Below are 56,097 nucleotides of genomic sequence, written 5' to 3' on the forward strand. Positions count from 1 at the left end.
CGGTGGCGGCTGCCGGCGCCGACTGGATCCATCTCGACGTCATGGACGGGCATTTCGTGCCCAACATCACCTTCGGTCCGCCGGTGATCAAGGCGATCCGCAACCGCACCAAGGCCTTCTTCGACTGCCATCTGATGATCGCGCCCGCCGATCCTTATCTGGAAGCCTTCGCCGAAGCCGGCTGCGACGGCATGACGGTGCACGCCGAGGCCGGGCCGCATCTCGACCGTTCGCTGCAGATGATCAGGAATCTCGGCAAGAAGGCGGGCGTGTCGCTCAATCCGGGGACGCCGGAATCGGCTGTCGAATATGTGCTCGACCGGCTCGATCTGATCCTGATCATGAGCGTCAATCCGGGTTTTGGCGGCCAGGCTTTCATTCCGGCGATTGTCGAGAAGGTGAAGCGGGTGAAGGCGCTGATCGGCAACCGGCCGATCCGGATTGAGATCGACGGCGGCATCTCGCCCGAAACCGCCCCTTTGGTCACCGCCGCCGGCGCCAGCGTGCTGGTCGCCGGTGCGGCGATCTTCAAGGGCGGCAGCGTCGAAGCCTATCGGGCGAACATCGAGGCGATCCGGACAGCGGCCGACCGGGCGGCCGGCTAACGCTGATGCTGACGGCGCCACGTGCCGTCTCTCCAGCCGGTCCGACGCCGGTGCGCTTGTGCTCATCACATGCGGTCCCATATTCTCTGTCTCATCCTTATGCCCGGACCCTCCCGCAGGCGCCTCTTCGACGGTTGGATCGATGAACCGCAGCCCTTTCTTTGCTGATCTGCTGAACACCATCGCCGACCGCGGCCGGATGATGCTGAACCTCGTTCGCGGTGACGAGCCGGTCTCGGCCGACAGCCTGGCGCGTCTGTGCACGCGTCTTCTTTCCAGCCAGGGTGAGGCATCGGGCGTCGCCTATGCCCGCGAAATCCTCGATCGCTGGCGCACCCTTGATGCTGACGGCCGGCTGGCCTTCCTGCATGTGCTGCGCGATCGATTCGGCACCGATCATGTCAGGCTTGCCGCTGCCGTGGATGCCTATCGCGACGCGCCCGACGATCGCTCCGCACTTGCCCTGCACGACGCCGCCGAACCGGCCAGGCAGGAGCTTCTGCGCCGCCTGAACCTGGCGCCCGGCGGCATCGAGACGCTGGTGCGCATGCGCGAGGATCTGCTTGCCCGGCTGACCACGTCGCCCGATCTCGCCATCGTCGATGCCGACTTCACGCACCTCTTGTCGTCATGGTTCAACCGCGGCTTCCTGGTGCTGCGGCGGATCGACTGGTCGACGCCGGCCAACATCCTGGAAAAAATCATCCGCTACGAGGCGGTGCACGCCATCCACACCTGGGACGATCTGCGCCGCCGGATCGAGCCCGCCGACCGGCTCTGCTATGCGTTCTTCCATCCGCAGCTTGGCGACGAGCCGCTGATCTTCGTCGAGGTCGCGCTGACACGGGCGATGCCGACGACGATCGCCGAGCTGCTTGCCGATGAGCGGCCGCTGGTGCAACCACGGCAGGCCACGACGGCGGTATTCTATTCCATCTCCAACTGCCAGGAGGGCTTGCGCGGCATCTCCTTCGGCAATTTTTTGATCAAGCAGGTAGTCGAGGATCTGCGCCGCGACCTTCCCGGCCTGACCGATTTCGTCACGCTGTCCCCGGTGCCGGGCTTTGCCCGTTGGCTAGCCGAGCAGACCGGTCCCTCCGCCACTGAGGCGCTGGACCTCGTCGCCGACGAAGGCTGGCATGCGGACGCTGCCGCGCGCGAGCGCGTGGGCCAGGTCCTTCTTCCTCTAGCGGCACAGTATTTCCTCGAAGCCCGCACCGCTTCCGGCAAGGTGATCGACTCGGTCGCCCGGTTCCATCTCGGCAATGGCGCGCGGCTGGAGCGCATCGACCTTTTCGGCGACCTGTCGCCCCGAGCCTTGCGTCAGGCGCATGGGCTGATGGTCAATTATCGCTACAAGCTCGACGACATCGAGAAGAACCACGAGCTGTTCGCCGCCAGGAACGATGTGGCGGCCGCACCCGCCGTGCGCCGCCTGCTGCCGAAACCAGCGAGGTCAGCCGCGCCGCGGCTTCCGGCGCAACCTCAGGAGAATGAGGACAAGAGGGACATATGAGCAACCATTTGTTCGACGCTTTCCGCGCCTGCATGCCGGCGCCCGAGTGTCTGTTGATGGAGACGGGTGACGGGCGCTCGATCACCTATGGCGATATGCTGGCGCGATCCGCGCAACTGGCCCACGCGCTGCTGCAACTGGGCGTCGAAGCCGGCGACCGCGTCGCCGTTCAGGTCGAGAAAAGCCCGCAGGCGGTCCTGCTCTATCTCGCCTGCCTGCGCGCCGGTGCGGTCTTCCTGCCGCTCAACACCGCTTACACGCTGACCGAACTCGACTACTTCTTCGGCGATGCCGAGCCGCGGCTGGTCGTCTGCGATCCGGCACGGGCAGCCGATATCGGGGCCTTGGCGGAGACATCGGGCGCTATCACAGTCACGCTCGGCGGCAATGGCGAAGGGTCGTTGATGGATCAGGCCTCGCGGCAGTCTTCGGATTTCCACGATGTGGTGCGCGGGCCGGACGATCTTGCGGCGATTCTCTACACCTCGGGAACCACCGGCCGCTCGAAAGGCGCCATGCTCAGCCATGAGAACCTCGCCTCGAATGCGCGCGTGCTGGTCGACCACTGGCGCTTCACTGCCGCAGACATTTTGATCCACGCGCTGCCGATCTTCCACACGCATGGCCTCTTCGTCGCCACCAACGTCGTCCTGATGGCCGGCGCCTCGATGCTGTTCGAAACCAAATTCGACCCGGCCCGCATCGTCTCGCTGCTGCCGCGCGCCACCGCGCTGATGGGCGTGCCGACCTTCTATGTGCGCCTGCTGCAGCAGGACGGCTTGAACCGCCAAGCGGCCAAAAACATCCGCCTCTTCGTTTCCGGCTCGGCGCCGCTGCTGGCCGAGACGCACAAGGCCTGGCGCGAGCGCACCGGCCACGCGATCCTTGAGCGCTACGGCATGACCGAGACCAACATGAACACGTCGAACCCCTATGATGGCGAGCGGCGTGCCGGCACGGTCGGCTTCCCCTTGCCCGGCGTGGCACTGCGCATCGCGGACCCCGACGGTGGCGCCACGCTTGCCCAAGGCGAGGTCGGCATGATCGAGGTGAAAGGCCCCAATGTCTTCGGCGGTTATTGGCGCATGCCGGAAAAGACCAAGGCGGAATTCCGTGACGACGGTTTCTTCATCACCGGGGATCTCGGCCTGATCGACGCCGACGGCTATGTCCACATCGTCGGGCGCGGCAAGGATCTGATCATTTCCGGCGGCTATAACATCTATCCGAAGGAGGTCGAGAGCGAGATCGACGCGCTGCCCGGCGTCATCGAAAGCGCAGTGATCGGCGTTGCTCATCCGGATTTCGGCGAGGGCGTCACGGCGATCGTGGTGCGGACGCCGGCCTCGACCATCACCGCCGCCGAGATCGTTGGTGCCATCGCCGGAAGGCTGGCGAAATACAAGCACCCGAAGCGGGTGATCTTCGTCGACGAGCTGCCGCGCAACACAATGGGCAAGGTGCAGAAGAACCTGCTGCGCGAAACCTACAAGGGCCTCTACGCGCCGGCCAAAGCCGGCTGAAGCAAGAGGTTTGCGTTCAATTGATGCCTGCTCCGAAAACCTTGTCGCCTTCTATCCAGACGCCCTTGACGTCCAATTCGTCCGACAGCGCAACAATATCGGCGGCGGTGCCGTTGGCGAAGCGCCCAAGCCGATGCGCCTGGCCGATCGCTTGTGCCGGATAGAGCGAAGCCATGCGCAGCGCCTCCGACAGGTCCAGTCCGACGACGTGGTGAACGAAGCGCACGGCGGCGATCATGTCGAGATCGGCGCCTGACAACGTCCCGTCGGCAAGCGTCAGCCGGCCGTCCTTGCGGTAGATGGTGCGGCCGTTCAGCGTGAACGAGGTCATGTCGGTGCCGATCGTCGCCATGGCGTCGGTGACCAGGAAAATTTTTGCCGGCCCCTGCTTGGCGCGCAAGGCAATCGCCATGGTGGCGGGATCGACGTGGATGCCGTCGGCGATGATGCCGGCAAACAATGTGCCGGTATCGATGGCCGCGCCCGCCAGCCCCGGCTCGCGATTGCCGATCTGGCTCATGGCGTTGAACAGATGGGTGACCACCGTTGCGCCGGCATCGGCGAACCCGCGCGCCTTGGCATAGCCGGTGTCGGAATGGCCGAGGCTGACGACGATGCCGGCCTCAACGAGCGCCGAAATGCGCGCGGGGTCGACGGATTCAGGCGCGATCGTTGTCAGCAGCACCGGCAGAGTTTTTCGCGTTGCTATCAGCATCGCCTGGTCGACGTCGGTCATCGGCCGGATCAATGCCGGATCATGCGCGCCCTTGCGGGCGACCGATAGATGCGGGCCTTCGAGATGCAGGCCCAAAAAACCCGGCACCTTCTGTTGCGCGGCCAGCGCTCCGGCGGCAACCGCCGCTGCGGTGATTTCAGGCGTGTCGGTGATCAGCGTCGGCAGCAGTGCCGTCGTGCCGAACGGCGCGTGCGCCCGGCAGATGGTCTCGATCGAGGCGACATCGGGATGATCGTTGAGCATGACGCCGCCGCCGCCATTGACCTGCAGGTCGACGAAGCCCGGCGCAAGCATGCCGCCGTCGGTTTCGACACGCTCGACACCGGACGGAATGGCGCCTGCCGGAACGATGGCCTCGACAAGGCCGTCACGCACGACAAGGGCGGCGTTGTCATGCCAGTCCTCACCGTCGAATATGCGGGCGCCAGTCAGGGCAAAACGGTCGCTCATATGGTTTCCGTCACCTTGCGAAGATTGGGCGGCGTGTCCGGATCGAGGCCGCGATGGCGAGCAAAGGCCTCGACGAAGCCATAGAAGGACACGATCAGCGCCAGCGGGTCGGTCAGCGGATGGCCGGTGGCGACATGCGGCAGTTGCTGAGCGCTTTTCGCCTTGTCCGAGGTCACAAAAACGGCCGCGCCTTTGGCCGCCAGGCTGTCGGCAGCCTCGGCAACCGACGGCTCGGAAGCATCGCGGGCGGCGAGCGCCAGCACCGGGAAGTCGGGCCCGACCAGCGCCAGCGGGCCATGCATCACTTCGGCAGCACTATAGGCCTCGGCATGCATGGCGCAGGTTTCCTTGAACTTCAGCGCCGCCTCATTGGCGATCGCCGCGGACGGACCGCGACCGAGGATGAACAGCGATTTCGGCGTCTCCAAGGCACCGGCCAGCGCCATCCAGTCGCAGGCGATCGCCTTGCGGAAATGCTCCGGCAGGCAGGCAAGTGCTGCCAGAAGCTTGTCGTCGCCGGTGCTGTGCGCCATCAAGGCGAGGCCGGCGACGGCGGAATTGACGAAGGTCTTGGTCGCCGCGACGCTGCGCTCCGGCCCGGCCAGTATGTCGATCGCGTAGTCGCAGGCGCGCGCCAGCGGCGAATCGGCGGTGTTGGTGATGGCGACGGTCAGCGAACCACCCTCCCTCGCGGCTTGCGCCATGGCGACGATGTCCGGGCTCTTGCCCGATTGCGAGATCGCCAGGCAAGCCGAGCCGCCGAGCTTGAGCTTGGCGCCATAGATCGAGGCGATCGAAGGACCGACCGAAGCGACCGCGAGGCCGGCGGTCAGCTCCACGGCATATTTCATGAAGGTGGCGGCATGGTCGGAGGAGCCGCGCGCCACGGTGACGATAAAATGCGGGTCGCGCTCGCGAATGCCGCGCCCGGCCTCGGTCAGCACGGCTGCCGAACCATCGAGCAGGCGCGCGGTCGCCTCCGGGATCTCCTCGATCTCGCGCCGCATATGAGTTTTGGTCGCGCTCATGGCCGGCCCTCTTCGCCCGGCCCGCTCAGCCGGAGCTCGGCGACGAAATCATAGGCGTCGCCCCTGTAGATGGAGCGGGTGAATTCGATCACCTTGCCGCTCGCCAGATAGGAAATACGCTCGATGTGCAGCCCGGCAATCCCGGGCGGCACTTCGAGCAGGCGCGCGTCACTGTCGCCGAGATTGGCGGCCGAAATGCGCTGCACCGCCCGCACCGGCCGGAGGCCGGTCGTTTCCAGCGCAGCATAGAGCGAGGACCCTATTCCTGCCGGGTCGGGCAGCACGCTGGCCGACAGTGCCGCGCGCTCGATCGCCAGCGGCGTGTCGTTGGCGATGCGCAGGCGCGCCACGCGGGCCACCAGCTCGTTCGACGACAGTCCGAGCACCATCATCTCGTCCGGCGAGGGCGCATAAAGGCCGCGGTCGAGCCAGGCCGAACGGACAGCCATGCCGCGCCGCGCCATGTCTTCGGTGAAGGATGTGAGCCGCGACAGCGACTGCTCGACGCGCTCCATGCGCGGCGCGACGAAAGTGCCGGAGCCGTGGCGCTGGACGAGGATGCCGCCCTTGACCAGATCCTGCACCGCCTTGCGCACGGTGACGCGCGAAATGTCGGCCTTGCTGGCGATGTCGCGCTCGGAAGGCAGCGCGTCGCCCGGCCCGATCAGGCCGCGATTGACCGCGTCCTCGATGCTCTTCCTGAGCTGCAGATAGAGTGGCGCGCCGCTTTGCGAGGACTGCTTCAGCGTGGCGAAAATCTGGTCGGCGGCCTCGCTCATCGCGCTGCCTCCGCTTTGGCGAAGACACGGACCGCCATCTGCACCGCGCCGCCCAGCGCATCGTCGAGCGGCGGCTTCAGCAGCGCCCGGTAGCGCGACGACAGGCGCGGCGCGTAAAACGGCGCCAGCCCGCCGAGCAGGCACAGCGGATCGTCGCCGCCGAGATCGAGGACGCCAAGTGCTGCCTCGACATCGGCGACCGCCTTGTCCAGGATCCAGTTGGCGACGGCGTCGCCTTTTTCGGCATGGTCGAAGACCTTGGGCGCGAAGCCGCCGAAATCGCCGGGCTTGGCATTGGTGGTGAACTCGACCAAATCCTCGGGATTGTCACGGAAGATGGCGAGCATGGCCTGCGTCAGCGGCGACGCTTCGCGGATGCCGTCATAGGCGAGCAGCGTCTGTTCGAGCAGGTCGCGGCCGATGCGGGCGCCGCTGCCCTGGTCGCCGACCTGGAAACCCCAGCCGCCAATGGCGCGCGATTTGCCTTGTCTGCGCGCCATATAGGCGGTGCCGGTGCCGAGGATGGCCATGGCGCCGTCACCGGAGCCGACCGCGCCTTCCAGCGCGATCTCGGCATCGGTCTCGACACGGCTTTGGCTGAACGGCAGGATGGCTTCGAGCTGCTGCCTGTAGGTGCCAACATTGGCGCCGGCGAGGCCTAGGATGGCCGGGGTTTGCGGGATCAGTTCGGGGTCTTGTCCGGCGGCTACAAAGGCCTGCCTCGCCGCGTCGACGATGTTGGCCCTGGCGCCGGTGAGATCGGTGCGGATGTTGGCGGCGCCGCTCTTGGCGCGGCTGACGACCATGCCGCCCGCTGTCGCAAGAGCCGCCCTGCAGCTGGTGCCTCCGCCATCGATGCCAAGCACGAAATTCACGCGATTTCTCCTCCGGGCGGATAATACCAATAAAGTACCAATAGCCAAGGATTAATTTCTGTTTCAAAAAGATTAAGCGGTATTTTATTGAAAAATCGATGCATTCTGCCGGCATGCCGATTTGGTTGCAACGATTCCGTTAATGCGTGTGGACAAGTGGTATTTTTTTGGTATTGTTTTGTGGATTGGAGGGAACGGTATGGCCGAAACGCGCACCGAAGCGCTTCACCAGAATGCCGAGGGGCTGGACATCCAGGCTCCGGACGCCATCCTTTCCTCTTTGGCCAATGCGCAGATCGAGGCCGCCAAGGCGGTGCGCGGCGCCATCCCCGCCATCGCCGATGCAGCCGAGATCATCGCCGCCCGGCTGAAGAGCGGCGGTAAGCTCGCCTATGCGGCGGCCGGCAGCTCGGGACTGATGGCGCTGGCCGATGCGCTGGAACTGCCGGGCACCTTCGGCATTCAGCGCGACCGCATCGCCATACTGATCGCCGGCGGCGACGATGCCTTCAAGACACTGGCCGGCGGGCCGGAGGACAACACCGGCGAAGCCTCGGCCGCGGTTGCCGCTGCCGGCATTGGCGAGGGCGACTGCTTGATCGCGGTCTCGGCCAGCGGCTCGACCCCTTATGCCGTCAGGGCTATCGAGGACGCCAGGCGCCGGGGCGCGGCGACCATCGCCATCGCCAACAACAAGGATGCGCCGCTGCTTCGGCTGGCCGATATCGCCATAGTGCTCGAAACGCCGCCCGAGCTGATCGCCGGCTCGACGCGCATGGGCGCCGGCACCGCCCAGAACATTGCGCTCAACATGCTTTCGACGCTGGCCGCCATCCATCTCGGCCATGTGCATGACGGCTACATGGTCAACCTCATGGCCGACAACATCAAGCTGCGCGACCGCGCGGCAAGCATCGTCGCCGCCATCAGCGGGCGCGACAAGGAGGATGCGGCGCGCCTGCTCGAGAAGAGCGGCGGCGGCGTCAAGACTGCTATTCTGCTCGCCGCCGGCGCCGCCAGCGCCGATGCGGCCGAGAAGATACTGGAAGGGACCGGCCAGAAGCTGCGCCCGGCCCTTTCCGTGATTGAGGGGAGCATGGGGCAAAAAGCCCCTGTTCTCAAAACCGAACCTGAAAAAGGTCAACAGGGAGACTGAGCATGACAACGAAACTACTGACGGCACTTCTTCTCGGCACCAGCATTCTCGGCTCAGCCGGAATGGCCTATGCCCAGGACGTAACGCTCAACATCGAAAGCTGGCGCGGCGACGACCTTGCCATTTGGAAGGACAAGCTGATCCCGGCTTTCGAGGCCAAGAACCCGGGCATCAAAGTGGTGTTCGCGCCGTCGGCGCCGACCGAATATGACGCCGCACTCGGCGCCAAGCTCGCCGCCGGCTCGGCGGGCGACCTGATTACCTGCCGCCCGTTCGACAAGTCGCTGGAGCTGTTCAAGAAAGGCAACCTCGCCGACATCTCGACGCTGCCCGGCATGGAGAATTTCTCCGACGTCGCCAAGGCCGCATGGCAGACCGACGACGGCAAGGCGAGCTTCTGCGTGCCGATGGCTTCCGTCATCCACGGCTTCATCTACAACAAGGACGCTTTCGACAAGCTTGGCATCAAGGTGCCGGAGACGCGCGACGAGTTCTTTGCGGCGCTCGACAAGATCAAGGCCGACGGCACCTACATTCCAATGGCGATGGGCACCAAGGACCTCTGGGAAGCCGCGACCATGGGCTACCAGAACATTGGCCCGAACTACTGGAAGGGCGAGGAAGGCCGCGCCGCGCTGATCAAGGGCGAGCAGAAGCTGACCGATCCGCAGTGGGTCGCACCCTATGCCGAACTGGCCAAGTGGAAGCCCTATCTCGGCGACGGCTTCGAGGCACAGACCTACCCGGACAGCCAGAACCTGTTCACGCTCGGCCGCGCCGCCATCTATCCGGCCGGCTCATGGGAAATCGGCCTGTTCAACACGCAGGCGCAGTTCAAGATGGGCGCATTCCCGCCGCCGGTGCAGAAGGCCGGCGACACCTGCTACATCTCCGACCACACCGACATCGGCATGGGCCTCAATGCAGCGTCGAAGAACGCGGATGCGGCCAAGACCTTCCTGACATGGGTGGCCTCGCCTGACTTCGCCACCATCTACGCCAACGCGCTGCCGGGCTTCTTCAGCCTGAACAACACCCCGGTGAAGATGGAAGACCCGCTGGCCCAGGAATTCGTCTCCTGGCGCGACAAGTGCAAGTCGACGATCCGCTCGACCTATCAGATCCTGTCGCGCGGCACGCCGAACCTCGAGAACGAGACGTGGGTTGAATCGGCCAACGTCATCAACGGCACCGTCACGCCGGAAGCTGCGGCCAAGAAGCTGCAGGACGGCCTCGACAGCTGGTACAAGGCTGGCAAGTAAGAGCGAGCGCTATCTCCCCCGTCGAGGGGGAGATGTCGCCGAAGGCGACAGAGGGGGTCGGTAAAGGCAGGCCGCGGCTTCATCGTTGCTGAAAGGCACGGTCGAAGTCACGATGGCGCACTGCCTTGGCCGACCCCACCCGCCTCGCTTCGCGAGGCACCCTCCCCTCGAGGGGGAGGGAGGCGCCGCGCCTTTTTGCGGCAATTGCAAGAACCTGATCGGCGGGGACCGAACGCATGGCCGCAGCACCGAAACGACCGTTCCGCTGGCATATCGTCGTCTTCCTGGCGCCGGCGGTGCTGGTCTATACGGCGATCATGATCTTGCCGCTGGCCGGCACGCTGCAGCTCTCGCTGTTTCGCAACATCGAGCAGGCCCAGGTCTTCGTCGGGTTCGAAAATTTCCGCAGGCTGTTCGGCGATCCCAACTGGTCGGTCAATTTCTGGAACGCACTGCGCAACAACGTCTGGTTCTTCATCATCCACATGGTCGTGCAGAACCCGATCGGCGTCCTGCTGGCCGCATTGCTGTCCAGCCCGCGGCTCAGGTTCTCCGCCTTCTACCGCACGGCGATCTTCGTGCCGACGATCCTGTCCTTCGTCATCGTCGGCTTCGCCTGGAAGCTGATCCTGTCGCCGCTGTGGGGCGTGGCGCCGAACCTGATGGATCTTGTCGGCCTCAAAAGCCTGTTCACGCCGTGGCTCGGCAAAGAGCAATATGCGCTGACCACGCTCAGCCTGATCTCGGTGTGGCAGTTCGTCGGCATCCCGATGATGCTGATCTATGCGGCACTGCTGTCCATCCCCGAGGAGGTGATCGAGGCGGCCGAATGCGACGGCATCACCGGCATGTCGCAGTTCTGGAAGATCAAGCTGCCGCTGATCCTGCCGTCGATAGGCATCATCTCGATCCTGACCTTCGTCGGTAATTTCAACGCCTTCGACCTGATCTACACCGCGCAGGGCGCGCTAGCCGGGCCGAATTATTCGACCGATATTCTCGGCACCTTCCTCTACCGCGCCTTCTTCGGTTTCCAGTTACAGGTCGGCGATCCCAACATGGGCGCGGCGATCGCCACGATGATGTTCCTGATCATCCTTGGCGGCGTTTGCGTCTATCTCTTCCTCGTCCAGACGCGCCTGCGTCGGTATCAGTTTTAGGGGGCGAGATGTTGAGCTTGAGCACCCCCCTCTGGCCTGCCGGCCATCTCCCCCTCAAGGGGGGAGATTGGACTGCCGCATTGCTTTCGCCACTTTTCAACGTTGCAAGAGAAGCCGCCAGGCTGGAGCTGCCAATCTCCCCCCTTGAGTGGGAGATGTCCGGCAGGACAGAGGGGGGTGCCTTGGCACAAAATCGGGAGACTCTGGGATGAGCACGGCAACCCATTCCCTGCCCCGCACCATCGGCGCCCATGCGGTGCTTTTGACCTATACGGTGATTGCCCTGTTTCCGGTGATCATCGTCATCGTGAATTCGTTTAAATCCCGCGCGGCGATCTTCGGCGCGCCGCTGGCGCCGCCGACGCCAAAGACCTTCGACCTGATCGGCTACACCACGGTGATCGGCCAAGGCGATTTCATTCACTACTTCCAGAACAGCCTTGTCGTCACCGTCGCCTCGCTGTTCTTCGTGCTGTTGTTCGGCGCCATGGCCGCCTTCGCGCTGTCGGAATACCGCTTCCGCGGCAACACGATGATGGGGCTTTATCTCGCGCTCGGCATCATGATCCCGATCCGTCTCGGCACCGTCGCCATCCTGCAATTGATGGTGGCGAGCGGGCTGGTCAACACGCTGACGGCGCTGATCCTGGTCTACACCGCGCAAGGCCTGCCACTGGCGGTGTTTATCCTGTCGGAGTTCATGAAACAGGTGTCCGACGATTTGAAGAATGCCGGCCGCATCGATGGCCTGTCCGAATACACGATCTTCTTCCGGCTGGTGCTGCCGCTGGTCAGGCCATCGATGGCAACCGTCGCCGTCTTCACCATGATCCCGATCTGGAACGATCTGTGGTTCCCGCTGATCCTGGCGCCGTCGGAGGAGACCAAGACGGTGACGCTCGGCGCCCAGCTGTTCCTCGGCCAGTTCGTCACCAACTGGAACGCCATCCTGGCTGCGCTGTCGCTGGCGATCATGCCGGTGCTGATCCTCTACGTCATCTTCTCGCGGCAACTGATCCGCGGCATCACCTCGGGAGCGGTCAAGTGAATTCGGAAAAACCCCTTCGCGTCGTCGTTGCCGGCCTCGGCAATATGGGCCGCAGCCATGCGCTGGCGTATCACGCCAATCCGGGATTCCAGATCGCAGCATTGGTCAACCGCTCGGATGTGCCGCTGCCGGCCGTGCTTTCCGGCTATGATATCAGGCGCTCCTTCGACGAGGCGCTGCGCGACGAAAAACCTGATGTCGCCTGCATAGCCACCTATTCCGACAGCCACGCCGACTATGCGGTGAAGGCGTTCGAGGCAGGCTGCGATGTCTTCGTCGAAAAGCCGCTGGCGACGACGGTGGCGGACGCCAAACGCGTCGTCGCCGCGGCCAAGGCCAACGGCAAGAAACTGGTGATCGGCTACATCCTGCGCCATCATCCCTCCTGGATCAGGCTGATCGCCGAGGCGCGCAAGCTCGGCGGCCCTTACGTGTTCCGCATGAACCTCAACCAGCAATCCTCCGGCCATAGCTGGGAGACACACAAGCAGCTGATGCAGACGACGTCACCGATCGTCGATTGCGGCGTGCACTACCTCGACGTGATGCTGCAGATCACCGACGCCAGGCCGGTCGAGGTGCGCGGCATGGGGCTGAGGCTGAGCGAGGAGATCGCGCCCACGATGTACAATTACGGTCATTTGCAAGTGCTGTTCGACGACGGTTCGGTCGGCTGGTACGAGGCCGGCTGGGGGCCGATGATCTCGGAGACGGCCTTCTTCGTGAAGGACGTGATCTCGCCCAAGGGCTGCGTGTCGATCGTCATGAAGGAGGGTGTCAGATCCGACGACATCGACACCCACACCAAGACATCGACCATCCGCCTGCACAGTGCGGCAACCGGTGCGGACGGCAAGTTCGCCAAGGCTGACGAGATGCTGTCGATGGAGGGTGAGCCCGGCCATCAGGATCTCTGCGACCTCGAACAGGCCTTTGTGCTGAAGGCGATCCGCGAGGATCTCGATCTGACCCGCCACATGGACGACGCGGTGAAGTCGCTCGCCGTCTGCCTTGCCGCCGACGAGAGCGTTCGCAGCGGGAAGGCGGTGCAATTGTGACAAGAGAATTATCGTCCGGAGTTGCGCTCTACGGCGCCCCCCTCTGGCCTGCCGGCCATCTCCCCCTCAAGGGGGGAGATTTGCCGTCACGTTTTCTTTCGCCAATCACCAACATCGAGAAGAGTGCGGCGGCGTCAAAGCTGCCAATCTCCCCCCTTGAGGGGGAGATGGCCGGCAGGCCAGAGGGGGGTGCTTCTGCGCCCACATTCCAATCCGGAGGAACGCCGTGGGCTCGCTGAACATCGAGAATGTGAAGAAGGCCTTTGGGCCGGTCGAGGTGCTGAAAGGCATCAACCTCGAAGTGACCGATGGCGAGTTCGTCGTCTTCGTCGGCCCCTCCGGCTGCGGAAAGTCGACGCTGCTCAGGGTCATCGCCGGACTGGAGGATTCGACCTCGGGGCGTGTGGTGATCGACGGAGCGGACGTCTCAGCAACCCCACCGGCCAAGCGCGGCATCGCCATGGTGTTCCAGACCTATGCGCTCTACCCGCATCTGACGGTGAAGAACAATATGGGCCTCGGCCTCAAGCAGGCGGGCACGCCGCCGGCCGAGATCGACCGCCGCATCGGCATCGCCTCCTCGATGCTGTCGCTGGAGCCCTATCTCGCAAGGCGGCCGGCCGAGCTGTCCGGCGGCCAGCGCCAGCGCGTCGCCATCGGCCGCGCCGTGGTGCGCGAGCCCAAGCTTTTTCTGTTCGACGAGCCGCTGTCGAACCTCGATGCGGCACTGCGCGTCAACACCAGGCTGGAGATCGCGCAACTGCATCGCCGGCTGAAGGCGACGATGATCTATGTCACCCACGACCAGGTCGAGGCGATGACGCTGGCCGACAAGATCGTCGTGCTCAACGCGGGAAAGATCGAGCAGATCGGCGGGCCGATGGAGCTTTATAACTCCCCGGCGAATGAATTCGTCGCCGGCTTCATCGGCTCACCGAAGATGAACTTCGTCGACGGCGCCAGGCTTGGCGAGACGGCCAAGACCATCGGCGTCCGCCCCGAGCACCTGACCGTCGATGCGAAATCCGGCGCCTGGAAAGGCACGGTCGTCCATGCCGAGCATCTCGGCGCCGACACAAATCTTTATCTCGATTGCGAGAAGGCCGGGCTGATCACCGTGCGCATCTTCGGCGTCTATAATGCCGAACCCGGTGCTACCCTTTATGCGACGCCGGATCCGGCAAAGACTTATCGGTTCGGCGCCGATGGCAAGGTGCTGAAGTAGCACCTCTTCCTTCTCCCCCAAGGGGAGAAGGAAGAGCCCTACACATCCGCCCTAAACGTCTGCTTCTGCATGCCCAGTCCTTCAATGCCGAGCTCGACGACGTCGCCGGCCTTCAGGAACACCGGCGGCTTCATGCCGAGGCCGACGCCGGGCGGCGTGCCGGTCGAGATGATGTCGCCCGGATGCAGCGACATGAACTGGCTGAGATAGGAAACCAGATAGGCGACGCCATAGACCATGGTTTTGGTCGAGCCGTTCTGCATCGTCTTGCCGTTTACCTTCAGCCACATCGGGATGTTCTGTGGGTCCTTCACCTCGTCCTTGGTCACCAGCCACGGGCCGATCGGCCCGAACGTGTCGCAGCTCTTGCCCTTGGTCCACTGGCCCTGACGCTCGGCCTGGAAGGCGCGTTCGGAAACGTCGTGCGCGACGCAGTAGCCGGCGACATAATCCAGCGCCTCGGCCTCGGTGACATATTTCGCGGTTTTGCCGATGACCACCCCAAGCTCGACTTCCCAGTCGGTCTTGACCGAGCCGCGCGGGATCAGCACGTCGTCATCAGGCCCGACGATGGCCGAGCTCGCCTTCATGAAGATGATCGGCTCCGGCGGCACGGTGGCGCCGGTCTCGGCGGCGTGGTCGGAATAGTTGAGGCCGATGCAGATGAATTTGCCGGTGCCGGCGACGCAGGCGCCGATGCGCGGCTTGCCGGAAACCGCCGGAAGCGATTTCGGATCGAGCTTCGACAATGTCTCGAGCGATGCCGGGTCGAGCGCCTTGCCGGCAATGTCGTTGACATGGGCGGAGAGGTCACGGATCGTCCCGTCCGCGTCGAGCATGCCGGGGCGTTCGCTCCCCACTTCGCCATAGCGCAGCAGTTTCATAGAATTTTTTCTCCCAGTTGAGACCAGAGGCCGTTTGCAAACTCGCTCCGCTGCGGCGAATGGCGTGGTTTTCCAGAACCGGAGCGGAGCGTACTTAAAGCACGTGAGCACCGGAAGCGCAGAAAACCGCGCTAGGCGCCCGGCGGAGTAGAGTTTCTAATGGCCTCTTAAATCGACCAGCCACCGTCGATATTATAAGCCTGTCCCGACGTATAGGTGGCACCGGCCAGATAGACGGCGAGATCGGCGATTTCCTCGGGTGTGCCCAAGCGGCCCATCGGCTGGCGGGCGATGAAGGCGGCGCGGGCGGCCTCGTAGTCGCCCTGCGCATGCATGCGGTCCTGCAGCGACGGGCTTTCGACCGTTCCCGGGCAGATGGCATTGCAGCGTATGCCCTTGCCGACATAATCGGCGGCGACCGATTTGGTCAGGCCGATGACGGCCGCCTTGGTCAGCCCATAGACGAAGCGGTTTGGCACGCCCTTGGTCGAGCTGGCCAGCGACGCCATGTTGATGATCGAGCCATCGCCGCGCTCCAGCATGCCGGGCAGCACGGCGCGGATGGTGCGGATCATCGAGCGGACGTTGAGATCATAGGCGAAGTCGAGATCGGCGTCCTTCATCTCGAGGATCGAGCCTGAATGGACGAAGCCTGCGCAGTTGAACAGCACGTCGACGGCGCCGATCTCGGCGAAGGCCGAGGTCACGGCCTCGTCGTTCAGCACATCGAGCTTGCGGGTCTTGATCCCGGGCGTCTTGCCAAGTTCGGCGAGCATTACCTCGTTGATGTCGGTGGCATGGACGACGGCGGCGCCTGCCTTGGCGAAAGCCAGCGCGCTCGCCCGGCCGATGCCCTGTGCCGCCGCCGTGACGACAACGATCTTGCCTGCCAGATCCGCCATGCTTTTCTCCTCTGTGGCCGCCCGGTTTTACCGGCACGCGGCCAAGGCGCAAAGTGCCAGATAGGCACTATCATGCCGCCTGTATCGCTGTTCGCCTAAATGTTTTTTCTCGGTAAAGAACATCATTTCTGCCGTCAAGCCCGAACGCTTCTCGCCCGACGCCGCGCGCAAGGCGACCGCTCAGTCGCCGTAGGGCACCCAGACGTTCTTGACCTCGACGGCACGGCGCAGGAAGGCATCGCCGCCGGCCTCGCTCGATGCCCAGTCGAGGCTGCGGCCGTTACCGGTCCAGACGCGCTTGAGATTGCCGACGGAGTCCGCTTCGGCCTTGGCGCAGGTCTCGGCATCGGCAAACACCCAGAGCCCGTCGACGTCGTCATGCTTTGCCAGCACGCCGGTGAGTTCGGCGCTGCGGCCGGTGACGATGTTGATGGCACCGGACGGAACGTCGGAATATTCGATGACCTGATAGAGATCGGTGGCAAGCAGCGGGTACTTTTCCGAAGGCACCGCGACGACGGTGTTGCCCATGGCGAGCGCCGGAGCAACCAGCGACATCAGGCCGAGCAGGGGCGCATTGTCGGATGCCACTATACCTACGACGCCGACCGGCTCGTGCAGTGCCAATGTGACGGCGCGGGCCGGCGGCTGGTGGACGCGGCCCTCGAACTTGTCGGCCAGGCCGGCATAGAGGAACAGCCGCTCGATAGACTGGTCGACCTCTTCGCGCGCGGCCTTGGCCGTGGCGCCGACGAGCTGAGTGAGGCGCGCCGCAAACTCGTCGGCACGGCCGGACAGGTTCTCGGCCAGATAGTAGAGCACTTGGGCACGGTTGTAGGCGGTCGCCTCCGGCCAAGCCTTGCAAGCGCGGGCAGCGGAGACGGCGTCGCGGATATCCTTGCGGCTGCCGAGACCAACCTCACCGGCAAGCTTGCCCTTGGCGGTAGCCACCGCAATCGAATAATTGCCGTCCGGCCGGACCTGCTTACCGCCGATGAACAGTTTTGCCGTGCGATCGATGGCGTCGCTTTCGGCCTGCTCGACAGGCTGGGCGGAAGCCGTTGCCGGCTTGATGACGGGGCCGAGCGGCAGCTTTGCCGAGAGATATTCGAACATGCCCTCGCGCCCGCCTTCGCGGCCAAAACCGCTCTCGCGGTAGCCGCCGAAGCCGCAGGCGGCGTCGAACATGTTGGTGCCGTTGACCCAGACGACGCCGGCCTTCAATTGCGGCGCGACGTGCAGGGCGAGGTTGACGTTCTCGCTCCACACCGAGGCGGCCAGCCCGTAGCGCGTGTTGTTGGCGAGCTCGACCGCTTCCTCGGTGTTGCGGAAGGTCATGGTGGCGAGCACCGGGCCGAATACCTCCTCCTGTGCCAGGATGTTAGCCGGCGAAACGCCTGTCGCCAGCGTCGGCAAATGGTAATAGCCGGAGGACGGCAGCGCCACGTCCGGCTGCCAGCAGACGGCGCCTTGCTTCGCCCCCTCCGCAACCAGTCCCTTGACCCGATCGAGCTGGGTCAGGTCGACCAGCGGGCCGATATCGGTGTTTTTGTCGAGCGGGCTGCCGACGCGCAACCGGCTCATCCGCGTCTTGACCTTGGCGATGAAGGCGTCGGCGATGCCTTCCTGCACCAGCAGGCGCGAGCCGGCACAGCAGACCTGGCCCTGGTTGAACCAGATGCCGTCGACCAGTCCCTCGACGGCGCTGTCGAGATCGGCGTCCTCGAAGACGACGAAGGCCGACTTGCCGCCAAGCTCCAGCGACAATTTCTTGCCCGAGCCTGCGGTGGCTTTGCGGATGATCTTGCCGACCTCGGACGACCCGGTGAAGGCGATCTTCTGGACGCCGGGATGATTGACGATTGCCGCGCCCGCCTCCGGTCCGCCCTGGACGATGTTGACGACACCTTTCGGCACGCCCGATCGTTCGCAGATCTCGGCAAACAGGATGGCGGTGAGCGGCGTGAACTCGGCCGGCTTCAGCACCACGGTGCAGCCCGCGGCGAGCGCCGGCGCGATCTTCCAGGCCAGCATCAAAAGCGGGAAGTTCCACGGGATGATCTGGCCGACGACGCCGACGCCCTTATGGCCGGGAAAATCCCTGTCCAACGCCTGCGCCCAGCCGGCATGGTGGATGAAATGGCGGATGGCCAGTGGCACGTCGATGTCGCGGCTTTCGCGGATCGGCTTGCCATTGTCGATCGATTCCAACACCGCGAACAGACGCTGGTGGCGCTGCATGGAGCGGCCGATGGCATAGAGCACTTTTGCTCGGCTGTAGCCTGAGGATGCGCTCCACTTCGGCAGCGCTTTTGCCGCGGCCGAAACCGCGGCATCGATGTCGGCGGCACCGGCATCCGATACCTTGGCCAACAATTTGCCCGAGGCAGGATCGCTGGTCTCGAAGGTCTTGCCGCCTGTGGCTGCTTTCCAGTCGCCGCCGATGAACAGTGCTTTGGAAAAATCGCGCGCGGCAAGCCAGGCATCAGCCTCGTTGCGGGCTTCCGGCGCCGGACCGTATTCCATGGCATGATAGCGTTCGAGAATGTTCATCAGGCGCTCCGAAATCACGCCATTGCGTGGCGATGATTGGCCGAATAGTGACCGGTCAAATGATGTTCGAGCTGGCGCTCTATGTCGGTCAGCAGGCTCGACGCCCCGAAGCGGAACAAGTCTGGCTCCAGCCATCGCCGTCCAAGCTCTTCCTTCATCAGCACCAGCCAGTCGAGCGAAGCCTTTGCCGTGGAAATGCCGCCGGCCGGCTTGAAGCCGATGAGATAGCCGGTTTCTTCGAAATAGGCGCGGATGGAGCGCACCATGGCAAGGCCGACCGGCAGCGTCGCGTTGACGCTTTCCTTGCCGGTCGAGGTCTTGATAAAATCGGCGCCCGCCATCATCGCCACCATCGAGGCGAGCATGACGTTGCGCAGCGTGGCGAGGTCGCCGGTGCCGAGAATAACCTTCAGATGTGCCTCGCCGCAGGCGGCGCGCATCGAGACGATCTCGTTATAGAGTTCCTGCCACTTCGCTCCGAATACCAGGCCGCGCGGGATGACGACGTCGATCTCGTTGGCGCCGTCGCTGACCGAGGCTTCGATCTCCTGCAGACGCGTCGAAAGCGGGGTGAGGCCATGCGGGAAAGCGGTGGATACGGCGGCGACATGGATGCCGCTGCCGCGCAGCGCATCGACGGCGGTGGCGACAAAGGGATGATAGACGCAGACCGCCGCCGGGCGGATCTTTTCACCAGTAATGCCGAGGCCTTCGACGATGTCGCGGCGGAACGGATTGACCGCCTTGGCGCAGAGCCGGCGCACGCGCTCTTCGGTGTCGTTCGAGTTCAGCGTGGTCAGGTCCATGCAGGCGACGGCGCGCAGCAGCCAGGCGGCCTGGTTGTCGGCCTTGATCGAGCGCCGCTTGGTCAGGCTGGCGACACGCCGCTCCAGCGCCGAGCGGTTGACGCTGCGCATCGATTCCATGAAGCCGAGATCGAGCTTCATGCCGGGATTGCGGGCAATACCGTGCGCTTGCGGCGCCGGTGCGTTGGCGGCGGTGCGCGCTGGCAGCGGCGTGATCTTGGACGCACCGAGATCGGCCTCGCGGATCGTGCTGCTCATCTCCTGCCCTTTCGTTCGACGACTTCTGCCGAAGATAGACCGTGAAGCAGCGCTTCACGAGTCCTTCAGGCGGTCATAGTTGAAAAAGGCCACGAAAGCAGCAGATTTTTGACCGTACGGTCAAAACCTGCATGAGGCGGACGCCGCAGCGCCCCCGGCGCCTCAGCCGACGAAGGCGCGCTCGACGACGAAGCTTGCTGGATGATGCAGCGAACCTTCCTGGAAGCCGAGGCTTTCGGCCAGTTCCTTGACGTCCTTGAGCATATGCATCGAGCCGCAGATCATGATGCGGTCGGTCTCCGGGTCGAGCTTGTCGATGCCGAGATCGGTGTAGAATTTACCCGAGCCGATCAGCGCGGTGATGCGGCCCATGCGCTCGGAGGTTTCGCGCGTCGTCGAATTGTAGAGCGTGACGCGGCCGCCGGTCAGCTCGCCGATCAGCGGATCGTTCTCCAGCGCAGCGACTAGTTCCTGACCATAGGTGAGTTCAGCATTGTCGCGGCAAGTGTGAGTCAAAATGACCTGCTCGAATTTCTCATAGGTATCGGGATCGCGCAGCAGGCTGGCAAAGGGCGCGATGCCGGTGCCGGTCGAGATCATGAACAGGCGCCTGGCCGGGGTCAGCGCGTCGACCACCAGCGTGCCGGTCGACTTCTGCCGCATGATGACGGTGTCGCCGATCTCAATCTTCTGCAACTCCGAGGTCAGCGGGCCATCCGGCACCTTGATCGAGAAGAATTCCAGCTCGTCGTCCCAGGCAGGGCTGGCGATAGAATAGGCGCGGTACACCGGCTTCTCGGCGTTGGGCAGGCCGATCATGACGAACTCGCCGGAACGGAAGCGCAGCGACTGCGGCCGGGTGATGCGGAACGAGAACAGCCGGTCGGTATAGTGCTTCACCGAGACGACGGTCTCGGCATAGACATTGGCCGGTATAGGGAACTGCAACGGCCGGGCGTCGACGGTGTTGAGCGCGGATGTGGTGTTCATCAAACCTAACCTTCTGGCCCGGGCTCAAGACCCAATCTTCAGATGGGCGCCAAACCTTCTCCTGCGCGCCCGAACCGATCAGGTTCCGGCGTGCCGTTTGCACACTGCGAAGCGGCAAGCTCTTGTGTCCGGAATTTATTAGTATACAAATGATATTTGCGTCAAGACGCCAGCGTGAAACACCTTTCCAAACTGAGACATATCAGTAGTCCGGGCATTTCGGGTTTCGACAATGAAAGAGAATTTTTCGGCGCAGACGCTGGATTCCCTGGGCAGTGTCGTCGCCGGCATCGACGTCGGCGGAACTTTTACCGACCTGCTTCTGATCGACGGCCGTGACGGTGGCCGGGTGCATATCGCCAAGACTCCGACCACTATCGACAACCAAGCCTTCGGCGTCGTTTCGGCGCTCGGCGCCACCGGCTTCCCGGTCGACGGCATCGACCTCATCGTGCACGGCACGACGACCACCACCAACGCAGTGCTGGAACGCCGGCTGGCCAAAACCGGCATGATCACCACGCGCGGCTTTCGCGACGTCATCGAGCTGGGCCGGCGAACGCGGCCGCAGGCCTATGGCATGACGGGCACCTTCGTCCCGATCATTCCGCGCAATCTGCGGCTTGAAGTGTCGGAGCGCGTCGAAGCCTCGGGCGCGGTGCGCATTCCGCTCGACGAAGCCGAGATGCGCGACGCGGTGAAAAGCCTGATCGAGGCCGGCTGCGAATCCCTCGTCATCCATTTCCTGCATTCCTACGCCAACCCAGCGCATGAGCGGCGGGCGGCCGAAATCGCCGCCGAGCTTTGGCCAAACGGCTACATCACGTCAGGCCACGCATTGCTGTCGGAAGCGCGCGAATTCGAGCGCGGCGTCACCGCTTCGGTCAACGCCTCGGTGCAGCCGATCCTGGAGCGCTATGTCGAGCGGCTGCGCAAGGAATTGGGATCGCAAGGCTATGCCCGCGACTTCCTCATCATGAACGGCAATGGCGGCATGATCTCGGCCCGCTTTGTCACACGTGAGTCGGCCAAGACCGTCATGTCCGGCCCGGCCTCCGGTGTTATCGCCGCCGCTTATACGGGGAAACGCGCCGGCTTCGAAAACCTGGTCACCTACGACATGGGCGGCACCTCGACCGACGTGGCACTGATCCGCAATGCCGAGCCGGCGGTGTCGAACGAGATCGAGATCGAATATGCGATGCCGATCCATGTGCCGATGGTGGCGGTGCATACCGTCGGTGCCGGCGGCGGCTCGATCGCGCGCGTCGATGCGGCGGGCCTGATCCAGATCGGCCCTGAAAGTGCCGGGGCCAATCCCGGCCCGATCTGCTACGGGCGCGGCGGCAGCGAGCCGACCATCACCGATGCCAATCTGGTGCTCGGCCGGCTGGCGCCAAAGAAGCTGCTCGCGGTCGAAAATCCGGTCACCGTCGAACACGTCACCGGCATATTCGGGGACAGGATCGGCCGTGCCACCGGCCTGTCCGGTGTCGAGGCGGCGGGTGCCGTGCTGCGGCTGGGCAACATGAAGATGGCCGGCGCTATCCGCATGGTCTCGGTGTCGCGCGGCCACGACCCGCGTGATTTCGCGCTGTTCGCCTTCGGCGGCGCTGGGCCGCTGCATGCGACGGCACTGGCGCGCGAGCTCGGCCTGCCCAAAGTGCTGGTGCCGGCGCGGCCGGGCATCACCAATGCGCTCGGCTGCGTCGTCGCCGATCTCAGGCACGACTTCGTCAACACGATCAACCAACCGGTTGCGAGCCTCGACGAGATCCATCTCCATGCTATATTGGAACGGCACCGAAACGAAGGCGAGGAGTTGATCGGCAAGGAAGCGGTGAAGCCGGAGACGATCCGCGTCACGCATTCCGCCGACATGCAGTTCGTCGGCCAGACGCATATCATCAACGTGCCGCTGCCGTCGTCCGCGGTGACGCGCGAGGTATTGCAGCAACTGTTCGAAAAAGCCTATTTCACCCGCTTCAAGGTCGAGCTGCCGGAGATCCGCGCCAATCTGGTCAACCTCAACACTTCGGTGACCGGCGTGCGGCCGGCGATCGATCTGTCCCGGCTGATCGACCCGGCTGGCCGCGCCAGAACGCTCGACGAGGCGCGCCGCGAAATCCGGCCGGTCTGGTATGGCGGGCGCTGGCACGACACACCGGTCTATGTCAGGGAGAAGCTGCCCCTCGACGCCGTCATCGAAGGTCCGGCGATCCTCGAACAGATGGATGCGACCACCGTGCTCGAGCCCGGCGACCGGGCACGATCGGACGCCGACGGCAACATCATCATCGACATTGGTGAGGCCTGAGATGGAAAAGCTCGACGCTATCACGCTTTCGGTCATCCAGGCGGCGCTGCAGCAGGTCTGCGACGAGATGGACCTGACGTTTTCGCGTGCCGCCTTCTCGCCTGTTATCGCCGAAGCCAATGACCGCTCCGACGGCATCTATTCGGCGGTCGATGGTTCGCTGATTGCGCAAGGTAGCCAGGGTCTGCCCGTGTTCGTCGGCGTCATGCAATATTCGACGCGGACGGTGATCGAAATGATCGCCGACGGAAGCTGCTTGCCGCCCGAGCCTGGCGACATCTACATCGTAAACGACCCTTATCTCGGCGGCACCCACCTGATGGACGTGCGCTTCGCCATGCCGGTCTACCGGGACGGAACGATTTTCTGCTGGCTGTCGAACACCGGCCATTGGCCTGACATTGGCGGCTCGGTGCCGGGTGGCTTTTCCGCCTCGGCGACGGCAGTCGAGCAGGAAGGGCTGCGGCTGCCGCCGGTGAAACTGTTCAAGAAGGGCGTGCTCGATCGCGAGATCTACGCCATCATCTGCTCGAACATCAGGGTTGCCGACCAGCGCATCGGCGACATCCGCGCGCAGGCGGCGGCACTGCTGATCGGTCAGGACCGGCTGAACGGAATCCTGGATCGTTACGGCGATGAAACGGTCGTCGAGGCGATCGCCGAACTGCGCCGCCGCGCCGCCGAGCAGATGCGCGCCAACATCTCAGCCATTCCCGACGGCATTTATCGCTCGCAGGCCTTCGTCGATTCCGACGGGGTGGTGAACGAGCCGCTGACCATCGCGCTTGCTGTGGAGAAACAGGGCGACACGCTCAGCTTCGATTTCGCCGGCTCGTCAAAGCCTTGCGCGGGGCCGATGAACAGCGTGCTGGCAACGACCTTGTCGTCGGTCTATCTCGCCATGCGCCACATTTTCCCGGATGTGCCGATCAGCGCCGGCGCCTTCGAGCCGCTGATCGTCAAGCGGCCGGAAGGCACCTTCCTCGACGCAAAATATCCGCGCCCGGTGTCCGGCTGCGCGGCCGAAGTTTCGCAGCGCATCGCCGAAGCGGTGTTCGCGGCCATGGTGCAGGCGCTGCCGGACAAGGTCACGGCGGCGCCGGCGGGCTCCAGCGGCAATTTCGCGCTCGGCGGCAACGATCCGGCGCGCGGCCGCGACTATGTCATGTACCAGATCTCCGGCGGCGGCTATGGCGGCAATGCCGGCCATGACGGCCTGACCAACGGCTGTTCGACCATCGGCATTTCAAAATCGCCGCCGGTCGAGATCATGGAGCAGGCTTTTCCGGTGCTCTATCGCCACTATGCCTTGCGCGAAGGCTCGGGCGGCGCCGGCAAGCATCGCGGCGGTTTTGGCCTCGCCTATGAGGTCGAGATCCTGCGTGGCGACGCCCGCGCCTCCTTCGTCATGGACCACGGCCGCTTCGGCCCGCAGGGCGCGCTCGGCGGCAAGGACGGCGCGGTCAACACGGTGACCGTGTTCCGCGACGGCAAGGAACATGTGCCGCCGCATCTTTCCAAGGAACAGGATATCGCGCTAAAGGCCGGCGACCGCGTGCGCGTCGGCACGCCGGGTGGCGGTGGCTATGGCGATCCCTTGCAGCGCGATCCGGAACTGGTGCTGAGGGATGTGGCCTTGGGATACTATACGCCCGAGGAAGCCGATGGAAAATTCGGTGTCGCTCTGTCGGCGGACAGGCTGGCGATCAATCGGGCTGCGACGGACAAGAAGCGCGCCGCCAGCTAGTGTCGCTGGTTCGCGCAAACGCCGATCTCCCTGTGCGCCGTGATCGCCGCAGGGCATGTCGTTTCCGTCTCCGCCGGGGGTACAAAACCCCGTAAACTTCGCCTGTCAACGGAGATCTGGATCATGCGCCTTTTCGGTCGTTTCGTGCTTGCCGCGTCCGTCGCCCTGGCTCTCGCTACCGGCGCCGCCTCCGCCCAGGACAAGAAACTCAGGCTCGGCACCGAGGGTGCCTATCCGCCCTTCAACTATGCCAATGCCGACGGCACGCTGGGCGGCTTCGACATCGATCTCGGCAAGGCGCTGTGCGCCGAGATGAAGACCGAATGCGAATTCGTCGTGCAGGATTTCGACGGCTCGATCCCCGCACTGCAGGCCGGCAAGTTCGATGCCATCATCAACATCACCATCACGCCGGAACGAGCCGAGAAGGTCGACTTCACCCACAAATACTACCAGACGCCGCCGGCTATCGCGGTGCCGAAGGATTCGACTGTCACGGGCACCTCGCCCGAGGATCTGAAAGGCAAGGCGCTTGGCGTGCAGAGCGCGACGATCCATCAGAATTTCGCCGAGCAGAAATACAGCGGTTCCACCATCAAGCCCTATCCGACCGGCGACGACGCCCGCACCGACATGGTCAATGGCCGTCTCGACGCGATGATGGATGGCTCTATCCTGCTGACCGAATGGCTGAAGAAACCTGAAGGCGCCTGCTGCAAATTGCTCGGCACCTTGGCCCCCGACCCGGCTATCCATGGCCCAGGCGTCGGCATCGCCCTGCAGAAGGGCAACAAGGATCTGGCCGACAAGCTCGATGCGGCGATCGACGCGCTGCGCGCCAACGGCAAATACAAGGAAATCAACGACAAGTACTTTGCCTTCGACGTCTACGGCAGCTGAGACCGACGACAAACGCCTTCGGCAGCGCTGTCCGGCGCTGTCGTTTTCGTGAAGATGGAGACTTTTTTGCCCGAACGGCGATCTCCTTTTTATAGCAGCATCGTCGGGCTCGGTGCGACGATGGGCCGGGTCGGCGGCGATTTCATCTCGGCAAAATATTACTCCGGCATTGCAGACGAGCATCTGAACACCCGCAAAAATGTCGGTGTCCAGGACCTCAGCACCATGGGCAAGATGGACATCAAGGGCCCGGATGCCGAGGCTTTGGTGAACCATGTCATCGTCAATGACGCCGCTGCCATGCAACCGGGCCAGGTGCGCTATTCCACCATCTGCCGCGAGGATGGCGGCATCATGGACGACCTCACCGTGTTCAGGCTTGGGCCCGAGCATTTCATGCTGGTGACCGGCTCCGTCAACCGCCAGAAAATGCTGCCCTGGCTGCTGCATCACGCCGAGCGCCGAAAAGCCTATGTCACCGACATCACGGCGGCCATCGCCTTTCCGACGATACAGGGACCGCGCTCGCGCGGGCTGCTGAAGGTGCTGGTGCAGGACGCCGACCTGGATGGCCTGAAACGCTGGTCGTTCACATCAGGGCGGATCGGCGAGACGAAGCTGCTGATCTCGCGCACCGGCGTGACCGGCGAGCTCGGTTTCGAGCTGTTCGTGCCGGCCGACGAGGCCACTGCCGTCTGGGATGCGCTGATGCGGGCCGGCCGCGATTTCGGCCTGAAACCCTATGGCGTGCTGGCGATGTTCACGCTGGGGCTGGAGAAGGCCTATCCGGCGCATGGCATCGACATGGACGAGACCCGCACGCCGTTCCATGTCGGCCTTAACAGCTGGATCAAGTTCGACAAGGGCGATTTCGTCGGCCGCGAGGCGCTGCTCAAGGTCAGCGACACAGGCGTCGACGAGCGCTGGACCGGGCTGACCGTCGAAGGCGGCACGCCGGCCGCAACGAATGCGCGGGTTCTGGCCGGCGGCGAGGATGCCGGCGTTGTCACCTACAGCGACCACGGCTACTCGCTGGGCAAGGTGCTGGCGACCGCGCATCTTCGGCTGCCATTCACCCGGATCGGAACGGAACTCAGCATCGACATCGACGGCACGCCAACACGCGCGGTGGTGTCGGCGATGCCATTCTTCGATCCAGAAGGGACCAGGCTGAGGGCTTGATCCTACCCCCTGTGATCCAGCCTGGCCACCAGCCGGTCACCGGCCCACTGGATGCCGCAGACCAGGATGATCAGCACGATGACCACGGCGACCATGACTGATGTCTCGAAGCGCTGGTAGCCATAGCGGATGGCGAGGTCGCCAAGCCCGCCGGCACCGATGGCGCCGGCCATCGCCGAGGCGCCGATCAGCGTCACCAGCGTGACCGTGAAGCCTGCGACGATGCCGGGCAGGGCTTCCGGCACCAGCACCTCGCGGATGATCGTCCAGCGGTTGCCGCCCATGGCGCGCGCCGCCTCGATCAGGCCGTGGTCGACCTCGCGCAGCGACACTTCGGCGATGCGGGCATAGTAGGGCGTGGCCGCGATCGACAGCGGCACGATGGCAGCCCAGGTGCCGATCGAGGTGCCGACGATCAGCCGTGTCACCGGGATCAGCGCGACGAGCAGGATGATGAACGGCACCGAGCGGAAGCCGTTGATGACAGCGCCGAGGACGCGATTCACCCACAGGCTTTCGGCGATGCCGCCACGGTCGGTGGCGACCAGCGCCAGGCCGAGCGGCAGTCCGAAGAGGAGCGAAATGAATCCGGACGCGGCCGTCATCAGGATCGTCTCCCAAATCGAACGAAGCAGGAGCTCAAACAGAACTGGCGACATGGCCAAGCACCTCCACCCGCGCCTCGCGGGCTCTCAAAAACGCAATCACTTGTTCCAGATGAATTGCATCGTCACTTGGTACCGCCAGAAACAGCGTTCCGACAGGCTGCCGCTGGACATGGTCGATGCCCCCATGCACGAGGCGGAACGAGCCGGGAACCGCTGCGGCGAGGTCGGACAGCAGCGGGCCGCGCGCCGCCTCGCCCGCCACGTCGATTTTCAGGATCGCCTCCGTGCCGGCGCCCTGCGTCAGGCGGCTTGCGATCTCCGCCGGCAATTGCGGCCGGATGCCGCCGAGCAGGCTTTGGGTGATCGGCGACTTCGGATCGGCAAAGACCGACCACACCGGGCCTTCCTCGACAATGCGGCCGGCGTCGATCACCGCGACGCGGTCGGCGATCGAGCGGATCACCTCCATCTCGTGGGTAATCAGCAGGATGGTCAGGCCAAGCTGCCGGTTGATGTCTTTCAAAAGCGCAAGGATGGAGCGGGTCGTCTCCGGGTCCAGCGCCGAGGTGGCTTCGTCCGACAGCAGCAGCGCGGGACGGGCTGCAAGCGCCCTGGCAATGCCGACGCGCTGTTTTTGGCCGCCCGACAGCGATGCCGGATAGGCTTTGGCCTTCTCCGACAGGCCGACGAGCTCGAGCAGCTCGGCCGCGCGCGCCAGGCGTTCGGCCTTGGGACGGCCTTCGATCTTGAGCGGCAGCGCCACATTGTCCTCGACGGTCTTGGCCGAAAGCAGGTTGAAGTGCTGGAAGATCATGCCGATGCGCCGCCTGAGCGGCTGCAATTCGCGCTCGCCGAGCCGGCTGATTTCGCGGCCTTCGATGAAGACCTGGCCGGAATCCGGCCGTTCCAGACCGTTGAGGCAGCGGATCAGCGTCGACTTGCCGGCGCCGCTGCGGCCGATGATGCCGAGGATCTCGCCCTTGCGCACAGTGAGCGACACGCCATCGAGCGCCGCGGTCTGGCCGAAGCGGCGCTTCAGCTCGACGAGACGCACGACGTCCTCCGGCCGCTCCGGGGTGCCGACCGGTAGCTCGGCAGTTGCGGGGAAATGCTGGTTCATGGCCTTCCTGTTTCGGGGGGTCCGTAAAAATAGGATTGCGGCCCGCGCGTTGGGCGCGGACCGCTTTTTCATATCCGGGACGCCCCGGACCCATGTCTCATCAATAGGCGCTGGTGCCGGTGCCTTTGTAGACCTTGTCGAACTCGGCCTTTACCGCCTCGTTCTGATAGGAAGCCACCAGCGTCTTCACCCAGGGCTCGTTCTCGCTGCCGGCCTTCACTGCGATGAAGTTGCGGTACGGATTGTCGGCGATCGGCTCCTGGGCGATGCGGTTTTCCGGGGTCAGGCCGCTTTTCAGCGCCCAATCCGTGTTGACCACGGCCGCGTCGAGGTCTTCCACCGAGCGCCCGACGATGCCGGCGTCGAGCTCCTTGATGACCAGTTTCTTCGGGTTGTCGGCGATGTCGGCCGTTGTCGCCAGGATGCCGGTGCCGTCCTTCAGCTTGATCAGGCCCTCGTTCTGCAGGACGCGCAGCGCCCGGCCTTCATTGGACGGGTCGTTCGGCACGCCGATGACGGCGCCCTCCGGCAGCTCGGCAACCTTCGCGTATTTCTTGGAATAGAGGCCGATCGGCCAGACGCCGGTATAGCCGACGGGGACGATGTGATAGCCCTGCGTCTTGATCTGATTGTCGAGATAGGGCTTGTGCTGGAAGGCGTTGGCGTCGATTTCGCCACGCTCCAGCGCCTCGTTCGGCTGGGTGTAGTCGTTGAACACCACGGTCTCGATCGTCAGCCCTTTGTCGGCCGCCTGCGCGGTGACGACGCGCCATACGTCTTCATCCTCGCCGCTGATGATGCCGACCTTGATCGCCTTCTTGTCCTCGGCGATGGCCGAACTGGGCGTAGCCAAACCGGCAATTGCGACAGCCGAAGCGAAAAGTAATGCAAGACTTGTGCGGCGATTTATAGTTGCCGAAAAGGATGACAGCAAAGTGTTGGTAATCCCTATCATGATGAATCCCGTCCGTTGTTAGATCATGGTGGCCAGGCAAAGTGCGAAGCCTTGTGCACAGCATCGGGGATGCTGGCCGCCGGATCAAAGAACCGCGTTTCTCGCCAGATGCGAAGCCGGGAATATTCTCTCAAAGATTATGCGATTGCGAGCACAGGGGCGCTTACCACGGGCGTCCCGTAGGCGGGGCACGCCATTTTTCGGCGAGATCCCTTCGCGCGACCAGACGCAACGCGGTCGCTTTCCCGGCCCTCACTTTTCCCGCTCAGAGCCACCGCCGCACGCTTTGCCTGTAGTCGCGATACGCATCGCCGAAACGCCGCTCGAGATAGGCCTCCTCGCGGGCGACGACGCCGTAGCGGATCAGGATGGCAAGCGGCAGCGTGAGGACAAGGATCCAAATATTCTGCGCGGCCACGCCGATGCCGCCATAGATGAGGAACATGCCGAGGTAGATCGGATTGCGCGTCCATCCGTGGATGCCGATCGTCACCAGCACGCGCGTCGGCTCATTCGTCGGCACCGGCGTCGCAGCTAGAGAGAAGTTGCGAATGCCCGCGATGAAAAGCACAAAACCGATCAGCATCAGCAAGCCGCCGATGATCCAGGCCCCCGCAACCGAGAAAGGCAAGCGCAGCAGGCGATCCAGGACGAAGCCAATCAGAAGAGCGGCGAGAAAGAGCAGGGGCGGTCTCGCGATGACGCCTGCGGTTTCGGTGTCGGTTTGCCCAGCCATTGCCATGTCTGCTCCCGCAGATGCCTAGGGCTACGAAGCCCATAGCCGCTTAGAGACGACAACTAAGGTGTCATTCTAGAAGTTGACAACAGCGGTGTCAATCGCGGAAATTGGCACGGACAGAGGGAATGGAGGCGATGGCGGCACGACACAACCGAGGGACAGGGGCCATCGTTGACAGCAAGGCCGAGGCGATCGCCGAGCTGATGCTCGACGTGGCCCAGTGCTTCTTCAGAATACGGGCTCTCGGCCAGAAGACCGGGCTCATCACCAGTTGGGGCGGCGGTGCGTTCGGCTTCATGCGAAGCCTCGCGCTGCTTGGTCCGCTCACCGTGCCGCAGATCGCCCAGATGCGGCCCACCAGCCGTCAGCGCATGCAGCGGCTGGCGGATGAGCTTGCGGCCGAGGGGCTGGTCGAATTCATCGACAATCCAAAACACCGGCGCTCGAAGCTTGTGCAGCTGACGCGCAAAGGCGCCGCGCGCTACGGCGAGCTGAACGCCCAGCTGATGGCGATCGCCGCGACCATGGGCGTCGCTCTCGACGAAGCGGATATCCGCAAGACCGCCGAGATCGTGCGGCAGCTGAGCGACGATGTGAAAGTGCGGTCGGAGCGGCTGGGCTGACGCAAAGGCGGCGCGGCGCCATTGAAGGGGATTCCTGCTTGAGCGCCCCCGATCTCGTGCCGTTTCAGCCTGGATGCGCTTGGCTGTTGCCACTTCCCTCCAAGCCCGCCGGCGAACGATTGCCAACCGGAACCTCTGTGGAGCTGAGGCGTTCGAACCGCAGGAGCTGAAAGCTGCGCCTGCAATCGGCAAAGAGTACTGCAATGGCTCAGAAAGCAAAGATAACGACAGGCACCAACGACCGGCCGCGCAACGAGACCATAGTCCAATCCGGTGAAGGTCTGCCGGACAGCACGCCACTTGAAGTCGACGAGACCGCCGCCCGGTTGCGAGGCAATCTGCAAGGCAAACCCGAGCAATTTGGGGAAGCCAATGTCGACGCGGCAGGCATTGCCGGCGCCGGCGAGAAAATTTGTCACCGCTGCGCCGGGACAGGAATGATCGACGGCCGCACCTGCCCCGAATGCGGCGGAACCGGAAAGGTGACGACGCCGATAGGCTGAGGCGATCAGGATAGCGATCAAGCTTCGCGGCAATCTCGATCACCGAAGCGCCAAGGAGTCCGGGCCGATAGAAATTATGCGGATCAGATCGCCGGCACCCACTTCCAGAACACGCCCTCCATCCGTTCGGGGTAGTGCTTGAACTCGCATTCGAAGCGCCATCCATAAGTCTTGGCGGCCGCCAGCGCTTCCTTGCTGACCGGGTTCATGCCCGTTCCCGGCGCGAACCAGTCCTCCAGCAAGTCGTCGGGCACGTAGGCGCCGATCCTCAAAGGCAGCTTTTCGAGAACGACATCCATTTCCTCAGGTGCGGACAATGGTTTCTCCCTTCAAAATCTACGCACGAACAAGTCGCTCGAGACGGATTGGGTTCCAGACTATCGAGGCCGGCTTACGCGATATGGCTGACATGGAGAGATCGCAGTTCGTGCCCGTCCCGAGAGATGGGTGGCCCGTGTCTCCGGTACAAACCGTAACCTATGTGTCCAGAATGGACCTTTGCCCTTCCCGAGAGATGGGTGACAGTTCATTCCGGAGACATGGGTTACACTTCTAGCCCTTTGCGAGGAGAGCAAAGGTGCCTTGGCAGGAGTGCAATCTTATGGACGAGCGTCTCAAATTCGTAGCGCGGCTTCTGGATGGCGAGAAGATGGCGGTGGTCTGCCGGGAGTTCGGGATATCGCGCAAGACCGGCTACAAGCTCATCAATCGCTACAATGATAGCGGGCTGGAAGGGCTGACTGACCGCTCGCGGCGGCCTTACCGGCACGCCAATCAGCTTCCTTTCCAAATCGAGAAGCTGATTGTGCGTGCCAAGCAGGACAAGCCCAACTGGGGCGCGCCGAAGATCAGGGAGCGATTGGTGCGGCTCTATCCAGACGTTCATTGTCCGGCGATCTCGACGGTGCATGCGGTGCTCGACCGCCACGGCTTGGTCAAGCGCCGCAAGCGGCGACGCAACAGGGCAACGGGAACGCCGCTGTCTCACGTCGCCGCGCCCAATGAGTTGTGGTGCGCCGATTACAAGGGCGAGTTCATGCTGGCCGACCGGCGCTACTGCTATCCGTTGACGATCAGCGACTTCGCCAGCCGTTATCTGTTGGCCTGCGAGGCGCTTCACACCACCAAGGAGGCCTATGCTTTCACCGTGTTCGAAAGCGTTTTCAAGGAATTCGGCCTGCCTGGGGCGATCAGAACCGACAACGGCGTGCCCTTTGCCAGTCCCAATGCGCTGTTCAATCTCTCCAGGCTGTCGGTATGGTGGCTAAGGCTTGGCATCGCCATCGAGCGCATCAAGCCCGGCTGCCCGCAGCAAAACGGCCGTCATGAGCGCATGCATCTGACCCTGAAACTGGAGACCACCAAACCGGCCAGCGCCAACTTCCTGCAGCAGCAGGCCAGGTTCGATGACTTCGTCGAGGAGTTCAACACCGAACGCCCGCACCAGGCGCTTGATATGGCCTGCCCTGCCGAGCGCTACAGCCCATCGCCGCGACCCTATCGGGGACTGCCGCAGCTCGACTACCCTTTCCACGACAAGGCCGTCACCGTCACCACATGCGGGCGCATCTGTTTCGACCGCAAGAAGATCAATCTCAGCCTCGTCTTTGCCGGCCAGACCGTCGGCATCAAACAGGTCGAGGATCGAATCTGGCTGGCGAGCTTCATGGACTATGATTTGGGATATTTCGACGACGAGACATGCAGACTGGAACCACTTGAGAACCCTTTCGGGCCGAAAGTGTTACCTATGTCTCCGGTATAAAATGTAACCCATGTGTCCAGAATGGACCCTTTGCAAATTGGCGCACCCGACAGGATTCGAACCTGTGACCTCTGCCTTCGGAGGGCAGCGCTCTATCCAGCTGAGCTACGGGTGCCTTCAGGATCGACTATCCGGAAAACGAACCAGCCGGTAAACCGGCCACGGCTTCTTAGCGGAAGCCGGGTCAGGCTTCAACGGGCAAGTGGAGTTTGCGCGAATTCCAAAAGGTGGAGGTCACTGGTTCGAATTCCGTCGAGTGCCGGTCATGTGCCGGAGGCGACCGGTTCGTTTTCGGTGTAACCGTTCTGCTGCTGTGAGCAATTTGTGGACGCGAACCCATCGGCCATTGTCTTCAGGCGAATCTGGCTATAAGAACAGATAAGGAACATGATATGACAAATGGCTACGACGGACGCGCGATCGCCAATTTCATACTCGACTTCTGCGCCAGGAATGACCGGACAGTCACGAACCTCGCATTGCAGAAGATCGTCTATTTTTGCCACGTTTGGTCATTGATCGAGCTAAATCGTCCGCTGATCCGACATAAATTCGAGGCTTGGGAATACGGACCGGTTCTGCCATATCTCTATCGAGAGTTTAAAAATTACGACCGGTTGCCAATTGTGAGTCGTGCCACGCAAATCAATCCGGCGAATGGCAAACACGAAACTGTTCCGTATAATGTCGACTCGCAGACTGAGTCGCTGTTGAACAAGATTGCGGCATTTTACTCAAGGCTCCGCGCAGGCGATCTAGTAGAACTGAGTCATGCCGAGGGTGGGCCGTGGTATTCTGTATGGAATCACGGAGGGCATGTAAATCCGGGCATGAAGATAGACAACACCATGATTCAAGAGTTTTATTCAAAGGTAGCGCCTCCTTTCTCTGTTCAATAAGTAGATACCATATGGCAGATTTACGCATTCCCTCTGTCCAACATCTCGCGCGCAACTGGCGCGGCGATTCCAAAACTATCGCGCGCGCGTTGGTTCGGCTTGCGCTCAATCCACCGCGATTCAATTACAACCCGCTTTATGGCGCAGTCCGAGACATGCTGGTTCTTGGTGTCCCTTATGACGATGTTGTGAAGGGCATTCAGAAAATCAAACGTGAAAAAGTTCGCCAGAACCTGCTCGGGGTGCTGCCGCTTATCCGTGACCATTTCGCTGGTGTGTCTCCCGATTTCTTTCAGGCTATCGACAAACGCTACTATCCAGTTGGACGCGGGCTGATGGTGCCGTTCGAGCCGCCAATGATTTACGGCGTCGAAGGTCAGCTCTATTTCCCTTGGTTCAGCTTCTGGCGTCAGAACCCGCTTTCGAATGAGCGGCTTTCGCTATTCGTCACGCTGGTCGACGAAATCCTGATGCAGGACCCTGACTTGGAAACGGCGCGGTTCGAGGTTCTGGATTTTAGTTGTCGCAGCCCGAAGCAAGCGCGTGAGCTTCGCGTTATCGACGCACGCGACATTCCCCGCTTAGATGACCATCGCAAGACCGAAATGCTGGAGTGCTTTGCCGCAGGCTACTTCCAAGCGCTTGAAGAACTTGCAGGCGCGCCACCGCCCCCTCCTGGCGGACAGAAGGACGATCGAGCGCCCGATCCAAATCAGCCGGGACTCTTCGACTAGGCGCGCTGAACGTTATTGCGCAGAAGATTTGGTCATCGAACACCTTAATGTCTGGACGCCTCTCCGGCGCCGCCAAGGAGGTTTCCGGTGTCGAGTGTGATCAGAGAGCGTGCTGCAAGCGTCTGGCGCGCTCTTCGGGGCTTTACCCAGCGCTATGGCTACCAGCGGGATCAAGGACCTCCGGACAGCTAGAGGCGAGTGAGCGCTGCATGTTACGGCAGCGGCTACCCATCCACGGCCCTATGAAACCATGAAAGGAATGTCCTTAAAGTCCGCTGCGACAATTTCCCGTGCCTGAGTTCGCAGTTCGCGCATTCCATCCTCAGCTGGATCGAGCAAGACATAGAACCGGATGGCGTCATAGAGCTGTGTGGACAAGGGCCTCATCAGTGCCTGGTCAAAGTCCATAATAGGTTTACTACTGGAGCCGCCTCTTGTGCCTCTCGACGTTAGAATGCGCACCGCGCGCTCCTCCTCGTCTTCGATAGGTCGCGCACCTGCCTTTGTCACGGACATCGTCGGCCCAATTTTCGTTAGTGGAAACGAAGTGTCCCAACACATCCACCGGGCGCGCGGTATTCCAGTTTTCTGTGCCCAGGTTCCGACATTTTGTTTGAACCGGTCGAGAATGCCCGAATAGACTATGCGATCGACGCTCCCATTGCGGTCCGCCAGCCGTTCAAAGCTGACCAGCAGCCGCGGCGGATTCCTATCCAGAAGACTCTTCACCTTAAGCGCTAGCTCGGGATCTGCTTTACTCTTTTGCTCGTCGGCAAGGAATTCACGGAAAATACCGACGACCTTGCGGTCGTCGAAGCTAGCCCAGCTATTTTGATCAATGTCCTGCAGCATATCCACAGCGCTACAGTTGATTTCGCCGAGAGCAAAAAAGGCCGACAGAACCTCTTCAAGAAGAAGCTCAAGGGCGACAACGGTTTTGTGAAAGGGGACCTGCTGATAATCGAAGAACCTTGAGATAAGCAGGTGATCGGCGGCTTTTAAACCTTGTTGGCGAAAGCAAAATATACCGTTGTCGTCGACTGTGGCTTGGCCGACAATGTAGTCGATGTCGACCGCCCCATACGGCATTCCCGCGTGATGCGCCGTCCGCATCAGATAGTCGAGACGATCGCAGTCCAAATCAGAGCTAAGCAGATGAATAAGGGACCCTGGTCCACTTGCTGCGAACGCTCCGATGACATCACTTGGAGGGTACCCATGTGATTTTAGAGCGCCTATGAGCTGGCTGTCGTAGCTCATAATTCGCTTGCCCATTAGCTCGTGATCATACGACGCCGGCTCGTTGTCGAGCACGAGATCGTGGAACTTCTGGCCGTTTTCGGTAGGCGCTGGCGACCCCTCAAGAAACCTTTGGCCCGCATAGTGACCGCGTATGGCGTGCTCCATAGCGTGCGAGAACGGGTAGTGGCCAATGTCGTGAAGAAGCGCCGCCAATCGATAAATTTGAATGTCTCGGTCGCTAAGCCTTCCTGGATTATTGGTATTAATCGCCGCCAGTAGTCGTCCAGCTATATGGCAAACCCCCAGCGAGTGCGCAAAGCGGGAGTAGTTCGCGCCGGGAAAAACATAGTGTGCGAGACCCAGCTGGTAGACATTGTGGAGGCGCTGAAAAACACGCGTGCTTATCACGGCGATTTCTACATCACTTAGTAGAATCGTTCCGTGTATCGGGTCGTTAATACGATGAACGTAGATTGGTTCCCCGACCAAAATGTCACAGGCTCAACTAGAGAAAATGTTCATGCGCGAGCACTGCATCAGCTTGATCGACATATTGAGCTACATGTGGCTTTTGTGCAGTCAAGGTTGCCCGGGCCTTGTCCGGAGCATAGCCAACGATCTTGCGGAGGTAGTGCCACGAGCAAAGCAGCTCAAGCCAGTTATGCAACTGCAAGTTAACTCCGGCCGGGATCTGAAATAGTGGCAATGCCCCAGCCAGCTTTTGAATTGTGGCGGCATTTAAGAAAGTCTGATTAGCCTGGGCACGACTTTCGCCAGAAAGCGCATCCAGGGCGTAGTAGTCCTGCGTAAGCGAGGGGGAATATGGACCGTGCACATACCAATTGTAGCGGTATCCAAGATCGACACCAGTCAGCTGACCCAGATACACCGCCTTCTGGGTTCGAAGCCGATCGTCCTTCGTGGCTATGTCTAACGGTTGCCCCAAAGCTCTCAGGAATGCACTCAGCACAGTCAGGCGAGTGTCCAAAATTACCTCCGATGATTCATGGTTTGTTCGCTCGCAATAGAATCATACATTGGTGTTATGAACAAGTCCTTCAAGAGCATCTGCCCTCTCTACCGGACAATTCTCATGCCGGATGGGGTTCCGAGAAGTTACAAATGGCCAATAGGTAACGGCAAAGGTGCCTACCGGATAGTCGGTGGGGCAGGCTTCCCTAGTAACTATACGATTGCCAAAGCGTATCCTACGCTTAGACCAAATGGCACCAAAACACGGCCGCGCAATGATGCAATTCACACCTGAAAAAGATCCTCCTCTGCCGACAGTGGCGGCGGCAGAGGAAGTGCAATAGCTAGATGCTAGACAGACAGACGCTAATTCGGCGATATCCCGCGCTTAACAACGCTGACCGGCTCTTTCGGGATGCGCAATTCCTTCGCAAGGGCAGGCGATACAAACAGCTGTTGCACTTGCGATTTTGGCCATTGAAGAGGTTGGGAAGTTTCTCCTCGAGCATCCTGCATTGCAACAGGAGATCAACCCTCCCAAGTTAGTCAAAAAGAAGACTTCATTTCCTCACAAGCAGAAACAAAGGTCTGCTGCCGAGGCAGTCCTATGGCTATTTCCTTTTGATGAAATATTCGACGTTTTGCGCGGGTGTGGATTCACAGTTTCTCTTGTTCCCATAGGAGAAGGTAATGGAGTATCGATGATTGAGGCAATGGAAGAAAGTTACGCTCGCAAGCCTGTGTTGATCTCCACGAAACATCGCTTAAGTAGGGTTGACGCACTTATTTGGCTGTTGAGGGGAGATCTGGATATTGTTAAGCAGAAATGCCTATACAATGACAATAACGATGAGACAGACGAATATATATCAGGTCGCTTTTGTGAAGGAACGATTACCTTGGCTCAAGCCGCTATCAGTGGCGCTATCGTCCGAGTAAGAATGTTTGAGAAGCAGGAAGCCAATCGCCTCGTAGAATCTCGAGAACAGAGTTGATAGCTGGTGTCTGATTTGGAATATCGCACGAATCGTATGCGTTGGAGAAGCTTTGTCTTGCTGAAAGTAATGCGCAGCGGGGACGGTTCGGAGGGCAGCGCTCTATCCAGCTGAGCTACGGGTGCCTTCGGGATCGACGATCCGGAAAACGAACCAGCCGGTAAACCGGCCAGCCACGGCTTCTTAGCGGAAGCAGGGGCAAGCTTCAACGGGCAAGTGGCCGGCGGCAAGGCTGCGAACTCGGAATAACGCATTTTTCGGATTGCTCATTCCACGGAGGCCCACGATCTGGAGCCTGCCATGACCCTCGAAGGTGCGGGAAGCAAGCCTGAAGACCGGCAAACCTGCGGTTTTATCGGACCTATGAAGAATGGCGCCGAAGCCTAAAACGAAAAACCCGCCTCGGCGGGCGGGTCGTTGGCGCAAATCAGCACCATGAATAAATTCCTAGCATAGTTGCCGTCACCTGTCAAGTTGAAACCACGAGCCCCCCCATCACTGCCGAACGCCGCCCCTACTCCTCGGCATACAGCAACCTTGTCGTCGTATTCGACGCCGGCGACAGGTTGCGCTGGATCAGCGCCTCGACGTGGTCGTTGCGCTGGCGCGCGCTGTCGGCGCCCATCACCACGAGGATGAGCCGGCGGCCGTCGGCATCGTAGGAGGTGACGATGTTGAAGCCTGAGGCCCTGATATAGCCTGTCTTGATGCCGTTGACGCCGCGGACGCGGCCGAGCATGTCGTTGTGGCCGCGCACCAGCCTGCCCCGGAACATGAAGTCGCTTTCGGAAAAATAGTGGAAATGCTGCGGGAAGCGGGCGCGCAGCGCCATGCCGAGCACCGCCATGTCGCGCGCCGTCGTCTGCTGGACGCCGTCCGGCAGGCCCGAAGCGTTGCGGAAGACGGTGCTGCGCATGCCGATCTGGCGCGCTTTGGCCGTCATCATTGCGGCAAACGCGTCTTCGCTGCCGCCGAGATATTCGGCGACGGCGACCGCCACGTCATTGGCCGATTTGACGGTGATCGCCCGGATCGCCGACTCGACATCGATCGCCTCGCCGCGCCTGAAGCGCAGCTTGGTCGGCGGCTGCCTGGCGGCGTTGTCCGACACCGGGATCAGCGTCGTCTTGCTGACGCGGCCCTGGTCCAGCGCCTCGAACAGAAGGTAGAGCGTCATCATCTTGGCCAGCGACGCCGGATAGCGCGGCGCCGTCGAGTTCACCTCGAACAGCGTCTTGCCGGAGCTGCCGTCGATGACGATTGCCGCATATTTCTGCGGCGCCGCCGGCACCGCCAGCATGGTCTCCGGCGGCGTCGTCGCGCAGCCGGCGACGAGCCCCAGCAGCGCAAACGCCGCGACAAGTTTCTGGATGAGCGGAAAGAGGCGCGGTTTGGACAAGATGGATCTGTTCTGAAGGTAGACTGTTGCTGAAACGAGTGGGAAACTAGCGTAACTGAAAAGCGCCGTCCATTTGGTTAACACTGGCCTTGCCCAGGGTTATCCCCGGATAAACGCATTTCCGCGCCTGCGCCGTCGATCACCTGCCGCCGCAATCGCCTGTTTCCTGTCCTGATCTTCCCACGGGGTCGCGCTCCGGCTAGAAAGGGCGCGGCATTGGGGTATTTGGTGGATTGCATGGCGGGCGGTATCGGCATGGGCGGCGCTGCGCCGTCGCTTATCAGGGCATCTCTTGGCCGCACCGGCAGATGGGCCACCGGGGTTGCCTTTGTCGGCGGCTTCATTTCCGACATCCTCAATCCGCTGGCGCCGTTCGCCGCCTATATCGCGCTGGTCGCCGCGATCGCCGCGGTGATCATCGCCATCGCCATTGTGCTGCGGCTGGTGCTGGCGGCCAAGGCGCTGCCGGCGCTGGTCTTCGCCAGCACCGCGGCGGCGGTCGCAGGTGGCGTCTTTGCCGTTCAAAAGCAGACGAATACCCAGAACGGGCTGGTCGCCGGCCTGGTGCCGGCCGTGGCCGAGCTGCAGCGCTCGATGGGCATTGTCTCGGCCAAGGTGGCGAAGATCGAGCAGACCGTCACCGAGACGCAAAAGACCGTCGAGACGGTCAAGCAATCGACCGACAAGGTTTTGCAAAAGACCGACGAGATCGCCTCGGTCCAGCAGCAGCAGACCGAGCAGGGTGCCGAGACGCAAAAGACCGTCGAAGCGGTCAAGCAGACAACCGACACACTGGCCGACACCGTGGCTGCCGGGCAACAGCAGCAGCAGGCGCAGGCCGAGAAGCTGCAGGCGACGACCGAGCAGATCGCCGTCTCGATCGACACCATCGCCAAGGGTTTTGCCGCACTTGCCGCACGGGGCGGGGCGATCGCCGAGCCCAAGCGGCCGGACGAGTTCTATCACAATGCCCGCGTCTATGAACTGTCGGGCGACATGCTCAATGCCCGGCGCTCCTACCTCGCCTTCGCCGGCTTCGATGTCGACGCCATCGACCCCTATACGCGCTTTGCCACTCTGCTCCGGGTGCAGGATGGCAAGGCCGGTGCCCGCGAGGTGTTCGGCGCACTGGCCGACAAGGGTAAGGCGCTGTCGATCAAGCTTGTCCATGCCTTGCAGTTCGATGATGCCCAGCGTCTCCAAAAGCTCAACGCCTTCGTCGCCGCCAATCCCGATTTCGCGCCGGCCTATTTCCTGCTGTCGCAGGAGTTTTCGGAAGATCGTCTCGGCTTCCAGGCGCTGTCCGACAAGCGCAGCGAGGCGACGGCGCTGACCAAGTTCCTGTCGTATGAGAAGGATGGCGGGCTGCTCAAATATTTCGTCGACCAGACCCAGCTCGCCGACTGGCTCGACCGCAGCCGCAGCCGGCTGGCAGCGCTTGGCGACGTGCTCGATGCAAAGCGCTTTGCCCCGACGCTGACGCCGATGCGCTCGAACCAGGGCTGGTCGATGACCATCTCCATTCCCGAGCCGGCGACCGGCATTTCATGGCGCATGGGAGACAGCGGCCCGTTCACCGAAACCGGCTTCCTGGCGCTCAACGACCAGACCACCGGCAAGCCGATGCCCAATCCGAGCTTCGAATTGCCCGACAGCACCGCGGCCGGCAGCATCGCCATCAAATATCTCGATGTCAGCGGCCGCGAGACCGGCCCGTTCGACATCCGCTTCGACCCCGAGATGGCACTTCAGCAAGGCAACAAGCAGATCCTCGACCAGTTCTGGACGTCGTGGATCGCCTTCGACGCCAGCGGCAACCGCGGCCTGGTCTATTTCAGCCATATGCTGTCCTACCGTTGCGCCATCAAGGCGGTGCATTACGGCCTGAACGGCGCGGCGCTCGACAAAGAGATCAAGATGCCGGCCTGCGACCCCAAGGATCCCTACGCCATCCCCTACGACTACCAGCCCTATTTCAAGGTCGCCGACGACGTGAAGTCGATGTCGGTCCAGGTCACCTACACCGACGGCACCCAGTCGCCGGTGCGGGAATACAAGCGGCAGTAAGGCGATCTGCTGCGCCGACGCCAGAGCTGCCTGACGTAAAATGCCGACCACGCGGCTTGCGCAACCGGCATCGAGCGGGTTTGCTGGCGCCGACAGAATCAGCAGGTGCGCCATGGATACGCTCACGATCAAGGCAAAGGGCATTTCGGTGTCGGTCGATCTCACCGTCGGCCATCTCGCCGAGATAGTGGTCGATATCGACGGGCGCCGGCTAAAACCGCTGCATCGCGCGCCGTGGATCGACGAGCCGCGCGAAACGCTGCCGCAAGACCTGCCCGCCGGCACCGTTCGCCTGTCCGGCGATTTTCTCTGCGCGCCGTTTTCGCGCAGCGATGTCGAGGAAGCGCCGTTGCATGGCTGGCCGGCCAACAGCCCGTGGGATGTCGTCGGCAGCGAGGCGACTGCCGATGGCTGGCGCGCGGTCTTCAGGTTGCAGCACAAGGTCATGGGCGCGACGGTCGACAAGATCCTCACCTTGCGCGACGACCACCCGTTTCTCTATCAGGAACATGTCTTTTCCGGCGGTTCCGGCGCGATTTCCGTCGCCCATCATCCGATGACGGTGATGAAGGACGGCGGCAAGCTGGCTTTCTCGCCAAAGCGGTTTGCGGCAACGCCGGACGACCCGTTGGAGCCCGATCCAGCCCGCGGCCGTTTTCTCTTCGCCTATCCGGCCCGCTCAGCAGACCTGACGCATTTTCCCGCCGCCGATGGCGGCACACTCGACTTGACCGAATACCGCATGGACCAGAGCCGCGAGGATTTCGTCACCCTGGTCGAGGCCGACCATGGCGGGCCGGGCTGGACCGCGCTGGCGCGAAAGGCGGAAGCCGATCTCGTTCTGGTGCTGAAGAACCCGGCCGAGCTGCCGGTCACCATGCTGTGGGTCAGCAATGGCGGACGCGACTACGCGCCGTGGAGCGGCCGTCATCGCGGCGTGCTCGGCATCGAGGATGGCCGCACAGCGCTCGGCCATGCCGCCTCGCTGGGCGACAACTGGCTGAAGCGGGAAGGGGTGGCGACCGCCTTTGCCCTTGGCGAAGGCCGCAACGTCTCGTTCCGCCATATCATCGGCGCCTTGCCCCAAGAAGCCGGCGGCGAGCCGCCGCGCGACATCACCACCGCGCAGGGGCACGTGCGCCTCACGGCTGCCGACGGTTCGACCAAAGATATCGCTTTCGACGGCGATTTCCTGCGGCTCGGCAGGTCGGTCCCAGCCTGAGTGTCCTGGGCGATCGCTTCAGGTTGGAGTTCGCCTTCCATTGCGAGCGTTGGCGCTGTCCCCTCACCCGGATTGCCAACCGAATTGCAAAGAGCAATTCGGGGCAATCCGACCTCTCCCCGAGGGGAGAGGAGATCGGCAGCGCCGGCTCCTACCTCTCTTCTCCCCAGCGGGGAGAAGGTGGCCGCGAAGCGGCCGGATGAGGGGGCAGTGGCGCCGCCCTCGACAATTGGTCGGTCTTCAACACAAGTAGCAAGCGATCATTGCTGAAGCGACTACCCTGGACAACACCAGTCCGGGATTTGAAATTCCGGCAAACTATCGCCAAGATGCGATCGAAAACACCAGCCAGAAAGGCTCCGATGTCCGAGATCGCTCATCTCGCCGCCACCATCTTCAAGCGCGCCGGCAAGGCGCAGCGTTTTGTTGTCGCCATCGCCGGCCCTCCGGGCGCCGGCAAGTCGACGCTGTCGACCCGCCTGCATGAACTGCTGCCGGAAGGCACGGCCGAAATCGTGCCCATGGACGGCTTCCATTACGACGATGTCGTGCTTGAGCGGCGCGGCCTGCGCGCGCGAAAGGGCGCTCCGGAAACCTTTGACTTTGCCGGCTTCGAAACCTTGCTGAAGCGCATTCGCGCGGGCGAGCCCGACATCGCCATTCCGGTGTTCGACCGCAGCATGGAATTGTCGCGCGCCGCCGCCTCGATCATCGCTGCCGACACCAAGTTCATCCTGGTCGAAGGCAATTATCTCTTGCTTGACGAAGAACCCTGGTCGCGACTGGCCCCGCTGTTCGATTTCTCTATTTTCGTCGATGTGCCGCGTGCCGAGCTCGAGCGCCGTCTGCTTGAGCGATGGCACGAGCATGGCCGCTCCGACGAGGATGCCCGCGCCTGGATCGCCTCCAACGACATGCCCAACATCGACCGCGTGCTTGCCCGCCGCCGCCCTGCCGATCTGGTGATTGGCGATCACGCTTGATGCGCAGCACGGCCCGCCGGAACCTTAGGACTTTCCGACCGTTATGTCAGATACGGCAATGATGCTGACATAAGGGAAACTGTCCGATGGCAACCAAGGCAAGAAAGCCTGCGCCCGGCAAGGGCAGGGCGACTCGATCAAAGGCAACTGAATCAAAGACAGGCGCCGTCCCGGCGGTCGCCGCCCGCTCCAAGGATGCAAAGCCTACTTTCGGCAAGGCGGCGCCGAGGAAAGTGATGCCGGGCGCTGCCAAGGCCACGGCAAAACACGCCAAGCCCAGGAAATCGGAGCCCAGGAAATCGGCAAATGGCGGCTTGGCAGACAGCGCAATGCGCACCGTGAAGGCGACGGCCAATGTTGCGGCCGGCGCGGTTGTCGCCGCGGCCCGGGGCGCTGCGTCCCTTGCCGCTTCCGTCATGGGCAAAGGCAGCCATGGGCAAGGGCGGCGCTAAAACCAAATAGGCCGAGCCGTCCTTTCTGCGCTACCGGCCGGTTCGGTCAGCCCCGAGCGGGGATGTTGAGGCCCTTTTGCACGGCCGGTCGCGCAAGGCCGCGTTCCAGCCATGCCGCGACATTGGGAAAGTCGTCGAAACCGACAAGTTCCCGTGCTTCATAGAAGCCGATCAAATTGCGCACCCAGCCCAGCATAGAGATATCGGCGATTGTGTAATCGTCGTCCATTATCCAGCTGCGGTCCTTCAGCCTCGTCTCGAGCACGCCGATCAGCCGCCGCGACTCGTCGCGATAGCGCTCCAGCGGGCGCTTATCGGCGATCTCGCGTCCGGCGAATTTGTGGAAGAAGCCGACTTGGCCGAACATCGGCCCGATCGAGGCCATTTGGAAGAACACCCACTGGATCGTTTCGTAACGCCGCACCGGGTCGGCCGGGATCAGCTGGCCGGTCTTGTCGGTGAGATAGAGCAGGATGGCGCCGGATTCGAAAAGCCCGATCGGCTTGCCGCCCGGGCCGTTCGGATCGATCATCGCCGGTATCTTGCCGTTGGGGTTCAGCGACAGGAATTCCGGCGTCCAGCTTTCGTCCTTGCCGATGTTCACCGCATGCGCCTCGTATGGCAGGCCGAGTTCCTCCAGCGCGATCGACACCTTCACCCCGTTCGGCGTCGGGAACGAATAGAGCTGGATGCGTTCGGGATGTTTGGCCGGCCAGCGCGTGGCGATCGGAAAGGCGGACAGGTCGGTCATCGAAAACTCCTGGGCGGGGATTTTTGCGCGCACGCGGGAGGGGCGGGTCGCAGAGAAATAAGCGTGACGGGCGGCCCGAATCAATATGACGGCTGAAAAGTTTCGCCGTGCCCGGACAACCAGCCGTGAACCGCCTGCGGTCAGACCGCCTTGACCGCCAGCACCGCATTGGTGCCGCCGAAGGCGAAGCTGTTGCTCATCGCAACGCGCACCTTGCGCTCGCGCGCCACATTCGGCGTGATGTCGAGATCGCAATCGGCGTCGGCCTCGCGAAAATTGGCCGTCGGCGGCACGATGCCGTCGCGGATCGCCATCACGCAAGCGATCAGCTCCAGGGCGCCCGACGCGCCGAGGCAGTGGGCGTGCATCGATTTGGTCGACGAGATCGAAAGCCTGTAGGCATGGTCGCCGAAGACGCGCTTGATCGCCGCCGTCTCGATCTGGTCGTTGGCCTTGGTGCCGGTGCCATGCGCATTGAGATAGTCGATGTCTTCCGGATTGAGCCCCGCGTCGACGAGGCAGAAGCGCATCGCCGCCTCCGGCCCTTCGATGGTCGGCGCGACGATATCGGAGGCATCGCCGGAAAGGCCGACCCCGGCAATTTCGGCGAGAATTGTGGCGCCGCGCGCCACCGCATGCTCATAGGTTTCCAGAACCGCCATGCCGGCGCCTTCGCCGAGCACCAGGCCCTGGCGATCGGCCGAAAATGGCCGGCACGTGTCAGGCGCCAGCACCCGCAGCGCCTCCCAGCCTTTCAGGATGCCCCAGACCAGCGGCGCATCGGTGCCGCCGGCGACCATGATATCGGCGCGGCCGAGCCTGATCTGGTCGACCGCCGAGGCGATCGCGTGATTGGACGAAGAGCAGGCCGAGGTGATGCCGAAGACCGGTCCACGCAGGCCGAGATCCATGCTGACATGGCCGGCCGCAGCGCCCGGCATCACTTTCGGCACGGTGAAGATCCCGGTGCGATTCTTGCCTTCGAGCAGGATGGCGCGATAGCTCTCCTCGATCGCCTCCCAGCCGCAGACGCCGACGCCGACGATGGCGCCCATCCTGTAGGTGTTGGCTGCGTGCGAGGTCAGCCCGGCTTGTTGCGCGGCCTCCCGCGCGGCGATCGTCGCCAAAAGGCTGAAGCGGTCCATCGACACGACCTGCTTGCGGTCGATACCGTGATCGGGAAGCGTCTTGATTTCGCAGCCGACCCTGACTTTCAGGTCATGCAGCTCCGAATTGACGATTGGACCGATGGCCGAACGGCCGGCGCGCATCTCGCCCCAGATCGCGGGTGCATTGGTGCCGAGCCCGCATAGGCCGCCGATGCCGGTAATGACGACGCGCTTGTGCATTCAGTCAGGCTTTTTTCGCGATCAGCGCGCGAACCGCCTCGACCATGTCGCCGACGTTCTTCAGGTTGCTCCAGGCGTCGACCGTGTTCATCTCGATCTCGATGCCATACTGTTCCTCGAGGTCGAAGATGATCTCCGTCAGTTCCAGCGAATGGATGCCAAGTGAGGTCAGTTCGGTAGTGGTGGTGATTTCTTCGCCACCGGGCTCGGCATGAGCCTTGATCTTCGCGATGATGTCCGTTGCCAGCTGGTCAGCCATTCGGTTCCTTCCCCAACCTTGTCGTTTCTCGACGCCAACGGATCAGCGCCCCTTTTTTCCCGGATTCAAAATCGTCATCGTCGCCTTTTACCCCGTCAGGCGCTGCATGACAGTACCAAGGTGGCTCCCTCTATAGAAACCGAAACGTTGTCAAGCAACAAGCTATATATCGACAAAGGCGCCGCTGTGCTTAACGTTGGCGCCGTGGATACGATCGAACATGGCCTGACCTCGGTGCTGCCGGCCCAGCGCGTCGCCGGAATGGCGCAGCTTGGCTGCGACAGGAATGGCGACCGCACGCGTCTTCGGCGCCTCTATCAGGATGGTTCCGCCAAGATCCGCATGCCGGCCGTCTCGGCCGATCCGCTCGAGGCCGTCTTGATCAACACCGCCGGCGGGTTGACCGGCGGCGACCGCCTTGGCTGGGAGGTCGATGTCGGCGCCGGCGCCTCCGCCACCATAACCACCCAGGCCTGCGAGAAGATCTACCGTGCCGCATCCGATCGCGCCGAGGTGCGGGTGAAGCTGACGGTCGACGCTGGCGGTCGCATCGCCTGGCTGCCGCAGGAAACCATCGTCTTCGATCGATCGGCCTTTGCCCGCAGGCTCGACCTAGAGCTTGCCGCCGGTGCCGAGGCGCTGGTGCTCGAGGCGACCGTCTTCGGCCGCCTCGCCATGGGCGAACGCGCGACGTATGGCAGCTTCCACGACCGCTGGCGCGTCAGTCAGGACGGAACGCTTGTTCATGCCGAGGATTTCCGCATCGGGCCCGGCATTGCGGCCATTCTGGGCCGTTCCGCGGTGGCCGGCGGCGCCATAGCAATGGCGACGGTGCTGATGGTCTCGCCGCGGGTGGAGGCTTTGCTCGATCCGGCCCGGGACATTATCGGCGGCCAGGGCGACGCCAGTGTCTGGAGCGTGAAGAAATCTGGCAAGCTTCTTGCGAGGCTGTTTGCCGAGGACGGCTACCAGCTCCGCAAGCGGCTGGTTCCGCTCGTCGAATTGCTCAACGGGCGGGCGGGTCTGCCCAAATTATGGTCACTCTGATTCCGATTACGCCACTCCTGATTAAGCCATCCTAGGGAAACGCATGAACCTGACGCCAAGGGAAAAGGACAAGCTGCTCATCGCCATGGCGGCGATCGTGGCGCGCAAGCGGCTCGAACGCGGCGTCAAGCTCAATCACCCGGAGGCGATCGCGCTGATCACCGACTTCGTCGTCGAGGGCGCCCGCGACGGCCGCCAGGTCGCCGAGCTGATGGAGGCCGGCGCCCATGTCGTCAGCCGCGCGCAGGTTATGGAGGGCATCGCCGAGATGATCCACGACGTCCAGGTCGAGGCGACGTTTCCCGACGGCACCAAGCTGGTCACCGTGCACGAGCCGATAAGGTGAGGCCGATAAGGTGAGGAGAGGAAAATGCTTGAGCTGCGACCCAACTGTGAATGCTGCGACAAGGACCTGCCGCCTGAGGCAACGGACGCGCTGATCTGCACCTTCGAATGCACCTTCTGCGCCGATTGCGTGGCAAATGTGCTGGCCGGCGCCTGCCCGAATTGCGGCGGCAATTTCTCCATGCGCCCGATTCGGCCGGCGGCGATGCTGATGAAATATCCCGCTTCGACAAAGCGCGTCTTCAAAGCCGAGGGCTGCGGTCCGGCCCGCGATGCCGCGTGACGGCACGATCCTGACAACGGAAGGCATATCGATGGTTCCCGCAACGATCAAACGCACGTCCCTCTCGGCGGTCCTGCTTCTCGCCGCTGCAATGCCCGCCTATGCCCATGTCGGCATCGGCACGACCTCGTCCTGGTCAGCCGGCTTCATGCATCCGCTCTCCGGCCTCGACCACCTGACGGTGATGATCGCGGTCGGGCTGTGGGCGGCCCTCAAGGGCGGCAAGGCGGTTGTCGCATGGCCGCTCGCATTCGTCGGCGTCATGCTGGCGGGCGGCGCCCTCGGCATGCTGCAGGTGCCGTTGCCGTTCATCGAACCGGGCATACTGGCGTCGGTCGTGGCGCTGGGACTGCTGGTCGCGCTTGCGGTCGATCTTCCCGTCTCGGCCGGCGTCGCCATCATCGGCCTGTTTGCGCTGTTCCACGGTCACGCCCATGGCACCGAAGTGCCTGAAAACGCCAGCGGGCTCGGTTATATGGCCGGCTTTGCCGTCGCCACTGCGCTGCTCCATGCCGCCGGCCTCGCTGCCGGTCTTGGCCTCGGCATCAGGTTCCCAGGCCTTGCGCGCGCCGCCGGCGGCGCCTGTGCGGCCGTCGGTGCCGGCCTCGCCTTCGGCGTCTTGTGAGGCTGGCGATGATCCCGGGCGAAATTATCACGGCAGGCGGCGAGATCGAACTGAACAAGGGCCAGCCGACCATCACGATGAAAGTGGCCAACAGCGGCGACCGGCCGATCCAGGTCGGCAGCCACTATCACTTCTTCGAGACCAATGAGGGGTTGAAATTCGATCGCGACAAGGCGCGGGGCATGCGCCTCGACATTGCCGCCGGCACGGCCATGCGCTTCGAGCCCGGCCAGGAGCGCGACGTCACGCTGGTGCCGCTCGGCGGCAAGCGTGAAGTCTATGGGTTTCAGCAGAAGATCATGGGCGCGCTGTGATATCCAAGGCGTCGAGCAGTTCCGGCTCAGCTGGGTGGCTTGGCCGCCGCGTAGATGACGACCTTTCCGGGATCGTCGAATTCCACGGCGAGAACGTCTTCGGTCAGCACGCGTCGCGAGTCGATGGCATTGAACAGCAATGCGTTCGCCTCGATCTCCTTGCGCAGTTCCGCAATGTCTTCCTGATGTTCCTTAACCTTGGTCTCGATCTCCGGCGGCGGACCGCCTTCCGTGCGCGCGGCATCGGTGAGGAACACGATATCCACCTTGTCGAGCTTGGACGTCTTGCGCACCGCGCCGATGTTTTCACGCGTCCGGTCGATCGCCGTGGCGACTTTGCCGGCTTCCACAGCCGTGTTGGTCTCTTCCTGCCCAACCTCCGAGCCGATGATCCTGTTGACGGTGTCCGGGCCTTCGAGACCCTGCGCATTCAGCGCGGCCTGGGGAACGCTCGCCGCGAGAAACGCAGTTGCGGCAATCATATGCAGCCATCTTGTGTCGGGGAAGGTGGTGATCGCCATCGCTCGCTCTCGGAGCCTCTTTCGAGGCTCGTTTCTACGCCAAAAAATCGAAACGTGTTCTGCCCTGCGAAGGTTCCCTCCCCGACGCGGCGGGCCGACCTTGCGCCGGCCCGCCATAGCGCATCGTCAGCTCGCTTTCTTGGTGATCAAGGTCAGCGCGCCATTGGTGTCCATGCTGGCGGCGATCACTTGCGCCGAGGTGAGTCCTTTGGCTTCGAGCGCGGACTTGACCTGAGGCGTCGCGTCGATCGAGCTGCGCAATTTCTGCAGGCCGTCCTCGCCGCGCTTGGCGATCACTTCGTTGACCTTCGTCTTCGTTTCCTCGGGCAGTTCTTCGATGTCGACGACGTTGACGGTCTGAATCGCCGGCACTTCCGGCTGAGCGCCGGGCGCCGCGGGAGCGGGCGAAGCCGGCGGCTCACCGGGTTGCGGCGCAGGCTGTTGCTGGGCGCTGGCAGCGGTCGCGAGCAGGAGCGTGGCGGCGGCTGCGAGACGTATCGTTTTGCGCATGGATCTTCCTTTCCATCGATTGGCAAACGGTCGTTTTGGGGTGGCCCAGCCACCTCAAACGTTAAATGGGATCGGAAAGTGTCGCCCAGCGGGTCATTGCGTGACCATAGGATGGCGACAATGTGGGGCCGGGCTTCGACCGGCTGTATTTTGGGCCGCATTTCAGGAGCAATTGCCGATGGCTAGAATCACCCGCGCCGCCTATGCCCAGATGTACGGCCCGACCGTCGGCGACAAGGTGCGGCTTGCCGATACCGAGCTGTTCATCGAGGTCGAAAAGGATCTCACCCTTCATGGCGAAGAGGTGAAATTCGGCGGCGGCAAAGTCATCCGCGACGGCATGGGCCAGAGCCAGGTTTCCCGCGCCCAAGGCGCGGTCGACACCGTCATCACCAATGCGCTGGTCGTCGATGCGTCGGGCGGCATCTTCAAGGCCGACATCGGTCTCAAGGACGGCCGCATCGCCGCGATCGGCAAGGCCGGCAATCCGGATATGCAAAACGGCGTCACCATCATCATCGGCCCCGGCACCGAGATCATCGCCGGCGAGGGCAAGATCCTCACCGCTGGCGGCTTCGACGCGCATATCCATTTCATCTGCCCGCAGCAGATCGAGGAAGCGCTGATGTCAGGCATCACCACCATGCTCGGCGGCGGCACCGGCCCGGCGCATGGCACGCTGGCGACGACGTGCACGCCTGGGCCGTGGCATATGGCGCGTATGATCCAGTCCTTCGACGCCTTCCCGATGAACATCGGCCTGTCGGGCAAGGGCAACGCGTCCTTGCCGGCGGCGCTTGAAGAAATGGTGCTCGGCGGTGCCTGCTCGCTGAAGCTGCACGAGGATTGGGGCACGACGCCCGCGGCAATCGACTGCTGCCTGTCGGTCGCCGACGATTACGACGTGCAGGTGATGATCCACACCGACACGCTGAACGAGTCTGGCTTTGTCGAGAACACGGTGGCGGCCATCAAGGGCCGCACCATCCATGCCTTCCACACCGAGGGCGCCGGCGGCGGCCATGCGCCTGACATCATCAAGGTTTGCGGCCTGCCCAACGTCATCCCGTCATCGACCAATCCGACCCGGCCCTACACCGTCAACACGCTGGCCGAGCACCTCGACATGCTGATGGTCTGCCATCATCTGTCGCCGTCGATTCCCGAAGACATTGCCTTTGCCGAAAGCCGTATCCGCAAGGAGACCATCGCCGCCGAAGACATCTTGCACGACATCGGCGCCTTCTCGATCATCTCGTCCGACAGTCAGGCGATGGGCCGCGTCGGCGAAGTGGCGATCCGCACCTGGCAGACCGCCGACAAGATGAAGCGCCAGCGCGGCTCGCTGCCGCAGGAGACCGGCTACAACGACAATTTCCGCGTCCGCCGCTACATCGCCAAATACACGATCAACCCGGCCATCGCGCATGGCCTATCCAAAGAGATCGGCTCGGTGGCGGTCGGCAAGCGCGCCGATCTGGTCCTGTGGAACCCGGCCTTCTTCGGCGTCAAGCCTGATATGGTGCTGATCGGCGGCATGATAGCCGCCGCCCCGATGGGCGATCCCAACGCCTCGATCCCGACGCCGCAGCCGATGCACTACCGGCCGATGTTCGGCGCCTATGGCAAGGCGATGACCAACTCGTCGGTGACCTTCGTTTCCAGGGCCGCGCTCGACGCTGGCCTGCGCGGCAGGCTCGGCGTCGACAAGCAGATGGTCGCCGTCGAGAACACCCGCGGCGGCATCGGCAAGCACTCGATGGTGCTCAACGACGCCACCCCGCATGTCGAGGTCGACCCTGAAACCTATGAGGTCCGCGCCGACGGTGAATTGCTCACCTGCGAGCCGGCCACGGTGCTGCCGATGGCACAAAGGTACTTTTTGTTCTAACCAATCAACTTCACCAAAGTTCATGAATTTGGAAATGCTCTGACGGCAAAGTGCGCGCGTTCTGTCAACTGCTCGCCCAAAACTGTGCACGGATTGTCAACCGCCGCGCTGAAAACGTTTCGGAGAATCGCCTGATCGGCTCCATCTTTTGCTTCCAGCTTGGAAATCTGGACCCTTTGGAGCAATATACGCTGGATGAACAAGATTTTTCGAAAACAGCAATTGACGCCCTACGAGGCCGACTATGCTCAGTGGTGCGCCGAACAAGGCGCGCTGCTGCGCGAAGGTCGTCTGTCCGACCTCGATCGAGAAAATCTGGCGGAGGAGATCGAGAGTTTGGGGCGTAGTGACAACAGAGAGATCAGAAGCAGGCTGGGCACCTTGCTACTGCACCTCCTCAAATGGCAATTTCAACCCGAGAAGCGTAAAGCAGGATGGTTGATTTCAATCCGCGAGCAGCGATATCAGATCGAAAACCTGCTCGACGAAAGCCCAAGCCTGAAAGCTTATCCTGGGCAACAGCTCGGACAGGAATTCAGGATGGCGAGGCTAAAGACGGCCGACGAGACGGGTCTGAACGAGCGGGATTTTCCTGTCGACTGCCCGTATTCGATCAGAGACATTCTCCACCACGATTTTTTTCCGGGCGCTCCTTGGTCGTCGGATCAACTTATCCGCGATTAAGCCTTTAGACCGCGACGCTTTAAACAGCCCCATTGCACCGAATCCTCCTTGGGCGTTTATGAACCAGCAACTCCCTTACGCCCACGACATATTCCCCCACATCCGCATCATCTTGGGCATGGTGATCGGGCTTGGCGTCACGCGGCTGCTGTCCGGGGTGGCCCGCATTGTCCAGCATCCCGGACAGTACCGGCTCTATTCGGTGCATCTGGCCTGGGTTGTGTCGGTGCTCTTGATGCTGGTGCATTTCTGGTGGTGGGAGTTCGGCCTGTTTCAGATCGAGACCTGGACCTTCGGCAAGTACCTGTTCATCATCTTCTACGCAGTCACGCTGTTCCTGCTCTGCGCGCTGCTGTTTCCGGACTCGATGCTGGACTACACCAGCTACGAGGATTTTTTCTACTCGCGCCGTGCCTGGTTCTTCGGCCTGCTGGCGGCGACTTACTTGCTCGATGTGATCGACACGCTTCTGAAAGGGCCCGAGCATTTTGCCCGCTTCGGCGTTGAATATTTGTTCCGCACGCCGGTGTTCGTCGCGCTTTGCATCATCGCGATGCTTGTCCGCGATCGCCGCTTCCACATCGCCTTTGTCGCCGCCGCCCTCGTCTACCAGATATCGTTTATCCTGCGGCTCTTCGACACGATCGTTTGACTACAGCGCCGCGCGTCCTTTCGGACGCGCAAAGGACGCTGTAGAAACTTGACTTGGCGCATGATCCTTCCCGAAATCGAATTCGATTTCGGGGTCATGCGCTGGCATTGGGTCGATGCCTGGAACGGACTAAGCTTTTTGCAAGGCAGGTGTTACATGAAGCTCGATATCCGCACCGACTTCACCAAATTCCCGCGTGCCGTCTCCGTGCTTGCCGCCGGCGAAGCGGGAGCGGTCACGCCCTATGATCGGGCCGTGCTTGCCCATGACGAGCGGCACCTGCGTCGCCGCGCCATCGAGACTTCAGGCGGCGACAAGATACTGGTCGACCTGCCCGAGCCGGTTGCTTTGGGCGATCGCGACCGGCTGGTGCTTGAGGATGGCCGCCATGTCGAGATCATCGCCGCGGAGGAGCCGCTCTACGACATCCGCGCCTTGAGCCCTGTTCATCTGACCGAGCTCGCCTGGCATATCGGCAACCGCCATCTGGCGGCCGCCATCGAGGCGGAACGCATACTCATCCTGCGCGATCATGTCATCAAGGCGATGCTGGAAGGGCTGGGCGCGACCGTGCGCGACGTCTCCGAACCGTTCGTGCCGGTGCGCGGTGCCTATTCCGGCCATGGCCACGGCCATGCCGAGGCGCATGCACACAGCCACGCTGAGGCGCATTCCCATGCCCACAGCGAATCGCACTCCCACAGCCATTCGCACGGCCATGATCATGACTGACCAGCCTTCCAACGTTGCCTTGTTGCGGCTGATGGCGTGGCTGTCGCCTTCCTTTCCGGTCGGCGGCTTTTCCTACAGCCATGGCCTCGAACGCGCCGTGCACGACGGACTGGTTGCCGACAGCAAAGACCTCGCCGCATGGCTGGAGACGCTGGTCGAGATGGGCTCGGGCTGGAACGATGCCGTGCTGTTTGCCGAAAGCTGGCGGCGCGCGCGGCAAGCCGGTGATCTCGACGAGATCGCCGCACGCGCCGAGGCCTTGGCCGGCTCGCGCGAGCGCCATGCCGAGACCATGCTGCAGGGCGCCGCCTTCCTGAAGGCGGCATCGGCCTGGCCGTGCCAGGCGCTCGACCGTCTGCCGGCCGAGTGCCCCTATTGCGTCGCCGTCGGCGCAACTGCCGGTGGCAACGCAATTGCCCTGCAGGACGCGCTGTCGGCCTTCCTGCAGAGTTTCTTTTCCAATCTCGTCCAGGCGGCGATCCGGCTCGGCGTCGTCGGCCAGACCGGCGCCACCGCGCTGCTCGCCGGCTTCGAGCCGCTGGCACTGGAAACGGCGTCCCGTGCCTCCAATTCGACGCTTGACGATCTCGGCGGCTGCGCCTTCGTCTCCGACATCATGGCGATGAAGCACGAAACCCAGTATTCCCGGCTGTTCCGCTCATGATCGTGCTTGCCTTCATTCTCTCAATCGTCCTGCTGCTGATCACCACGCTGCATGTCTATTGGGGTATTGGCGGGATCTGGCCGGGCAGGGACGCTGCCTCCTGCGCCCGCGCGGTGGTCGGCTTTCGCGGCGTCGACGAGATGCCGGCGCCCTTCGCTTCTTTTGCCGTTGCTGCCTGCCTCGGCCTGGCGACGCTGTGGCCGATGGCGCTTGAAGGCGTGTTTGCCACGCCCTTTCCCAAGGCCGGGCTTGCCGCCACGGCGCTGCTCATCGCGCTGGTCTTCCTCGGGCGCGGCATTGCCGGTTTCACGCCCTGGTGGCGCCGGCTGACGCCGGAACAGCCTTTCGCGCGGTTCGATGTCCGCTATTATTCGCCGCTGTGCCTTTTGATCGGGCTCGGCTTCGCCATTCTTGCCATCACGGAGTTTTCCGCATGACCCAAGCCAATGGTCCTCTTCGCATCGGCATCGGCGGCCCGGTCGGCTCTGGCAAGACCACGCTCACCGAAAAGCTCTGCAAGTCACTGCGCGACGAGTTTTCCATCGCCGTCGTCACCAACGATATCTACACCAAGGAAGATGCCATGATGCTGGCCCGGCTCCAAGCGTTGCCCGAGGATCGCATCATCGGCGTCGAGACCGGCGGTTGCCCGCACACCGCCATCCGCGAGGACGCCTCGATCAATCTGCAGGCGATCGCCGAGATGACCAAGAAATTTCCCGATCTCGACATCGTCTTCATCGAATCCGGCGGCGATAACCTCGCCGCCACATTTTCCCCCGACCTCGCTGATCTGACGCTCTACGTCATCTCGGTCTGCCAGGGCGAGGAGATCCCGCGTAAGGGAGGACCGGCGATCACCCGATCCGACTTCCTGGTCATCAACAAGAGCGATCTCGCCCCCTATGTGAACGTCAATCTCGATGTCATGGAGGCAGATGCTGCCCGCATGCGCGGCAAGCGGCCGTTCGGCTTCACCGACCTGTCGCGCGGCAAGGGTCTGCAGGAGGTGATCGATTTCATCATCGAGCATGGCGGGCTGCGGGTCGACGCCGCCAGAAGCACTGCGGCGTAAGGCGACGGCGCTCGCCTGCACCAAACGAAACCGGTTGCGCGTCCCGCCGGCGCGCGGCATCCTTGCTTCTTTCACGGAGGTTTTCGATGAGCATCGCCCGCCTGCAGAAGGAAATGCTGACCAACCTGCCTTTCTACGAGGAGCGCGTCGATCTGGC

At 62.7% G+C, this 56,097-nt stretch carries 58 protein-coding genes and 1 tRNA gene (2 of these 59 only partly in view); 35 read left to right on the forward strand and 24 right to left on the reverse strand.

All coding sequences use genetic code 11. The features are described from left to right. From rpe to RPG13_RS06850, 3 genes are all read left to right on the forward strand, one after another. Positions 1-605 carry the 3' portion of a ribulose-phosphate 3-epimerase gene (gene rpe, locus RPG13_RS06840; protein ID WP_127291407.1) on the forward strand. It extends 73 nt beyond the left edge of the window, so only the last 605 of its 678 coding nucleotides appear in the window; its start codon lies beyond the left edge, outside the window; its stop codon occupies positions 603-605. A gap of 142 nt (positions 606-747) precedes the next feature. Further along, a complete protein-coding gene (locus tag RPG13_RS06845; RefSeq protein ID WP_337124719.1) occupies positions 748-2,121 on the forward strand; it encodes a malonyl-CoA decarboxylase in 1,374 nt (457 codons plus the stop codon). Continuing rightward, positions 2,118-3,644, forward strand: a complete 1,527-nt coding sequence (locus tag RPG13_RS06850; protein ID WP_337124720.1) for a malonate--CoA ligase — start codon at positions 2,118-2,120, stop codon at positions 3,642-3,644. The genes RPG13_RS06845 and RPG13_RS06850 overlap by 4 nt, the downstream gene beginning before the upstream one ends. Positions 3,645-3,660: 16 nt before the next feature. Here the strand turns inward: RPG13_RS06850 and nagA are convergent, their stop codons facing one another. Genes nagA through RPG13_RS06870 form a run of 4 tightly spaced genes read right to left on the reverse strand, consistent with a single transcriptional unit; the run spans position 3,661 to position 7,512 of the window. Beyond that, entirely contained in the window at positions 3,661-4,830 is a 1,170-nt protein-coding gene (nagA, locus tag RPG13_RS06855) for an N-acetylglucosamine-6-phosphate deacetylase (protein WP_337124721.1), read from the reverse strand. Beyond that, positions 4,827-5,858, reverse strand: a complete 1,032-nt coding sequence (locus RPG13_RS06860) for an SIS domain-containing protein (protein ID WP_127206090.1) — start codon at positions 5,856-5,858, stop codon at positions 4,827-4,829. The genes nagA and RPG13_RS06860 overlap by 4 nt, the downstream gene beginning before the upstream one ends. Then, entirely contained in the window at positions 5,855-6,637 is a 783-nt protein-coding gene (locus RPG13_RS06865; protein WP_127206089.1) for a GntR family transcriptional regulator, read from the reverse strand. The genes RPG13_RS06860 and RPG13_RS06865 overlap by 4 nt, the downstream gene beginning before the upstream one ends. Then, a complete protein-coding gene (locus RPG13_RS06870; protein WP_337124722.1) occupies positions 6,634-7,512 on the reverse strand; it encodes an N-acetylglucosamine kinase in 879 nt (292 codons plus the stop codon). Before RPG13_RS06870 ends, RPG13_RS06865 begins: the two co-directional genes overlap by 4 nt. Before the next feature lie 199 nt (positions 7,513-7,711). On the opposite strand from RPG13_RS06870, the gene RPG13_RS06875 reads away from it, so the two are divergent. The 6 genes from RPG13_RS06875 to RPG13_RS06900 all read left to right on the forward strand — a co-directional run bounded on the left by RPG13_RS06875 (position 7,712) and on the right by RPG13_RS06900 (position 14,421). Continuing rightward, positions 7,712-8,668 carry an N-acetylmuramic acid 6-phosphate etherase gene (locus tag RPG13_RS06875; RefSeq protein WP_337124723.1) on the forward strand — a complete coding sequence of 319 codons (957 nt, stop codon included), beginning with the start codon at positions 7,712-7,714 and terminating at the stop codon, positions 8,666-8,668. 2 nt (positions 8,669-8,670) lie between these two features. Beyond that, positions 8,671-9,930, forward strand: coding sequence for an ABC transporter substrate-binding protein (locus tag RPG13_RS06880; protein ID WP_292503165.1), 1,260 nt, complete (start codon positions 8,671-8,673; stop codon positions 9,928-9,930). Positions 9,931-10,166: 236 nt separating this feature from the next. Continuing rightward, the gene (locus RPG13_RS06885) at positions 10,167-11,090 is read left to right on the forward strand and encodes a carbohydrate ABC transporter permease (protein WP_127206085.1); all 924 of its coding nucleotides are present in this window, start codon (positions 10,167-10,169) and stop codon (positions 11,088-11,090) included. A gap of 208 nt (positions 11,091-11,298) precedes the next feature. Beyond that, on the forward strand, positions 11,299-12,138 hold the full coding sequence (locus RPG13_RS06890) for a carbohydrate ABC transporter permease (protein WP_126104138.1): 840 nt from the start codon (positions 11,299-11,301) through the stop codon (positions 12,136-12,138). Then, a complete protein-coding gene (locus RPG13_RS06895) occupies positions 12,135-13,196 on the forward strand; it encodes a Gfo/Idh/MocA family protein (protein WP_337124724.1) in 1,062 nt (353 codons plus the stop codon). The genes RPG13_RS06890 and RPG13_RS06895 overlap by 4 nt, the downstream gene beginning before the upstream one ends. 226 nt (positions 13,197-13,422) lie before the next feature. Next, entirely contained in the window at positions 13,423-14,421 is a 999-nt protein-coding gene (locus tag RPG13_RS06900) for an ABC transporter ATP-binding protein (protein WP_292224661.1), read from the forward strand. Positions 14,422-14,459: 38 nt separating this feature from the next. On the opposite strand, the gene RPG13_RS06905 is transcribed toward RPG13_RS06900, so the two are convergent. The 5 genes from RPG13_RS06905 to RPG13_RS06925 all read right to left on the reverse strand — a co-directional run bounded on the left by RPG13_RS06905 (position 14,460) and on the right by RPG13_RS06925 (position 20,814). Further along, on the reverse strand, positions 14,460-15,305 hold the full coding sequence (locus tag RPG13_RS06905; RefSeq protein WP_337124725.1) for a fumarylacetoacetate hydrolase family protein: 846 nt from the start codon (positions 15,303-15,305) through the stop codon (positions 14,460-14,462). A 167-nt stretch (positions 15,306-15,472) separates the two neighbouring features. Beyond that, on the reverse strand, positions 15,473-16,207 hold the full coding sequence (locus RPG13_RS06910; protein ID WP_337124726.1) for an SDR family oxidoreductase: 735 nt from the start codon (positions 16,205-16,207) through the stop codon (positions 15,473-15,475). Positions 16,208-16,387: 180 nt separating this feature from the next. Continuing rightward, positions 16,388-18,760 (reverse strand): aldehyde dehydrogenase family protein, encoded by a 2,373-nt coding sequence (locus RPG13_RS06915; RefSeq protein WP_337124727.1) that lies wholly within the window; start codon positions 18,758-18,760, stop codon positions 16,388-16,390. 14 nt (positions 18,761-18,774) lie between these two features. Further along, positions 18,775-19,824, reverse strand: coding sequence for a deoxyribose-phosphate aldolase (gene deoC, locus RPG13_RS06920; RefSeq protein WP_337124728.1), 1,050 nt, complete (start codon positions 19,822-19,824; stop codon positions 18,775-18,777). A 162-nt stretch (positions 19,825-19,986) separates the two neighbouring features. Next, a complete protein-coding gene (locus RPG13_RS06925; RefSeq protein WP_337124729.1) occupies positions 19,987-20,814 on the reverse strand; it encodes a ferredoxin--NADP reductase in 828 nt (275 codons plus the stop codon). A gap of 232 nt (positions 20,815-21,046) precedes the next feature. Here RPG13_RS06925 and RPG13_RS06930 point away from each other — a divergent pair, with 232 nt between their 5' ends. From RPG13_RS06930 to RPG13_RS06945, 4 genes are all read left to right on the forward strand, one after another. Next, complete coding sequence (locus RPG13_RS06930; protein WP_337124730.1) at positions 21,047-23,131, forward strand: hydantoinase/oxoprolinase family protein; 2,085 nt, start codon at positions 21,047-21,049, stop codon at positions 23,129-23,131. Between the two features lies 1 nt (position 23,132). Further along, complete coding sequence (locus tag RPG13_RS06935; protein ID WP_337124731.1) at positions 23,133-24,878, forward strand: hydantoinase B/oxoprolinase family protein; 1,746 nt, start codon at positions 23,133-23,135, stop codon at positions 24,876-24,878. A gap of 123 nt (positions 24,879-25,001) precedes the next feature. Further along, positions 25,002-25,778, forward strand: a complete 777-nt coding sequence (locus RPG13_RS06940) for an ABC transporter substrate-binding protein (RefSeq protein ID WP_337124732.1) — start codon at positions 25,002-25,004, stop codon at positions 25,776-25,778. 66 nt (positions 25,779-25,844) lie between these two features. After that, positions 25,845-26,960, forward strand: coding sequence for an aminomethyltransferase family protein (locus RPG13_RS06945; protein ID WP_337124733.1), 1,116 nt, complete (start codon positions 25,845-25,847; stop codon positions 26,958-26,960). Between the two features lie 2 nt (positions 26,961-26,962). Here RPG13_RS06945 and RPG13_RS06950 read toward each other — a convergent pair whose 3' ends face one another. From RPG13_RS06950 to RPG13_RS06965, 4 genes are all read right to left on the reverse strand, one after another. Further along, positions 26,963-27,619, reverse strand: a complete 657-nt coding sequence (locus tag RPG13_RS06950; protein ID WP_337124734.1) for a methionine ABC transporter permease — start codon at positions 27,617-27,619, stop codon at positions 26,963-26,965. Beyond that, positions 27,600-28,688, reverse strand: coding sequence for a methionine ABC transporter ATP-binding protein (locus RPG13_RS06955; protein ID WP_337124735.1), 1,089 nt, complete (start codon positions 28,686-28,688; stop codon positions 27,600-27,602). The genes RPG13_RS06950 and RPG13_RS06955 overlap by 20 nt, the downstream gene beginning before the upstream one ends. A 100-nt stretch (positions 28,689-28,788) precedes the next feature. Continuing rightward, on the reverse strand, positions 28,789-29,643 hold the full coding sequence (locus RPG13_RS06960; RefSeq protein ID WP_337124736.1) for a MetQ/NlpA family lipoprotein: 855 nt from the start codon (positions 29,641-29,643) through the stop codon (positions 28,789-28,791). 265 nt (positions 29,644-29,908) lie between these two features. Beyond that, positions 29,909-30,379 (reverse strand): methyltransferase family protein, encoded by a 471-nt coding sequence (locus tag RPG13_RS06965; protein ID WP_337124737.1) that lies wholly within the window; start codon positions 30,377-30,379, stop codon positions 29,909-29,911. Between the two features lie 137 nt (positions 30,380-30,516). On the opposite strand from RPG13_RS06965, the gene RPG13_RS06970 reads away from it, so the two are divergent. Further along, complete coding sequence (locus RPG13_RS06970) at positions 30,517-31,005, forward strand: MarR family winged helix-turn-helix transcriptional regulator (protein ID WP_337124738.1); 489 nt, start codon at positions 30,517-30,519, stop codon at positions 31,003-31,005. 203 nt (positions 31,006-31,208) lie between these two features. Continuing rightward, complete coding sequence (locus RPG13_RS06975; protein ID WP_337124739.1) at positions 31,209-31,508, forward strand: hypothetical protein; 300 nt, start codon at positions 31,209-31,211, stop codon at positions 31,506-31,508. Between the two features lie 83 nt (positions 31,509-31,591). On the opposite strand, the gene RPG13_RS06980 is transcribed toward RPG13_RS06975, so the two are convergent. Continuing rightward, positions 31,592-31,825 (reverse strand): hypothetical protein, encoded by a 234-nt coding sequence (locus RPG13_RS06980; protein ID WP_065009975.1) that lies wholly within the window; start codon positions 31,823-31,825, stop codon positions 31,592-31,594. Positions 31,826-32,085: 260 nt separating this feature from the next. Here RPG13_RS06980 and RPG13_RS06985 point away from each other — a divergent pair, with 260 nt between their 5' ends. After that, complete coding sequence (locus RPG13_RS06985; RefSeq protein ID WP_442921331.1) at positions 32,086-33,273, forward strand: IS481 family transposase; 1,188 nt, start codon at positions 32,086-32,088, stop codon at positions 33,271-33,273. Positions 33,274-33,311: 38 nt separating this feature from the next. On the opposite strand, the gene RPG13_RS06990 is transcribed toward RPG13_RS06985, so the two are convergent. Then, a tRNA-Arg gene (locus tag RPG13_RS06990) sits at positions 33,312-33,388 on the reverse strand. Positions 33,389-33,665: 277 nt separating this feature from the next. Here RPG13_RS06990 and RPG13_RS06995 point away from each other — a divergent pair. Then, positions 33,666-34,172 (forward strand): Panacea domain-containing protein, encoded by a 507-nt coding sequence (locus RPG13_RS06995; RefSeq protein ID WP_337124740.1) that lies wholly within the window; start codon positions 33,666-33,668, stop codon positions 34,170-34,172. 11 nt (positions 34,173-34,183) lie between these two features. Then, entirely contained in the window at positions 34,184-34,906 is a 723-nt protein-coding gene (locus RPG13_RS07000; RefSeq protein ID WP_337124741.1) for a hypothetical protein, read from the forward strand. Between the two features lie 240 nt (positions 34,907-35,146). On the opposite strand, the gene RPG13_RS07005 is transcribed toward RPG13_RS07000, so the two are convergent. Continuing rightward, positions 35,147-36,556, reverse strand: a complete 1,410-nt coding sequence (locus RPG13_RS07005; RefSeq protein WP_337124742.1) for an HD domain-containing protein — start codon at positions 36,554-36,556, stop codon at positions 35,147-35,149. Positions 36,557-36,653: 97 nt separating this feature from the next. Beyond that, complete coding sequence (locus tag RPG13_RS07010; protein ID WP_337124743.1) at positions 36,654-37,136, reverse strand: hypothetical protein; 483 nt, start codon at positions 37,134-37,136, stop codon at positions 36,654-36,656. A gap of 427 nt (positions 37,137-37,563) precedes the next feature. On the opposite strand from RPG13_RS07010, the gene RPG13_RS07015 reads away from it, so the two are divergent. After that, positions 37,564-38,115, forward strand: a complete 552-nt coding sequence (locus tag RPG13_RS07015) for a hypothetical protein (RefSeq protein ID WP_337126991.1) — start codon at positions 37,564-37,566, stop codon at positions 38,113-38,115. A 514-nt stretch (positions 38,116-38,629) separates the two neighbouring features. On the opposite strand, the gene RPG13_RS07020 is transcribed toward RPG13_RS07015, so the two are convergent. Then, the gene (locus RPG13_RS07020) at positions 38,630-39,514 is read right to left on the reverse strand and encodes a D-alanyl-D-alanine carboxypeptidase family protein (protein WP_337124744.1); all 885 of its coding nucleotides are present in this window, start codon (positions 39,512-39,514) and stop codon (positions 38,630-38,632) included. A 237-nt stretch (positions 39,515-39,751) separates the two neighbouring features. Here RPG13_RS07020 and RPG13_RS07025 point away from each other — a divergent pair, with 237 nt between their 5' ends. The 3 genes from RPG13_RS07025 to RPG13_RS07035 all read left to right on the forward strand — a co-directional run bounded on the left by RPG13_RS07025 (position 39,752) and on the right by RPG13_RS07035 (position 43,786). Beyond that, entirely contained in the window at positions 39,752-41,581 is a 1,830-nt protein-coding gene (locus tag RPG13_RS07025) for a methyl-accepting chemotaxis protein (protein ID WP_337124745.1), read from the forward strand. Between the two features lie 112 nt (positions 41,582-41,693). Beyond that, a complete protein-coding gene (locus RPG13_RS07030; RefSeq protein ID WP_337124746.1) occupies positions 41,694-42,803 on the forward strand; it encodes a hypothetical protein in 1,110 nt (369 codons plus the stop codon). A 362-nt stretch (positions 42,804-43,165) separates the two neighbouring features. Continuing rightward, entirely contained in the window at positions 43,166-43,786 is a 621-nt protein-coding gene (locus RPG13_RS07035) for a nucleoside triphosphate hydrolase (protein WP_126104113.1), read from the forward strand. 46 nt (positions 43,787-43,832) lie between these two features. On the opposite strand, the gene RPG13_RS07040 is transcribed toward RPG13_RS07035, so the two are convergent. The 4 genes from RPG13_RS07040 to RPG13_RS07055 form a co-directional block, all read right to left on the reverse strand. Further along, on the reverse strand, positions 43,833-44,141 hold the full coding sequence (locus tag RPG13_RS07040; RefSeq protein ID WP_164759219.1) for a hypothetical protein: 309 nt from the start codon (positions 44,139-44,141) through the stop codon (positions 43,833-43,835). A gap of 143 nt (positions 44,142-44,284) precedes the next feature. Continuing rightward, positions 44,285-44,989 carry a glutathione S-transferase family protein gene (locus RPG13_RS07045; protein ID WP_127205561.1) on the reverse strand — a complete coding sequence of 235 codons (705 nt, stop codon included), beginning with the start codon at positions 44,987-44,989 and terminating at the stop codon, positions 44,285-44,287. A gap of 140 nt (positions 44,990-45,129) precedes the next feature. Then, complete coding sequence (locus RPG13_RS07050; protein ID WP_127291330.1) at positions 45,130-46,338, reverse strand: beta-ketoacyl-[acyl-carrier-protein] synthase family protein; 1,209 nt, start codon at positions 46,336-46,338, stop codon at positions 45,130-45,132. Positions 46,339-46,342: 4 nt separating this feature from the next. Beyond that, entirely contained in the window at positions 46,343-46,597 is a 255-nt protein-coding gene (locus RPG13_RS07055) for an acyl carrier protein (protein WP_126104109.1), read from the reverse strand. A gap of 261 nt (positions 46,598-46,858) precedes the next feature. Here RPG13_RS07055 and RPG13_RS07060 point away from each other — a divergent pair, with 261 nt between their 5' ends. The 5 genes from RPG13_RS07060 to RPG13_RS07080 are packed head-to-tail and all read left to right on the forward strand — an operon-like array spanning position 46,859 to position 49,211. Further along, positions 46,859-47,644 (forward strand): urease accessory protein UreD, encoded by a 786-nt coding sequence (locus RPG13_RS07060; RefSeq protein ID WP_127205566.1) that lies wholly within the window; start codon positions 46,859-46,861, stop codon positions 47,642-47,644. 43 nt (positions 47,645-47,687) lie between these two features. After that, complete coding sequence (locus tag RPG13_RS07065; protein ID WP_095484607.1) at positions 47,688-47,990, forward strand: urease subunit gamma; 303 nt, start codon at positions 47,688-47,690, stop codon at positions 47,988-47,990. Between the two features lie 24 nt (positions 47,991-48,014). Next, positions 48,015-48,272 carry a DUF1272 domain-containing protein gene (locus RPG13_RS07070; protein WP_292503136.1) on the forward strand — a complete coding sequence of 86 codons (258 nt, stop codon included), beginning with the start codon at positions 48,015-48,017 and terminating at the stop codon, positions 48,270-48,272. A gap of 31 nt (positions 48,273-48,303) precedes the next feature. Beyond that, the gene (locus RPG13_RS07075) at positions 48,304-48,897 is read left to right on the forward strand and encodes a HupE/UreJ family protein (RefSeq protein WP_127291327.1); all 594 of its coding nucleotides are present in this window, start codon (positions 48,304-48,306) and stop codon (positions 48,895-48,897) included. 8 nt (positions 48,898-48,905) lie between these two features. Then, positions 48,906-49,211 (forward strand): urease subunit beta, encoded by a 306-nt coding sequence (locus RPG13_RS07080; protein ID WP_077374464.1) that lies wholly within the window; start codon positions 48,906-48,908, stop codon positions 49,209-49,211. 26 nt (positions 49,212-49,237) lie between these two features. On the opposite strand, the gene RPG13_RS07085 is transcribed toward RPG13_RS07080, so the two are convergent. Together RPG13_RS07085 and RPG13_RS07090 are read right to left on the reverse strand one after the other, a co-directional pair. Beyond that, the gene (locus RPG13_RS07085) at positions 49,238-49,732 is read right to left on the reverse strand and encodes a hypothetical protein (protein ID WP_292397694.1); all 495 of its coding nucleotides are present in this window, start codon (positions 49,730-49,732) and stop codon (positions 49,238-49,240) included. 126 nt (positions 49,733-49,858) lie between these two features. Beyond that, entirely contained in the window at positions 49,859-50,242 is a 384-nt protein-coding gene (locus RPG13_RS07090; RefSeq protein WP_095484604.1) for a hypothetical protein, read from the reverse strand. A 178-nt stretch (positions 50,243-50,420) separates the two neighbouring features. On the opposite strand from RPG13_RS07090, the gene ureC reads away from it, so the two are divergent. The 8 genes from ureC to RPG13_RS07130 all read left to right on the forward strand — a co-directional run. Further along, positions 50,421-52,133 (forward strand): urease subunit alpha, encoded by a 1,713-nt coding sequence (gene ureC / locus RPG13_RS07095; protein WP_337124747.1) that lies wholly within the window; start codon positions 50,421-50,423, stop codon positions 52,131-52,133. Between the two features lie 195 nt (positions 52,134-52,328). Continuing rightward, positions 52,329-52,817 carry a DUF29 domain-containing protein gene (locus tag RPG13_RS07100; RefSeq protein ID WP_337124748.1) on the forward strand — a complete coding sequence of 163 codons (489 nt, stop codon included), beginning with the start codon at positions 52,329-52,331 and terminating at the stop codon, positions 52,815-52,817. A 58-nt stretch (positions 52,818-52,875) separates the two neighbouring features. Then, the gene (locus RPG13_RS07105) at positions 52,876-53,469 is read left to right on the forward strand and encodes a hypothetical protein (RefSeq protein ID WP_095484601.1); all 594 of its coding nucleotides are present in this window, start codon (positions 52,876-52,878) and stop codon (positions 53,467-53,469) included. A 156-nt stretch (positions 53,470-53,625) separates the two neighbouring features. Beyond that, entirely contained in the window at positions 53,626-54,201 is a 576-nt protein-coding gene (locus RPG13_RS07110) for an urease accessory protein UreE (RefSeq protein ID WP_128241712.1), read from the forward strand. Then, complete coding sequence (locus tag RPG13_RS07115) at positions 54,194-54,865, forward strand: urease accessory protein UreF (RefSeq protein ID WP_337124749.1); 672 nt, start codon at positions 54,194-54,196, stop codon at positions 54,863-54,865. The genes RPG13_RS07110 and RPG13_RS07115 overlap by 8 nt, the downstream gene beginning before the upstream one ends. Then, complete coding sequence (locus RPG13_RS07120) at positions 54,862-55,302, forward strand: DUF3995 domain-containing protein (RefSeq protein WP_337124750.1); 441 nt, start codon at positions 54,862-54,864, stop codon at positions 55,300-55,302. The genes RPG13_RS07115 and RPG13_RS07120 overlap by 4 nt, the downstream gene beginning before the upstream one ends. After that, entirely contained in the window at positions 55,299-55,940 is a 642-nt protein-coding gene (gene ureG / locus RPG13_RS07125; RefSeq protein ID WP_337124751.1) for an urease accessory protein UreG, read from the forward strand. Before RPG13_RS07120 ends, ureG begins: the two co-directional genes overlap by 4 nt. An 86-nt stretch (positions 55,941-56,026) precedes the next feature. Further along, positions 56,027-56,097, forward strand: the 5' end (the start) of a protein-coding gene (locus tag RPG13_RS07130; RefSeq protein ID WP_127291303.1) for a class II aldolase and adducin N-terminal domain-containing protein. Its footprint extends 697 nt past the window's final position; only the first 71 of its 768 coding nucleotides appear in the window; the start codon lies at positions 56,027-56,029; its stop codon lies beyond the right edge, outside the window.

This window comes from Mesorhizobium sp. ISC15 (assembly GCF_037162615.1).
GTDB classification, from domain to species: domain Bacteria; phylum Pseudomonadota; class Alphaproteobacteria; order Rhizobiales; family Rhizobiaceae; genus Mesorhizobium; species Mesorhizobium mediterraneum.

Coding starts and splice junctions, on each gene's coding strand:
- RPG13_RS07035 (WP_126104113.1), top strand. CDS start 43,166: ATGTCCGAGATCGCTCATCTCGCCGCCACCATCTTCAAGCGCGCCGGC.
- RPG13_RS06970 (WP_337124738.1), top strand. CDS start 30,517: ATGGCGGCACGACACAACCGAGGGACAGGGGCCATCGTTGACAGCAAG.
- RPG13_RS07060 (WP_127205566.1), top strand. CDS start 46,859: ATGGCGCAGCTTGGCTGCGACAGGAATGGCGACCGCACGCGTCTTCGG.
- RPG13_RS06955 (WP_337124735.1), bottom strand. CDS start 28,688: ATGAACCAGCATTTCCCCGCAACTGCCGAGCTACCGGTCGGCACCCCG.
- RPG13_RS06930 (WP_337124730.1), top strand. CDS start 21,047: ATGAAAGAGAATTTTTCGGCGCAGACGCTGGATTCCCTGGGCAGTGTC.
- RPG13_RS06905 (WP_337124725.1), bottom strand. CDS start 15,305: ATGAAACTGCTGCGCTATGGCGAAGTGGGGAGCGAACGCCCCGGCATG.
- RPG13_RS07025 (WP_337124745.1), top strand. CDS start 39,752: ATGGCGGGCGGTATCGGCATGGGCGGCGCTGCGCCGTCGCTTATCAGG.
- ureC (WP_337124747.1), top strand. CDS start 50,421: ATGGCTAGAATCACCCGCGCCGCCTATGCCCAGATGTACGGCCCGACC.
- RPG13_RS07065 (WP_095484607.1), top strand. CDS start 47,688: ATGAACCTGACGCCAAGGGAAAAGGACAAGCTGCTCATCGCCATGGCG.
- deoC (WP_337124728.1), bottom strand. CDS start 19,824: ATGAGCAGCACGATCCGCGAGGCCGATCTCGGTGCGTCCAAGATCACG.
- RPG13_RS06885 (WP_127206085.1), top strand. CDS start 10,167: ATGGCCGCAGCACCGAAACGACCGTTCCGCTGGCATATCGTCGTCTTC.
- RPG13_RS06995 (WP_337124740.1), top strand. CDS start 33,666: ATGACAAATGGCTACGACGGACGCGCGATCGCCAATTTCATACTCGAC.
- RPG13_RS06940 (WP_337124732.1), top strand. CDS start 25,002: ATGCGCCTTTTCGGTCGTTTCGTGCTTGCCGCGTCCGTCGCCCTGGCT.
- RPG13_RS06925 (WP_337124729.1), bottom strand. CDS start 20,814: ATGAACACCACATCCGCGCTCAACACCGTCGACGCCCGGCCGTTGCAG.
- RPG13_RS06975 (WP_337124739.1), top strand. CDS start 31,209: ATGGCTCAGAAAGCAAAGATAACGACAGGCACCAACGACCGGCCGCGC.
- RPG13_RS06860 (WP_127206090.1), bottom strand. CDS start 5,858: ATGAGCGCGACCAAAACTCATATGCGGCGCGAGATCGAGGAGATCCCG.
- RPG13_RS07105 (WP_095484601.1), top strand. CDS start 52,876: ATGAACCAGCAACTCCCTTACGCCCACGACATATTCCCCCACATCCGC.
- RPG13_RS06845 (WP_337124719.1), top strand. CDS start 748: ATGAACCGCAGCCCTTTCTTTGCTGATCTGCTGAACACCATCGCCGAC.
- RPG13_RS07085 (WP_292397694.1), bottom strand. CDS start 49,732: ATGGCGATCACCACCTTCCCCGACACAAGATGGCTGCATATGATTGCC.
- RPG13_RS07120 (WP_337124750.1), top strand. CDS start 54,862: ATGATCGTGCTTGCCTTCATTCTCTCAATCGTCCTGCTGCTGATCACC.
- RPG13_RS06890 (WP_126104138.1), top strand. CDS start 11,299: ATGAGCACGGCAACCCATTCCCTGCCCCGCACCATCGGCGCCCATGCG.
- RPG13_RS07075 (WP_127291327.1), top strand. CDS start 48,304: ATGGTTCCCGCAACGATCAAACGCACGTCCCTCTCGGCGGTCCTGCTT.
- RPG13_RS07055 (WP_126104109.1), bottom strand. CDS start 46,597: ATGGCTGACCAGCTGGCAACGGACATCATCGCGAAGATCAAGGCTCAT.
- RPG13_RS06880 (WP_292503165.1), top strand. CDS start 8,671: ATGACAACGAAACTACTGACGGCACTTCTTCTCGGCACCAGCATTCTC.
- RPG13_RS07030 (WP_337124746.1), top strand. CDS start 41,694: ATGGATACGCTCACGATCAAGGCAAAGGGCATTTCGGTGTCGGTCGAT.
- RPG13_RS06965 (WP_337124737.1), bottom strand. CDS start 30,379: ATGGCTGGGCAAACCGACACCGAAACCGCAGGCGTCATCGCGAGACCG.
- RPG13_RS07080 (WP_077374464.1), top strand. CDS start 48,906: ATGATCCCGGGCGAAATTATCACGGCAGGCGGCGAGATCGAACTGAAC.
- RPG13_RS06950 (WP_337124734.1), bottom strand. CDS start 27,619: ATGTCGCCAGTTCTGTTTGAGCTCCTGCTTCGTTCGATTTGGGAGACG.
- RPG13_RS07100 (WP_337124748.1), top strand. CDS start 52,329: ATGAACAAGATTTTTCGAAAACAGCAATTGACGCCCTACGAGGCCGAC.
- RPG13_RS07050 (WP_127291330.1), bottom strand. CDS start 46,338: ATGCACAAGCGCGTCGTCATTACCGGCATCGGCGGCCTATGCGGGCTC.
- RPG13_RS06875 (WP_337124723.1), top strand. CDS start 7,712: ATGGCCGAAACGCGCACCGAAGCGCTTCACCAGAATGCCGAGGGGCTG.
- ureG (WP_337124751.1), top strand. CDS start 55,299: ATGACCCAAGCCAATGGTCCTCTTCGCATCGGCATCGGCGGCCCGGTC.
- RPG13_RS06865 (WP_127206089.1), bottom strand. CDS start 6,637: ATGAGCGAGGCCGCCGACCAGATTTTCGCCACGCTGAAGCAGTCCTCG.
- RPG13_RS07110 (WP_128241712.1), top strand. CDS start 53,626: ATGAAGCTCGATATCCGCACCGACTTCACCAAATTCCCGCGTGCCGTC.
- RPG13_RS06850 (WP_337124720.1), top strand. CDS start 2,118: ATGAGCAACCATTTGTTCGACGCTTTCCGCGCCTGCATGCCGGCGCCC.
- RPG13_RS06910 (WP_337124726.1), bottom strand. CDS start 16,207: ATGGCGGATCTGGCAGGCAAGATCGTTGTCGTCACGGCGGCGGCACAG.
- nagA (WP_337124721.1), bottom strand. CDS start 4,830: ATGAGCGACCGTTTTGCCCTGACTGGCGCCCGCATATTCGACGGTGAG.
- RPG13_RS07115 (WP_337124749.1), top strand. CDS start 54,194: ATGACTGACCAGCCTTCCAACGTTGCCTTGTTGCGGCTGATGGCGTGG.
- RPG13_RS07000 (WP_337124741.1), top strand. CDS start 34,184: ATGGCAGATTTACGCATTCCCTCTGTCCAACATCTCGCGCGCAACTGG.
- RPG13_RS06960 (WP_337124736.1), bottom strand. CDS start 29,643: ATGATAGGGATTACCAACACTTTGCTGTCATCCTTTTCGGCAACTATA.
- RPG13_RS07045 (WP_127205561.1), bottom strand. CDS start 44,989: ATGACCGACCTGTCCGCCTTTCCGATCGCCACGCGCTGGCCGGCCAAA.
- RPG13_RS06935 (WP_337124731.1), top strand. CDS start 23,133: ATGGAAAAGCTCGACGCTATCACGCTTTCGGTCATCCAGGCGGCGCTG.
- RPG13_RS07090 (WP_095484604.1), bottom strand. CDS start 50,242: ATGCGCAAAACGATACGTCTCGCAGCCGCCGCCACGCTCCTGCTCGCG.
- RPG13_RS07070 (WP_292503136.1), top strand. CDS start 48,015: ATGCTTGAGCTGCGACCCAACTGTGAATGCTGCGACAAGGACCTGCCG.
- RPG13_RS06915 (WP_337124727.1), bottom strand. CDS start 18,760: ATGAACATTCTCGAACGCTATCATGCCATGGAATACGGTCCGGCGCCG.